58 protein-coding genes (2 of these 58 cut by a window edge) are annotated in these 56,164 nt (G+C 68.2%); 43 read left to right on the top strand and 15 right to left on the bottom strand.

The annotated features are described in order from the left end of the window. The 4 genes in view from JNUCC0626_RS34795 to JNUCC0626_RS34810 are tightly spaced (at most 16 nt apart) and all read left to right on the top strand, a layout consistent with a single transcriptional unit that may run on beyond the window. Positions 1-989, top strand: the 3' portion of a protein-coding gene (locus tag JNUCC0626_RS34795; RefSeq protein WP_394622166.1) for a TRAP transporter permease. The gene continues 901 nt to the left of window position 1, outside the view; the window shows 989 of its 1,890 coding nt (coding positions 902-1,890); its start codon lies beyond the left edge, outside the window; its stop codon occupies positions 987-989. After that, on the top strand, positions 979-1,956 hold the full coding sequence (locus tag JNUCC0626_RS34800) for a TAXI family TRAP transporter solute-binding subunit (RefSeq protein WP_394614971.1): 978 nt from the start codon (positions 979-981) through the stop codon (positions 1,954-1,956). The genes JNUCC0626_RS34795 and JNUCC0626_RS34800 overlap by 11 nt, the downstream gene beginning before the upstream one ends. A 16-nt stretch (positions 1,957-1,972) precedes the next feature. Beyond that, positions 1,973-3,229, top strand: coding sequence for a phosphoribosylamine--glycine ligase (gene purD, locus JNUCC0626_RS34805; RefSeq protein WP_394614972.1), 1,257 nt, complete (start codon positions 1,973-1,975; stop codon positions 3,227-3,229). Positions 3,230-3,243: 14 nt separating this feature from the next. Continuing rightward, positions 3,244-4,134 carry an ADP-ribosylglycohydrolase family protein gene (locus JNUCC0626_RS34810; protein WP_394622167.1) on the top strand — a complete coding sequence of 297 codons (891 nt, stop codon included), beginning with the start codon at positions 3,244-3,246 and terminating at the stop codon, positions 4,132-4,134. Here JNUCC0626_RS34810 and JNUCC0626_RS34815 read toward each other — a convergent pair. Both JNUCC0626_RS34815 and JNUCC0626_RS34820 read right to left on the bottom strand, forming a co-directional pair. After that, positions 4,124-4,972, bottom strand: a complete 849-nt coding sequence (locus tag JNUCC0626_RS34815; protein ID WP_394614973.1) for an AraC family transcriptional regulator — start codon at positions 4,970-4,972, stop codon at positions 4,124-4,126. The genes JNUCC0626_RS34810 and JNUCC0626_RS34815 overlap by 11 nt on opposite strands. 49 nt (positions 4,973-5,021) lie before the next feature. Further along, complete coding sequence (locus JNUCC0626_RS34820) at positions 5,022-6,209, bottom strand: hypothetical protein (protein WP_394614974.1); 1,188 nt, start codon at positions 6,207-6,209, stop codon at positions 5,022-5,024. 323 nt (positions 6,210-6,532) lie between these two features. Here JNUCC0626_RS34820 and JNUCC0626_RS34825 point away from each other — a divergent pair, with 323 nt between their 5' ends. From JNUCC0626_RS34825 to JNUCC0626_RS34865, 9 genes are all read left to right on the top strand, one after another. Next, the gene (locus JNUCC0626_RS34825) at positions 6,533-6,997 is read left to right on the top strand and encodes a hypothetical protein (RefSeq protein ID WP_394614975.1); all 465 of its coding nucleotides are present in this window, start codon (positions 6,533-6,535) and stop codon (positions 6,995-6,997) included. A gap of 2 nt (positions 6,998-6,999) precedes the next feature. Beyond that, entirely contained in the window at positions 7,000-7,596 is a 597-nt protein-coding gene (locus JNUCC0626_RS34830; protein WP_394622168.1) for a DUF3558 domain-containing protein, read from the top strand. Between the two features lie 9 nt (positions 7,597-7,605). After that, positions 7,606-8,898, top strand: a complete 1,293-nt coding sequence (locus JNUCC0626_RS34835; protein ID WP_394614976.1) for a hypothetical protein — start codon at positions 7,606-7,608, stop codon at positions 8,896-8,898. Between the two features lie 39 nt (positions 8,899-8,937). Next, the gene (locus JNUCC0626_RS34840) at positions 8,938-9,660 is read left to right on the top strand and encodes an ESX secretion-associated protein EspG (RefSeq protein ID WP_394614977.1); all 723 of its coding nucleotides are present in this window, start codon (positions 8,938-8,940) and stop codon (positions 9,658-9,660) included. Positions 9,661-9,793: 133 nt separating this feature from the next. Further along, positions 9,794-10,099, top strand: coding sequence for a hypothetical protein (locus tag JNUCC0626_RS34845; protein WP_394614978.1), 306 nt, complete (start codon positions 9,794-9,796; stop codon positions 10,097-10,099). A gap of 2 nt (positions 10,100-10,101) precedes the next feature. After that, on the top strand, positions 10,102-11,259 hold the full coding sequence (locus JNUCC0626_RS34850) for a transglycosylase SLT domain-containing protein (RefSeq protein ID WP_394614979.1): 1,158 nt from the start codon (positions 10,102-10,104) through the stop codon (positions 11,257-11,259). A 639-nt stretch (positions 11,260-11,898) separates the two neighbouring features. Continuing rightward, a complete protein-coding gene (locus JNUCC0626_RS34855; RefSeq protein WP_394614980.1) occupies positions 11,899-13,029 on the top strand; it encodes a pyridoxal phosphate-dependent aminotransferase in 1,131 nt (376 codons plus the stop codon). Positions 13,030-13,085: 56 nt separating this feature from the next. Further along, on the top strand, positions 13,086-13,235 hold the full coding sequence (locus JNUCC0626_RS34860; RefSeq protein ID WP_166049133.1) for a hypothetical protein: 150 nt from the start codon (positions 13,086-13,088) through the stop codon (positions 13,233-13,235). A gap of 38 nt (positions 13,236-13,273) precedes the next feature. Then, positions 13,274-13,999: a potassium channel family protein gene (locus JNUCC0626_RS34865; RefSeq protein WP_394614981.1), complete on the top strand. Its 726-nt coding sequence runs from the start codon at positions 13,274-13,276 to the stop codon at positions 13,997-13,999. Here JNUCC0626_RS34865 and JNUCC0626_RS34870 read toward each other — a convergent pair. Next, positions 13,943-14,539 (bottom strand): HAD-IA family hydrolase, encoded by a 597-nt coding sequence (locus JNUCC0626_RS34870; protein WP_394614982.1) that lies wholly within the window; start codon positions 14,537-14,539, stop codon positions 13,943-13,945. The genes JNUCC0626_RS34865 and JNUCC0626_RS34870 overlap by 57 nt on opposite strands. Beyond that, the gene (locus tag JNUCC0626_RS34875; protein ID WP_394622169.1) at positions 14,539-15,540 is read right to left on the bottom strand and encodes a GntG family PLP-dependent aldolase; all 1,002 of its coding nucleotides are present in this window, start codon (positions 15,538-15,540) and stop codon (positions 14,539-14,541) included. Before JNUCC0626_RS34875 ends, JNUCC0626_RS34870 begins: the two co-directional genes overlap by 1 nt. A 123-nt stretch (positions 15,541-15,663) precedes the next feature. Between JNUCC0626_RS34875 and JNUCC0626_RS34880 the strand changes: the two genes are divergently transcribed. Genes JNUCC0626_RS34880 through JNUCC0626_RS34910 form a run of 7 tightly spaced genes read left to right on the top strand, consistent with a single transcriptional unit; the run spans position 15,664 to position 21,077 of the window. Next, the gene (locus JNUCC0626_RS34880) at positions 15,664-16,182 is read left to right on the top strand and encodes a SigE family RNA polymerase sigma factor (protein ID WP_394614983.1); all 519 of its coding nucleotides are present in this window, start codon (positions 15,664-15,666) and stop codon (positions 16,180-16,182) included. 29 nt (positions 16,183-16,211) lie between these two features. Next, complete coding sequence (locus tag JNUCC0626_RS34885; protein WP_394614984.1) at positions 16,212-16,886, top strand: hypothetical protein; 675 nt, start codon at positions 16,212-16,214, stop codon at positions 16,884-16,886. A 27-nt stretch (positions 16,887-16,913) separates the two neighbouring features. Beyond that, a complete protein-coding gene (locus JNUCC0626_RS34890) occupies positions 16,914-17,495 on the top strand; it encodes a TetR/AcrR family transcriptional regulator (protein ID WP_394614985.1) in 582 nt (193 codons plus the stop codon). Between the two features lie 57 nt (positions 17,496-17,552). Continuing rightward, entirely contained in the window at positions 17,553-18,086 is a 534-nt protein-coding gene (locus JNUCC0626_RS34895; RefSeq protein ID WP_089918696.1) for a SigE family RNA polymerase sigma factor, read from the top strand. Continuing rightward, a complete protein-coding gene (locus JNUCC0626_RS34900) occupies positions 18,083-18,841 on the top strand; it encodes a hypothetical protein (RefSeq protein WP_394614986.1) in 759 nt (252 codons plus the stop codon). Before JNUCC0626_RS34895 ends, JNUCC0626_RS34900 begins: the two co-directional genes overlap by 4 nt. A gap of 26 nt (positions 18,842-18,867) precedes the next feature. Next, on the top strand, positions 18,868-20,286 hold the full coding sequence (purB, locus tag JNUCC0626_RS34905; protein WP_394614987.1) for an adenylosuccinate lyase: 1,419 nt from the start codon (positions 18,868-18,870) through the stop codon (positions 20,284-20,286). Between the two features lie 2 nt (positions 20,287-20,288). After that, a complete protein-coding gene (locus JNUCC0626_RS34910) occupies positions 20,289-21,077 on the top strand; it encodes an MOSC domain-containing protein (protein WP_394614988.1) in 789 nt (262 codons plus the stop codon). A 10-nt stretch (positions 21,078-21,087) separates the two neighbouring features. Here the strand turns inward: JNUCC0626_RS34910 and JNUCC0626_RS34915 are convergent, their stop codons facing one another. Continuing rightward, entirely contained in the window at positions 21,088-21,528 is a 441-nt protein-coding gene (locus JNUCC0626_RS34915; RefSeq protein ID WP_394614989.1) for a hypothetical protein, read from the bottom strand. Positions 21,529-21,614: 86 nt separating this feature from the next. Here JNUCC0626_RS34915 and JNUCC0626_RS34920 point away from each other — a divergent pair, with 86 nt between their 5' ends. Continuing rightward, complete coding sequence (locus JNUCC0626_RS34920) at positions 21,615-22,490, top strand: phosphoribosylaminoimidazolesuccinocarboxamide synthase (protein WP_394614990.1); 876 nt, start codon at positions 21,615-21,617, stop codon at positions 22,488-22,490. Between the two features lie 210 nt (positions 22,491-22,700). After that, on the top strand, positions 22,701-23,351 hold the full coding sequence (locus JNUCC0626_RS34925) for a DUF2334 domain-containing protein (RefSeq protein WP_394614991.1): 651 nt from the start codon (positions 22,701-22,703) through the stop codon (positions 23,349-23,351). Here JNUCC0626_RS34925 and JNUCC0626_RS34930 read toward each other — a convergent pair. Next, positions 23,314-23,937, bottom strand: coding sequence for an MBL fold metallo-hydrolase (locus JNUCC0626_RS34930; protein WP_394614992.1), 624 nt, complete (start codon positions 23,935-23,937; stop codon positions 23,314-23,316). The two genes, JNUCC0626_RS34925 and JNUCC0626_RS34930, sit on opposite strands and share 38 nt — an antisense overlap. A 264-nt stretch (positions 23,938-24,201) precedes the next feature. Here JNUCC0626_RS34930 and JNUCC0626_RS34935 point away from each other — a divergent pair, with 264 nt between their 5' ends. Then, positions 24,202-25,128, top strand: coding sequence for a trypsin-like serine peptidase (locus JNUCC0626_RS34935; protein ID WP_394614993.1), 927 nt, complete (start codon positions 24,202-24,204; stop codon positions 25,126-25,128). Here the strand turns inward: JNUCC0626_RS34935 and JNUCC0626_RS34940 are convergent. Beyond that, the gene (locus JNUCC0626_RS34940) at positions 25,112-26,092 is read right to left on the bottom strand and encodes an NAD-dependent epimerase/dehydratase family protein (RefSeq protein ID WP_394614994.1); all 981 of its coding nucleotides are present in this window, start codon (positions 26,090-26,092) and stop codon (positions 25,112-25,114) included. The two genes, JNUCC0626_RS34935 and JNUCC0626_RS34940, sit on opposite strands and share 17 nt — an antisense overlap. Positions 26,093-26,251: 159 nt before the next feature. Between JNUCC0626_RS34940 and JNUCC0626_RS34945 the strand changes: the two genes are divergently transcribed. From JNUCC0626_RS34945 to purL, 4 genes are all read left to right on the top strand, one after another. Next, on the top strand, positions 26,252-26,794 hold the full coding sequence (locus tag JNUCC0626_RS34945; RefSeq protein WP_394614995.1) for a hypothetical protein: 543 nt from the start codon (positions 26,252-26,254) through the stop codon (positions 26,792-26,794). 233 nt (positions 26,795-27,027) lie between these two features. Beyond that, positions 27,028-27,267, top strand: a complete 240-nt coding sequence (gene purS / locus JNUCC0626_RS34950; protein ID WP_030465889.1) for a phosphoribosylformylglycinamidine synthase subunit PurS — start codon at positions 27,028-27,030, stop codon at positions 27,265-27,267. Next, on the top strand, positions 27,264-27,935 hold the full coding sequence (purQ, locus tag JNUCC0626_RS34955; protein WP_394614996.1) for a phosphoribosylformylglycinamidine synthase subunit PurQ: 672 nt from the start codon (positions 27,264-27,266) through the stop codon (positions 27,933-27,935). Before purS ends, purQ begins: the two co-directional genes overlap by 4 nt. After that, positions 27,932-30,184: a phosphoribosylformylglycinamidine synthase subunit PurL gene (gene purL / locus JNUCC0626_RS34960; RefSeq protein ID WP_394614997.1), complete on the top strand. Its 2,253-nt coding sequence runs from the start codon at positions 27,932-27,934 to the stop codon at positions 30,182-30,184. Before purQ ends, purL begins: the two co-directional genes overlap by 4 nt. Positions 30,185-30,220: 36 nt before the next feature. Here the strand turns inward: purL and JNUCC0626_RS34965 are convergent, their stop codons facing one another. Then, positions 30,221-31,015, bottom strand: coding sequence for a lysozyme (locus tag JNUCC0626_RS34965; RefSeq protein ID WP_394614998.1), 795 nt, complete (start codon positions 31,013-31,015; stop codon positions 30,221-30,223). A gap of 42 nt (positions 31,016-31,057) precedes the next feature. Next, the gene (locus JNUCC0626_RS34970; RefSeq protein ID WP_394614999.1) at positions 31,058-31,897 is read right to left on the bottom strand and encodes an aldo/keto reductase; all 840 of its coding nucleotides are present in this window, start codon (positions 31,895-31,897) and stop codon (positions 31,058-31,060) included. Between the two features lie 78 nt (positions 31,898-31,975). On the opposite strand from JNUCC0626_RS34970, the gene JNUCC0626_RS34975 reads away from it, so the two are divergent. After that, positions 31,976-32,869, top strand: a complete 894-nt coding sequence (locus JNUCC0626_RS34975) for a LysR family transcriptional regulator (protein WP_394615000.1) — start codon at positions 31,976-31,978, stop codon at positions 32,867-32,869. An 868-nt stretch (positions 32,870-33,737) separates the two neighbouring features. Here JNUCC0626_RS34975 and JNUCC0626_RS34980 read toward each other — a convergent pair. Then, positions 33,738-34,604 (bottom strand): pentapeptide repeat-containing protein, encoded by an 867-nt coding sequence (locus JNUCC0626_RS34980; protein WP_394615001.1) that lies wholly within the window; start codon positions 34,602-34,604, stop codon positions 33,738-33,740. A 71-nt stretch (positions 34,605-34,675) separates the two neighbouring features. Here JNUCC0626_RS34980 and JNUCC0626_RS34985 point away from each other — a divergent pair, with 71 nt between their 5' ends. The 3 genes from JNUCC0626_RS34985 to JNUCC0626_RS34995 are packed head-to-tail and all read left to right on the top strand — an operon-like array spanning position 34,676 to position 39,537. Next, complete coding sequence (locus tag JNUCC0626_RS34985) at positions 34,676-35,491, top strand: SAM-dependent methyltransferase (protein WP_394615002.1); 816 nt, start codon at positions 34,676-34,678, stop codon at positions 35,489-35,491. A 60-nt stretch (positions 35,492-35,551) separates the two neighbouring features. Continuing rightward, positions 35,552-37,717: a putative bifunctional diguanylate cyclase/phosphodiesterase gene (locus JNUCC0626_RS34990; RefSeq protein ID WP_394615003.1), complete on the top strand. Its 2,166-nt coding sequence runs from the start codon at positions 35,552-35,554 to the stop codon at positions 37,715-37,717. Positions 37,718-37,737: 20 nt separating this feature from the next. Continuing rightward, entirely contained in the window at positions 37,738-39,537 is a 1,800-nt protein-coding gene (locus tag JNUCC0626_RS34995; RefSeq protein ID WP_394615004.1) for a glycoside hydrolase family 15 protein, read from the top strand. Here the strand turns inward: JNUCC0626_RS34995 and JNUCC0626_RS35000 are convergent. Next, a complete protein-coding gene (locus tag JNUCC0626_RS35000; RefSeq protein ID WP_394615005.1) occupies positions 39,534-42,173 on the bottom strand; it encodes a glycosyl hydrolase 2 galactose-binding domain-containing protein in 2,640 nt (879 codons plus the stop codon). The two genes, JNUCC0626_RS34995 and JNUCC0626_RS35000, sit on opposite strands and share 4 nt — an antisense overlap. A gap of 150 nt (positions 42,174-42,323) precedes the next feature. Here JNUCC0626_RS35000 and JNUCC0626_RS35005 point away from each other — a divergent pair, with 150 nt between their 5' ends. The 5 genes from JNUCC0626_RS35005 (at position 42,324) to JNUCC0626_RS35025 (ending at position 47,200) form a co-directional block, all read left to right on the top strand. After that, entirely contained in the window at positions 42,324-42,917 is a 594-nt protein-coding gene (locus tag JNUCC0626_RS35005; RefSeq protein ID WP_394615006.1) for a DUF3558 domain-containing protein, read from the top strand. A 124-nt stretch (positions 42,918-43,041) separates the two neighbouring features. Continuing rightward, the gene (locus tag JNUCC0626_RS35010; RefSeq protein WP_394615007.1) at positions 43,042-43,413 is read left to right on the top strand and encodes a transcriptional regulator; all 372 of its coding nucleotides are present in this window, start codon (positions 43,042-43,044) and stop codon (positions 43,411-43,413) included. A 15-nt stretch (positions 43,414-43,428) separates the two neighbouring features. After that, a complete protein-coding gene (locus JNUCC0626_RS35015) occupies positions 43,429-44,697 on the top strand; it encodes a PPE domain-containing protein (RefSeq protein ID WP_394615008.1) in 1,269 nt (422 codons plus the stop codon). Continuing rightward, the gene (locus tag JNUCC0626_RS35020) at positions 44,694-45,500 is read left to right on the top strand and encodes an ESX secretion-associated protein EspG (protein WP_394615009.1); all 807 of its coding nucleotides are present in this window, start codon (positions 44,694-44,696) and stop codon (positions 45,498-45,500) included. The genes JNUCC0626_RS35015 and JNUCC0626_RS35020 overlap by 4 nt, the downstream gene beginning before the upstream one ends. A gap of 56 nt (positions 45,501-45,556) precedes the next feature. Further along, positions 45,557-47,200 carry a glycosyl hydrolase family 28-related protein gene (locus tag JNUCC0626_RS35025; RefSeq protein WP_394615010.1) on the top strand — a complete coding sequence of 548 codons (1,644 nt, stop codon included), beginning with the start codon at positions 45,557-45,559 and terminating at the stop codon, positions 47,198-47,200. Here JNUCC0626_RS35025 and JNUCC0626_RS35030 read toward each other — a convergent pair. Beyond that, positions 47,197-48,858, bottom strand: a complete 1,662-nt coding sequence (locus JNUCC0626_RS35030) for a hypothetical protein (protein ID WP_394615011.1) — start codon at positions 48,856-48,858, stop codon at positions 47,197-47,199. The genes JNUCC0626_RS35025 and JNUCC0626_RS35030 overlap by 4 nt on opposite strands. Continuing rightward, positions 48,855-50,327: a hypothetical protein gene (locus JNUCC0626_RS35035; RefSeq protein ID WP_394615012.1), complete on the bottom strand. Its 1,473-nt coding sequence runs from the start codon at positions 50,325-50,327 to the stop codon at positions 48,855-48,857. The genes JNUCC0626_RS35030 and JNUCC0626_RS35035 overlap by 4 nt, the downstream gene beginning before the upstream one ends. Before the next feature lie 88 nt (positions 50,328-50,415). Between JNUCC0626_RS35035 and JNUCC0626_RS35040 the strand changes: the two genes are divergently transcribed. Beyond that, entirely contained in the window at positions 50,416-50,763 is a 348-nt protein-coding gene (locus tag JNUCC0626_RS35040; protein ID WP_394622170.1) for a sterol carrier family protein, read from the top strand. Here the strand turns inward: JNUCC0626_RS35040 and JNUCC0626_RS35045 are convergent. Together JNUCC0626_RS35045 and JNUCC0626_RS35050 are read right to left on the bottom strand one after the other, a co-directional pair. Further along, the gene (locus JNUCC0626_RS35045; RefSeq protein ID WP_394615013.1) at positions 50,760-52,730 is read right to left on the bottom strand and encodes an alpha/beta hydrolase; all 1,971 of its coding nucleotides are present in this window, start codon (positions 52,728-52,730) and stop codon (positions 50,760-50,762) included. The two genes, JNUCC0626_RS35040 and JNUCC0626_RS35045, sit on opposite strands and share 4 nt — an antisense overlap. Beyond that, positions 52,727-53,050 (bottom strand): type VII secretion target, encoded by a 324-nt coding sequence (locus JNUCC0626_RS35050; RefSeq protein WP_394615014.1) that lies wholly within the window; start codon positions 53,048-53,050, stop codon positions 52,727-52,729. The genes JNUCC0626_RS35045 and JNUCC0626_RS35050 overlap by 4 nt, the downstream gene beginning before the upstream one ends. A gap of 94 nt (positions 53,051-53,144) precedes the next feature. On the opposite strand from JNUCC0626_RS35050, the gene JNUCC0626_RS35055 reads away from it, so the two are divergent. The 6 genes from JNUCC0626_RS35055 to purF all read left to right on the top strand — a co-directional run. Next, complete coding sequence (locus JNUCC0626_RS35055) at positions 53,145-53,891, top strand: maleylpyruvate isomerase N-terminal domain-containing protein (RefSeq protein WP_394615015.1); 747 nt, start codon at positions 53,145-53,147, stop codon at positions 53,889-53,891. Further along, a complete protein-coding gene (locus JNUCC0626_RS35060) occupies positions 53,891-54,211 on the top strand; it encodes a hypothetical protein (RefSeq protein WP_394615016.1) in 321 nt (106 codons plus the stop codon). Before JNUCC0626_RS35055 ends, JNUCC0626_RS35060 begins: the two co-directional genes overlap by 1 nt. Continuing rightward, the gene (locus JNUCC0626_RS35065) at positions 54,211-54,549 is read left to right on the top strand and encodes a hypothetical protein (protein WP_394615017.1); all 339 of its coding nucleotides are present in this window, start codon (positions 54,211-54,213) and stop codon (positions 54,547-54,549) included. Before JNUCC0626_RS35060 ends, JNUCC0626_RS35065 begins: the two co-directional genes overlap by 1 nt. Further along, complete coding sequence (locus JNUCC0626_RS35070) at positions 54,549-54,890, top strand: hypothetical protein (RefSeq protein ID WP_394615018.1); 342 nt, start codon at positions 54,549-54,551, stop codon at positions 54,888-54,890. Before JNUCC0626_RS35065 ends, JNUCC0626_RS35070 begins: the two co-directional genes overlap by 1 nt. Positions 54,891-54,899: 9 nt before the next feature. Beyond that, on the top strand, positions 54,900-55,205 hold the full coding sequence (locus JNUCC0626_RS35075; RefSeq protein WP_394615019.1) for a hypothetical protein: 306 nt from the start codon (positions 54,900-54,902) through the stop codon (positions 55,203-55,205). Positions 55,206-55,301: 96 nt separating this feature from the next. Continuing rightward, on the top strand, positions 55,302-56,164 hold the 5' portion of the coding sequence (gene purF / locus JNUCC0626_RS35080; protein WP_394615020.1) for an amidophosphoribosyltransferase. Its footprint extends 664 nt past the window's final position; only the first 863 of its 1,527 coding nucleotides appear in the window; it begins with the start codon at positions 55,302-55,304; its stop codon lies beyond the right edge, outside the window.

Here is a 56,164-nt window from a genome sequence, read left to right on the forward strand (position 1 = left end):
TGTACTACCTGGGCATCGCGCTGGCCGTCGAGGCGGACGCGCGGCGGTTCGGTGCCCGGCCGGTCGACGTGGACGCGCCGCGGTTCTTCGACGTGCTCAAGCTCGGCTGGTACCACTTCCTGTCGCTCGGGATCATCATCGTGTTCCTGGCGCTGGACATCCCCGTCTACAAGGCCGTCGTGTACGCGACGGGCGTGGCCGCGCTGTTCGCGTTGATCAACCACCGGCGGGAGTGGCCGCGGCTGATCGCGGACGCGCTGTCGGTGGGCGTGCGGTCGGCGTTCCCGGTGATCGCGGTGTGCGCGGCGGCCGGTGTGGTGACGTCGACGATCACCAAGACCGGGCTGGGGCAAGCGCTTGCGGGGTCGTTGGTGGACCTGGCTTCGGTGTTCACGTCCGAACCCGTCGTGGTGCTGATGCTGACGGCGGTGCTCGCGGCCGTGGCGGTGTCGGTGCTCGGCCTGGCCGTGCCGGTGACGGCGTCGTTCATCATCTCGTGGGTCGTGATCGGGCCCGCGTTGATCACGCTGGGCGTCGAGCCGGCCGAGACGGCGATGTTCATCTTCTACTACGCGGTGTTGTCCGAAGTGACACCGCCGACTGCCCTCGCGGCCGTCGCCGCCGCCGCGCTGACCGGCGGCGACGTGATGAAGACCATGTGGCAGACGTGGAAGTACACGCTGCCCGCGTTCCTCGTGCCGCTGGCGTTCGTGCTGACCGACGCCGGTTCGGCGCTGCTGCTGCGCGGTCCGCTGCTCGACTCGGTGTGGGCGTTCGGAGCGTCCGCGCTGGGGGTCGCGGCGCTGGCCGTGCTGACCGGCGGCTGGCTGTTCGGTCCCGCGCGCTGGCCGGAACGCGTGCTGTGCGCGCCGGCCGCCTTGTTCCTGCTGTACCTGCAACCGCTGACGATCGCCATCGGGGCCGCGTTCCTCGCGGCGGCCGTGGTGGTCCACCTGGTGACCCGTGGGAGGGTTCGTGATGCTGCGTAAGTACGCGATCGGCGCGATCGCTTTGGCGCTCGTGGTTTCCGGGTGTGGCGGCAAACGCACGCCCACCACGCCGGACGCCTCGTCCGGTGGCGCGACGTGCGAGGCGTCGGACGGCCGGATCACGATCGCGACCGGCAACTCCGGTGGCGTGTACTTCGTGGTCGGCGGAGGCCTGGCGAAGCTGATCTCCGACAACTCGAAGCTGAAGGCGTCGGCGGCCGAGACCGGTGCGTCCGTTCAGAACATTCAGCAACTCGTGTCCGGTACGTACGACATCGCGTTCTCGCTGGCGGACACCGCCGCGGACGCCGTGAACGGCACCGGGGCGTTCAACGGGCAGAAGCAGAAGATCGCGGCCCTGTCGCGGATCTACCCGAACTACACGCAGGTCGTGGTGCGGGCGGACGCCGGGATCAACTCGATCGCGGACATGAAGGGCAAGCGGATCTCGACGGGCTCGCCGAAGTCCGGCACCGAGGTGATCGCCGGTCGGTTGTTGAAGACGGCCGGTCTCAACATCGATTCCGACGTGCAGGCGCAGCGGCTCGACCTGACGAAGACCGCGGACGGCATGAAGGACGGCAGCATCGACGGTCTCATTTGGTCAGGCGGTCTGCCCACGCCGCAGATCACGGACATCACCACGTCCATGAAGGACAAGGTGAAGTTCATCGACATCACGCCGTTGCTGCCGGAGATGAAGAAGATCTCGCCGGTGTACGACACGGCGCCGATCCCCGCGGCGACCTACGGGCTGGCCGAAGTTCCCACGATCGTGGTGCCGAACCTGCTCCTCGTGCGGGAGGACTTCGCGGCCAACAACGCTTGCGCCGTAACCAAGTTGATCTTCGACAAGAAGGCTGACCTGGAGAAGGTGCACCCGGCCGTGAAGGACATCGTTCGGGACAAGGCCTCGGCCTCCGACCCCGTCCCGCTGCACCCTGGGGCGAAGCAGGCGCTGGGCTGAACTACGCTGGGTCATCGTGCGCGTCCTGGTCATCGGGTCTGGAGCCCGTGAGCATGCCCTTGTCCTCGCGTTGTCACGCGACCCGCAACTGACTGCTTTGGCGTGCGCGCCAGGCAACGCAGGCATAGCCGGTCACGCGGAGATCTACGGCGTGGAGGTGTCCGACGCGGCGGCTGTGGCAGGCCTCGCGAAGGAGTGGAAGGCCGACCTCGTCGTCATCGGCCCCGAACAGCCACTGGTGGTCGGGGCCGCTGACGCGGTCCGCGCCCTCGGCATCCCGTGCTTCGGCCCGTCCCGCGAGGCGGCCCGGATCGAGGGTTCGAAGGCGTTCGCCAAGGACGTCATGAACGCGGCGGGCGTGCCGACGGCGCACAGCGAGGTCGTGGACAACCCGGCCCGGCTGGACTCCGCTCTCGCGCGCTTCGGGCCGACGTGGGTCGTGAAGGACGACGGTCTCGCCGCCGGCAAGGGCGTGGTCGTCACGTCCGACCTGGCCGCGGCCCGTGCGCACGCGATGACGTTGCTCGACGGCGGCCACCCGGTGCTGCTGGAATCGTTCCTCGACGGCCCCGAGGTGTCGCTGTTCTGCGTCACCGACGGCGTGTCCGTGGTGCCGCTGATCCCGGCGCAGGACTTCAAGCGCGTGGGCGACGGCGACGCGGGCCCGAACACCGGCGGCATGGGTGCCTACGCGCCCCTGCCGTGGGCGCCGGAAGGCCTGGTTTCGGAGATCGTGACGCGGTGCGTGCAGCCCGTGGTCGACGAGCTGCGCGCCCGCGACACCCCGTTCGTCGGTCTGCTGTACGCCGGTCTGGCGCTGACGTCTTCCGGCGTGCAGGTGATCGAGTTCAACTGCCGCTTCGGCGACCCCGAGACGCAGTCCGTTCTCGCCCTGCTGAAGTCGCCGATCTCCGCCTTGTTCCTGGCCGCTGCCAACGGAACTCTGGGAGACCTGGCGCCTCTGGAGTGGGAGAACGGCTACGCGGTGACCGTCGTGGTCGCGGCCGAGGGCTACCCGAACCGCCCGCGCACCGGCGACGCGATCACCGGCGCCGAGGCCGAGGGCGTCCTGCACGCGGGCACCCGCCGCCGCGAGGACGGCGCCGTGGTCTCCACCGGCGGCCGCGTGCTGTCCGTCGTGGGCACCGGCAAGTCGTTGGCGAAGGCCCGCGAGCGCGCCTACAAGCGCGTCGCGGACATCCACCTCACCGGCTCGCACCACCGTTCGGACATCGCCCTGAAGGCAGTGGAAGGAAAGATCACCCTGCCGTGAGCCTCCTGGGTTGCGTGCTCGGAGGAGCCGTGGGAGACGGTCTGGGTGCGCCGATCGAGTTCACGTCGATCGACAACATCCGCCGCTCCCACGGCCCAGCCGGCGTGGTCGACCTCCCCTCACTGGAGATCACCGACGACACCCAGATGGTGCTGTTCACCCTCGAAGGCCTGCTGGTGGCCCGCACCCACGGCGTGGACCCACGCCTGACCGTGCGGGCGGCCTACGCGCGCTGGCTGCACACGCAAGGCGGCCCACTGGTCGCTTCCGACGGCTGGCTGATGGCAGACCGCCGCCTGCACTCCCGCCGCGCACCGGGCCACACCTGCATAACGGCCTTGAAGCACAACGAAAAGAACAACTCCAAGGGCTGCGGCGGCGTGATGCGAGCCGCCCCGGTCGCCGTCTGGTCCCCAGACGTCCGCGAGGTCTTCTCGCTGGCCGTAGACACCGCCCGGATGACCCACCACCACCCCAGCGGCTACCTGTCCGCCGGCGTGCTGGCCGTGATCGTCCAAGCTCTCCTGTCCGGCGCGGACCTGGTTTCGGCCGTTGCTGTCGCTCGTGCCGAACTGGTCCGCTGGGACGGCCACGAGGAGCAGTCCTCGTTGCTGGACAAGGTGATGACGCTCGGCCCGTTGACCCCGGAGGAGATCGAGTCCTCACTGGGTGGCGGCTGGGTGGGCGAAGAGGCCCTGGCCATCGGCCTGCACGCAGCCCTAGTCGGCGACGACTTCGCCTCCGCGTTGCGCATCGCCGTCAACCACTCGGGCGACAGCGACTCGACGGGTTCGATCTGCGGCAACATCCTAGGAGCCCGCGACGGCGTGGACGTCATTCCGCAGTCCTGGCTGGCCGTCCTGGAACTCCGCGACGTGATGGAACGCCTGGCCCTCAGCTGGTGACGGGAATCCACAACTCGGCTTTGGCCTGGTCCCCGTCGATCTGCGTGCGCAACATCTGCGGCCCTTCCGCACTCTCGTAACTGTTGGACGGGAACCACTGCGTGTAGATGTCCCGCCACATGTACTGAATGGTCTCCGGATAGGGCCCCTCAGCCGTGAACACGGCCCACGTCCCTTTCTCGATGTCGAGCGTCTCCATGTCCTCGGGCGCTTCCCGGCTCGTCACCACCCCTTGGAAGTAGTCGAGCATCGAGCCCTCCTCGACCCCTTCCTGGTTGAACGTGAGCGCCAACATCCCTTGCGGATCCCCGTCGCTCAGCGCCTTCATCCGTTCCAGCGTCGGCATCCCGATGCCCTTGACGAACTCCACGATCGCCGGGTTCATCCCCAGATGCACCAACGGCACCCGCGTCCCCCGCCCGACGACGCGGAACGCCTCCTTCTCCACAACCCGGTACTCCATGCTCATGCTCCCCTCGATGGTCAACCTGAACGTGAGGATCTGCTGCGACCGCAACACCTTCTTGCTGGCCCGGGCCTCCTGAGGCCCAACCCCGTGCATGGCCTTGAAAGCCCGCGCAAAGGCCTCATTGGACCCGTAGCCCCACCTGACGGCGATGTCCAACAACGAACTCTGTCCACTAAGGACCTCATTCGCCGCTTTGGTGAGCTTCCGGCGCCTGATGTACTCGCTGATCGGAATCCCGGCCAACGCACTGAACATGCGCCGGAAGTGGTACTCGCTGGTACCCGCGATCCGCGCGAGCACCCGGACGTCGACCTCACCTTCGAGGTCGTCCTCGATGCGGGCCATGGCCTCGTTGAGTCGCTCCAACACGTGGTCAACGCTATGGGCTCAGGTCGCCGCGCACCCGACAACCTGTGCCCTATCCGATCGCCTTCCGCACCTCGTCCGCGAGCCGCTGGGCCACGGGCGCGAACTTCACCGCGAACTCCTCCTGGTCCTTCGGCACCCACGGCCCGTACGGGGAGAGGCGCACCGTCGTCCGCCCGACGTTGAAGGAGTACTGCAGCGACTCACCGATCGAGAACGCACACGCGTCGCCGTCCCCGATCTTCGCGGGCGCGGGCGTGGCGGGGCCGAAGAGCCGCCGTGAGCTGGAGTTCGGGTCGCAGTCGGGTTCGTTGATCGGGGGCATCGTGGCGTCCCTGTGAATGGACAGGTCCATCTCGAGGCTGTTCCCGCGCTTGCGGACGTGCCACTCGGGCGTCGACCGCTGGCACATCTGCCCTGTCACGTACACGTACTTGCCGTTCTTGAGGTCCTTCAACACCTCGTTCTCGGAGATGTCGGCCTGCACCACCCCCGAGTCCTCGCTCCCGGTGACCTCTTCGAAGATCTCCTGCGTGAGGATGTCGCAGGCGGGCGGCACGCTCTGATAGCGGCCGGTGTACGCGAACCTGGTCTGCCCCTTGGGCGCCGCGGCGAAGTTGAGTGCGATCTTCTCGAGCAACCTGTCGTGGGCCGCCTCGTAGTCGAACCCCTTGTTGTCGTTCAGCCGTCCCGCGCTCACGTACACCGCGGCGCTGCCGTCAGCGCTGTGGATGCGCGTGAAGAAGTCGCCTTCCTTCTTCTCCTTGGCCTTGAAGGCCCGCAGACCACCGATGGTCGCCGCGACGTCGTCGCCGATCGCCCTGGCCGGCAGCGGCTCGCTGAACGGCTCCTGCTCCACCGAGATCGCCAGAAAGTCGATCCGCCCCTCCTGCCGCACGTCGTACCGGCACGCCGTGATGCCGTCGTTCGCACCTTTCACCGTGGCCAGCGCCGCAGGCACAGACCTGGGCACGTACGTCTGACTGTGGCCCCCTCTCGCCACATCCCCGAAGCCGGTCTCCTCGAGCAACGACGCAGGCATGAGAGTGCAGGCATCGATCACGGCCACCTCGCCGTACATCACCCCGTCCGCCGAAGTCCGCTGCTCGAGCACATCACCATCAGCGGGCCCAGGTTTCTCGGCAACAACGGGCCGATCCTCACCCGAGATCAACAAAACCGCGGTGACACCACCACCCAGCAACACCACCACCACCGCCACCACAGCCGTGATGATCAATCCAGTGCGCCGCTTCTTGGGAGGCGTCTGAAATGGCGGCCCGGGATGAGGCGGGAACGGATAAGGCTGCTGATGCGGATGGTGCGGCTGATAAGGCGGCAACGGGCCGTTCACGTGTTCCCCCAGGCAGTAGATCGAGTCGCGTCCTCTCCCGGTCGCGGAACGTACCGGAATCAGCGCGGTGCGCCACCAGGAACGACACTGAGCGTGAGGTGGAACCGACAGGGGGTGGTCTTCGTCCAACCACAGGTACGTCTTACGCAGGCGTTGGTAACCTGCGAAGAGGGACCGAACCGTTACCGACCGTACGGGGGTATGACGTCGTGACACAGGAGAACGCGGGGGCGGGTGCCGTTCTCGGTGCCGCTTCGGCAGTGACGGGCGGCATGGCGGGAGTGGCGTTCGGCGCCCTGAAAGCCGCCGACGCGGTCATGGACCGCGTCACGCAGGGCTTCGGGAGCGGCGGGGGGACCCAGAAGTTCCACGTCGAGAAGGAGACGGTCCTCCAGGCGGGCAAAGTCGTCCACGACCAGTGGTTGCTGCTCGACAAGGCGTACAACGACAAGGCAGAGCTCCTGCGGATCAAGTCCGTGGGGGATGACCGGGTCACTGCGGATGTCGTTGCGGCCTGGAACGACCGGCTGGTTGGCAACACGGACTCGTACGGAAATCGGATCAAGGCGTACATCGATGCCCTGAAGAGCCTTTCTGATCAGCTGAAGGAGTCTGCTCAGCAGTACGGTCTCAGCGAGGAAGACATCACTGCGACGTTCAGGGCAAAAGCGTGACCATGAATTTCTCCAAACTTGTGGCCGTGCTGATCTGTGCGGCGGCGGTCTCTGCGTGCACCACGACTGGCGAGACCGGAAATCCGACCGCTGCGACGCAGACGACCGGTTCGTCCGGCAACGAGTCCTCGGGCAACCTGCCCGCGCGTCCGTCGATCTTGAAGGTCGATTCCGTGGACGCCTGCAAGCTGCTCACGGCAGATCACATGAGTCAGATCGGCGTGGAAGTCGCCACTCCCAGGCAAATGAGCCTGGTCGATGGGCAGCAATCTCCTGGCTGCCGGTACACGGGAACGGGTGGCTTCGGCTACACGGTGGGTGCGGTGACGCACAAAGGCGTGTCTTACTGGATCGAAGGCGACGGAAATGTCGAAAGCAAGGTCATCAAGATTGCTGATTTCGGCGCTGTCGAGATCACTCTGAAGGGCACCGACAACTTCGACTGCTCGGTGTCGATCGACGTGGCTGATGGTCAGCAGCTGATGGTCAGTTACATCCCGAGCACCACCACCGAATCCCAAAAAGGCCAGTCCGTCCTGTGTGGAAACGCTGAAAAGGCCGCCGGATTCGCGCTTGCGACACTCAAGACTTTGAAGTGAGGGGGAGTCATGTCGGGATATCGGCAGCTGACTGACTGGAACTTCGACGGTTGGTCCAACGGCGAGCTCGCAGCCGAGGTCCAGAAGCTCTCGGGCACCTCGATGGCCTCGCGGTTCGGTGAGGCCTCCGACGCACTGCGTTCGCTGGCCAACACGCTGGAGAGCGTCGATCGCACGATCCGGGACCAGCTCAAGGTCCTCAAGATCGAGTGGGGCGGCGCAGCAGGCGAGAAGAGCAACGAGAAGACGGACGTCGTCGCCGCCGGTCTCGACCAGAGCACCCAGGCGTCGAACCAGAGTTCCCAGGCCATGACGCAGCAGGGCGAGAGCACCAGCCAGGCCCGCTACAGCACGCCGCCGTCCGGGGACCTGCGCGGTGACACAGAGCAGAACTTCGGCGACAAGGTCGGCGGCTTCTTCGGCATCGAGACCGACCACGCCAAGGAAGTCGCGGCCACCAACGCGGCCCGCCAGCAGGCCATCGACAGCCTCAACGGCTACGTGAACGGCAGCCAGAACTCGCTCAACGGGTTCCGCGCGCCCAACACCCCGCCGGACATCGTCGTCGCCAGCGGTGCCGTCTCCACCTCGGTCGGCCCTGCCGTCACCCCCGGCACCGGCGCCACGCCCGGCATCACCGGCGGCCCCGGCTACACGGGCAGCCCCGGCGGCACGCCCGGCTTCACCGGCACCCCGGGCACCTCGATCCCGAACATCCCCGGCAACTCCACCGGCGTCATGCCCGGCACCGGCCCCGGCACCCCCATCGCGGCGGGCCCCGGCTTCCCCAAGCCGATCGGCGCCCCGCCCATCGGCCTCGCCGCCGCTGCCACCGGCGCAGCCGCACTAGCCGGCGGAGCAACGGGAGCGCGCGGCGCTCAGGTCGTCGGCGGCGGACGCGGTCCCAGCCAGGCACCCAAGACGCCCATCGCACCCACCGGCCCGAAGGGCGCGCCCAGCACCATCGGCGCAGGCGCTAAGGGCAGCCCCGGCGGCGGAGGTGCCGGCGGCGCAGGTGGCACCGGTGTCGCAGGCAAGGGACCTGGTGGCGCGATGACCCCAGGCGGTGCCAGCGGCGTCGGCCCCGAGGCGAACCGTGCCGGTGCTGCCGCGGCCGGCAAGGGCGGCGTCGGCGGCAAGGGCGCCGGATCGCTCATGTCTCCTGCGGCCAGCGGGGCCAAGGGTGAGGGCGAGGAGGACGGCGAGCACGTGCGCAAGTACGGCGTCGACTCCGACGAGATGTTCGGTGATGACCGCATGGTGGTTCAGTCCGTCATCGGCGAAGACCCGAAGGACAAGTAGATCCCTTTGAGCTCACCAGGTTCTGTGGTTCTGTCCACAGTGGAGTTCGCCGTGGTCTGGGAGGCGCAACGCCTCCCGGCCGCGCACGTCGCGCTGGACACGCGGATTCCCTCCATCACCCACACCGAGAAGTCCGAGGTGGTGAAGCGGGCCTGGGAGTCTCTGGAGGCGCGCGGGCTCGCCCACAACGGGCGGGTCGTGCCGGAGCTCGCGGACGGGTTCGCACTGCTGGCCAACCACCAGGTGGCCATCGACCTGTGGATCTGGGCCGACCGGCAGATCAGCGGACTCGCCGCCGCGATCGGCGACGAGGCGATCCTGGCAGTGCAGGACCGCGACGAGATGTGGTTGATCGAGGCCCGCGGCACGGCACTCGCCGAGGCCGCGGTGTCGGTCGCCGGCGAGATGCCCGCCGGGTTCGGGCGGTCGATCAGCATGCCGTACGACGAGCTGGTGTCCGCCGCCAAGAACGTCGGGCTGGACGCGCAACGCATGATCACCTCGTTGGAGCGGCAGGGAATGCGGCTCGGCGACGCCCAGGAGCTCGCCGGCATGCTCGACGGCATGTCGACGCGCGGGCAGTTCGGCGTGCAGCGCAACGGACGCCGCGCCGCACGCGTCGTCTCGTTCCACGACACGCACAACGGGCGATACCTCCGCCAGCTCAAGCCGAGCAGCGACGGCCGCCAGTGGTGCACGATCACGCCCGTCGACAACCATCGGCTCGCCGGTTCGATCTGGGAGCTCTTGCAAGAAGTCTGATCACGGAACCCCCGTTGATGCCCGCCCGTCGAACTCGACGGGCGGGCATCGTCGTTCGAAAGAGCGAATCGCCGCACCGCCCGCCGCAATTCGTTCTAAGGTCAGCGAGCAGACGTTGAGGGGGTAGGCGCGCATGGCTGCGACGAAGTTCAACACGGAAGCCATGGAACAGTGCCGAACGACCGTGAGCAGTCAGGCCGGGCAATTCGGCGCGATCGGTGACGGCTTTTCCGGCCAGTACGGCAATCCGGACATTTTCGGGAAACTCGGCTCTTCCGGCACGATCTCGGGCGCGGTGTCCGCAATGGACCAGGCAGGCGCCCAGGAGTTCGAAGCAGCCGAGAAGGTGCTGCGCAAGGTGGAAGGCGCACTCGACGCGATCCGGACCAACGTGGACAACGTCGAGGAAGCCAACAAGAACTCCATGAGGGCGGTGTAGCCGTGAGCGCGATGGACGAAGTCGCGGCGCTCCCCGGCGGCGCAGCACTGGCCGCGCTCGCCGACAAGATCGAGACCGCCCAACCCCAGGCCGTCCGCGACATAGCGACCCGCTGGAAGCAGGCAGCCGGCAAGTGCGGCGACCAGACAGGCGTCCTGCAACGCTCCGTAGCCCAACTGGACGGAGGCTGGGAAGGCAAGTCGGCCGACGGCTTCGTCGCCTACATGGGCAACGTGACCAAGTGCGGCACCTCGATGACCGAAGCGCTCACCAACGCCGCGACCGACCTGGAGGCGGCCGCGAGCGCACTGGAAACCGCCAAGACGTCGATGAGCCGCATCTGCGAAAACCTCCTGAGCCGAGCCCGCCAAACCCGCCAACAACTACGCGGCCAGCCCCAAGAAGACGTGGACAGCGTCATCCGCAGCTACGTGGCCGAGGCCGTCAGTGACGCCACCCCGGTCATCTCCCAGGCCGAAACCGCCGTCAACACAGCCGCCGGCACCCTGAAGGGCCGCCCCGCGGCCCTGACCCCGAAGTTCTCGACCTTGGAAGACCCGAACACCCAGTCGTTCGTCCCGGCCCCCGGCAAGCCCGTCGACTGGGCCCCGACCGCCCCACCCGACGACTCGACCAAGACGTCCGCCACGGCAACTTCAACCCCACCCCAGCCCGCGCCGTCGGGCAACGGCGGCGGCGGAGGCGGCGCTTCCGGTGGTGGCGGAGGCGGCGGTGGTGGCGAGGGCGGCGGCATGGGCGGCCTCGGCGCGAGCGGTGGCCCGCCTTCGGGCAGCCCGCCTCCCGGCAACGTCGAGGAGTGGATCCGCGAGGCCATCAAAATCCTCCAGGCCAACGGCATCCCGGTCACCGAAGAGAACATCGACGAGATCTGGAAGATCATCGAGAAGGAGTCGAGCGGCAACCCGCACGCCATCAACCTCTGGGATTCCAACGCCCAGGCGGGCACGCCCTCCAAGGGCCTGATGCAGTGCATCGACTCGACCTTCAACGCCCACAAACTTCCCGGCCACGACGACATCTGGAACCCGGTCGACAACATCATCGCCGGCGTCCGCTACACCTTCTCGCGCTACGGCGGCTTCGAAGGCCACCCAGGCCTGAAGGCAATGTCCCAGGGCGGCGGCTACCAAGGGTATTAACGCCCCACGATCGGGTGAGCTTTGTCCTGAATCCGGCCCTTCTCCGTCTGGTAAGTCGTGACGGAAAAGGGCCGGGTTTCGCTTGTCCACACCCACATGGGTAATGGATGTCCCAAAACACTGTTCTCGTTTCTCTCGCATATGCGGAAGCGCGGGGGGTGCGGACCGAAGGTGGAGGGCGGACGGAGAGGGCTTTGGCAGCGGCCCGAGGTGAGGTTGAGGCGGCTGGAGGTGAGGGAGGGAAGGCGAGGTGCGGGAGATGAGGTGGCTGGGTGGTGAGACGGAGAGGGCGGCGAAGCGAGCAGGCTCGGCGAGGTTGGGCCGGTGACGGGTGGCCGGTGAGTCGCGGGCCAGGCGCGAGGTCGACCGGCAGGCGGGTGAAGGACTGTCAGGCGTGGGACTGTCGGTCGGCGGGCGGTTGGGTGCCGGACTGTTGGGTGTAGGGCAGTCGGCCAGCGAGCTGCCAGGCGCCGAGCAGTTGGGTGGCGGATAGACGGATGCCAGACAGGCAGGTGTCGGGTGCCGGGGATCGGGCAGTTGGGCGGCAAGTCGGCGGGCTCCCGGTTGGTGGGTGGGGCGGGGCCTCGGGGGCGGCGAGAACGTGGGGCTGGGTGGGTGGTGGGGAGTTAGCCTGGCGGCATGCTGACCGTGGCTGCCCGCGCCGACGTCCCGCCCTTCCACGTCATGGACGTGTTGTCCGCCGCCGCGCAGCGGCAGCGCACGCACGGGGACGTGATCTCGTTGGCGGCCGGCCAGCCGTCCAGCCCTGCGCCGCGGCCCGTGCGGGATGCTGCGGCGCGTGCCCTTGAGCAGCACTCGCTCGGGTACACCGAGCAGTTGGGGATTCTTGAGTTGCGGCAGGCGATTGCCGGGCATTACGGGCGGCAGTACGGGCTTGCGGTGGACGCGGATGACGTGGTGGTGACGACCGGGTCGTCGGGGGCGTTCACGTTGGCGTTCTTGGCCGCCTTTGATGCTGGGGATCGGGTGGCGTTGGCCCGGCCCGGGTATCCGGCTTACCGGAACATCCTGAAGGCGTTGGGGTGTGAGGTCGTCGAGTTGGATTGTGGGGCTGAGACTCGGTTTCAGCCCACGGTCGAGATGCTCGATCCCGGGTTGAAGGGAGTGATCGTCGCCAGTCCGGCCAATCCCACTGGGACGGTCGCCGATGTCGGGCCGATCGCCGAGTGGTGTGCCGGCAACGGGGTTCAGCTGATCAGTGACGAGATCTACCACGGGATCAGTTACGGGGAGCCGTTGCGGTGTGCTTGGGAGACGAGTCGGGATGCGATTGTCGTCAACTCGTTCTCCAAGGCCTTTGCGATGACCGGGTGGCGGTTGGGGTGGATGTTGTTGCCGGAGAGGCTCCGGAGGGCCGTGGATTGTTTGACCGGCAACTTCACGTTGTGTCCGCCCGCGTTGGCGCAGTATGCGGCGGTGGAGGCGTTTCACGCCGATTCGTACGCGGAGACCGCGGGACATCTCAAGCGGTACAAGGTCAATCGGGATCTGCTGCTCGAGGGGCTGACGGATCTCGGGATCGGAAAGTTGGCGCCTGCTGACGGGGCCTTCTACGTGTACGCGGACGTTCGGCATCTGACGGACGACTCGATGGGGTTCTGTCGGAAGTTGTTGGCGGACACCGGGGTTGCGATCGTGCCCGGGATCGACTTCGACCCCGTGGACGGGCATCGGTTCGTGCGGATGTCGTTTGCCGGGGCCACGCAGGACGTCGAGGAGGCGCTTCGGCGGTTGAAGGCCTGGCTCTGAGGGCACGTGCAACAAAAGGGCTTGGTCGGACGTTCACGGAGCGGAGGGAGGTCGACATGTGGGCGATCATCGGGTGGCTGGTGGCGATCTGGATCGTGCTGGCCGTGGTGGGGGCCGTTGTGAAAGGCCTTTTCTGGCTCGCTGTGATTGGAGGACTACTCCTCGCAGGCACTGCGGCTTACGGTGCGATCAAATCCAAGCGATGACTCTGGATAAATGACGGCGCACCGCTCACCATGGGGCGGTGTTGTTGGCGAACGAGGCCCGCCTCGAGCGGTGGGAGCGAAAGGTCGAGTGGCCGTTGACGGCACTCGCCGTGGTGTTTCTCGCCGCCTACGCGTGGCAGGTTCTGGACGACCACGGGGCCATGCACTTCGCGTTGGAAGTGGTGTTGTGGCTGGTCTGGGCCGTGTTCGCGGCCGACTTCGCGACCAGGATGACGTTGGCGCAGAACAAGCTGAAATTCCTCAGGACGCACCTTTTTGATCTTGCGGCCGTGGTGTTGCCGATGGTGCGGCAGCTGAGAGTGCTCAGGCTGATCACCGTTATCACGTTGCTGAACAAGAAGTTCCAGGACAAGATCCGGCAGCGGGTCAGTATTTATGTCGCGGGCGTGACGGCAATCGTCGCGTTTTGTGCGAGCCTCGCGGTGCTGGACGCGGAAAGGCACGCGGAGAACGCGAGCATCACCACGTTCGGCGACGCGCTGTGGTGGACGCTGACCACCATGTCGACGGTCGGGTACGGCGACCGCTACCCCGTCACGGGCGAGGGGCGGCTCGTCGCGGGGCTGCTCATGGTCGGCGGGATCGCGCTGCTCGGTGTCATCACCGGCACGATCGCGAGTTGGCTCGTCGAGAAGCTGCGCGGCGTCGAGAACGCCGAGCTCGAAACGGCCGCAGAGCTCAAGAACCTACGGGCGGAGATCGCCGAACTCCGCAAGGAGCTCAACGCGCGCAGCGGCGGCTGAGGTCCACAACCGCGCGTCCCAGCCGGCCGCACGAGCACCATCCACATTGGACTGACGGTCGTCGAAGAAGATCACGTCCGACGAGCCGATCAACGACGACGTGTGCTCCCAGATCGCCGAATCCGGCTTGGCGACGAGCAGATCGCCGGAGAACACCAGGTGCCGGAAGTGCTTGGCCCAAGGAGCGACAGAAGCCAGCCGCGCGAACGTCACCGGCGCGTTCGACAGCAACGCCAGGGGCACACCGAGAGCGGCCAGGTCCTCGATCAACGCCACGGTCTCGGGCACCGGATCGTCCAGCCAGCCGCCGTTGTCGAGCGCGGTCATCTCCCGCACCTCGTCAGCCGAGAACGACCGCCCCAGAACCGACCCGATCAACGCCCAGTAAGCGGCATCCGAAGACCCGCGGTCATAGGCGTCCCGATCCCAATAAGCAGCCTCGAAGACATCCAAAGACACCCCGAGCCGCGCGGCCATCGAGGGCAGCGCAGGGTTGCGGCGGCTGATGACCTCGCCGAAGTCGAACACGACCCAGCGCATCAGACGTCCTCCCGCACCCGGCGCAGCACCTCGGCGATGTCGGACGAGTCCACGTCCCCGTGCGTCACGAACCGCACCTTGCCCGACATCGGACTGGCGAGAACCCCGACCTCGCGCAACGACAACAACGTCTTGTCCAGATCGGGAACGGACGCCAGCACGATGTTCGTCGCCGGCGCCTCCACGTCCCACCCGAGCTCACGAAGCCCGGCAGCCAAAGCAGCAGCACCGGAGTGATCAGCGGCCAGCGAAGGAATCCGGTCCAAAGCGACGAGCCCGGCCGCCGCCAGCACGCCACCCTGCCGCACCCCGCCACCCAGCATCTTCCGCACTCGCCGAGCCTCGACGGCGAAAGCCGAAGACCCGGCCACCACGGACCCGACCGGCGCTCCGAGCCCCTTCGACAGACAGACCTGCACGGTGTCGACACCAGACACCAAAGAAGAAGGCGTCACCCCGAGAGCAACGGCCGCGTTCCACAACCGAGCCCCGTCGAGGTGCACGGCCAGCCCACGAGACCGAGCCGCGGCGACCAACTCCAAGTGCGCAGCAACCGACGTGACCGTGCCACCGGCAGCGTTGTGCGTGTTCTCCAAGCACAACAACGTCGTCCGCAGCCCGTAGTAAGGCGACTCCCCACCAGCGGCGGCAACGACAGCAGCAGGCGTCACGTCGACCAACGCGTGCGGCATCCCACCGGCCAGCCAGGCCGCGGTCCCCAACTCGGCGTCCAGAACGTGCGCACCGAGCGGAGCGAGGAACCGATCCCCACGCGACAAGTGCAGGTACAAAGCGATGAGGTTGCCCATCGACCCGGAGGGAACCCACAAGGCAGCCTCGACGCCGAGAAGCGCAGCCACCCGCTCCTCCAGAGCGGCCATGGTCGGGTCGTGGTCCAGGACGTCGTCGCCGACCTCGGCCGCGGCCATCGCCCGGCGCATCGCGTCATCGGGCTGGGTGACGGTGTCCGAGCGCAGGTCAATGGGCTTCACACCCCCGATCACATCACATCAGGTGAACGACCGAGGGGGTGATGTAGCTCTCTCCGATGGTTCGTGCAACCGTTGGTGGCCCAGGTTCCGTCCAGTCAGTGCAACTCGATGAACGAGCGGAGAGCAGTCCGCGTGGATCAGCGCGACGAGCAGGAGTTCGCGGAGTACTTCGTGGCTCGCCGTGAGGCTGTGCGCCGAACGGCATACCTGCTGTGCGGCGACTGGCACCGCGCTGACGACTTCGCGCAGACGGCGTTCGTGGCACTGCACAGGAGGTGGCGGAAGATCCGGGACAAGCAGGCTCTGGACGCTTACGTCCGCCGCAGCGTCGTGCGCGCGGTGATCGACGAGTCCCGCCGTCCGTGGCGGCGCGAGAAGTTCACCGACGACATGCCCGAGTCACCGACGACGGACCACGAGATCGGTGAGACGGTCGCGACGCGCGAGGCGTTGCTGAAGGGCCTGCGCAGAGTTCCGCCGCGGCAACGGGCGGTGCTCGTGCTGAGGTTCCTCGAGGGCCTCGACGTCACGGCCACGGCCGAGGCGCTGAAGTGCTCGGAAGGAACTGTGAAGAGTCAGACCGCGCGCGGACTGGCAGCGCTCAGGGAAGCTCTGGGTGACGCGATCGACGACCTGCGACCGGCGTCGTGAGCGCCGCGACCAGCGAGAGGAGGACGTAGATGGACGAGCAGAAGCTCGCGGACCTGTTCCGCGACGCCGCACACGACGCGCCACCGGCGTCCTTCGACGTCGGCGACATCCGCACGGGCTCGCGCAAGGCCGCGCAGCGCAGGCGCAACTCGATCGCCGCAGGCACCGCGTTCGTCGTGGTGCTCGGCTTCGGCGGGGTTGTGGCCGCGAACAGCTGGACGAGCCAGGACGGCGGCACGCTGGCCGTCCAGGGTTCTGGGCAAGACCGGAACAACGAGGCAGAATCGCCGATGTCTCCGCAACTGGCGAACCCGCCAACGAACTTCGCCGGCAAGGACACGTCCACGCAGGGGGACGGGTCCACGCTGGGAAGCACCGGCCTTGGTGCCGGTGACAGCACAGTGCAGGGCTGTGCAGGTGTGGACCGAGAGCTCGCCGACGCCCTCGCCGTCGAGCTTTCGGTTCCGCCGGAGAGCGCCGAGGTGCCCACGCTCACCTGCCCCACCGACGCCCGGTCGGCCGCGTTCAGGATCGGCGGGCTGACGGTCACCGCGATCGTCACGCCCCAGTCGTTCGACACCCCGGCCGGCACCGAGCGGCGGAAGACCGCCAAGAGCCAGGACCTGTACGTCTACGCCGAGGGCGACGGACAGCTGAAAGGGCAGGTCGGCAGGGTCGCGGACGCACTGGCGCCCAAGTTCTGACCGAACGCCCAGTACCCTGGCTCGACTATGACGGCAGCAACGCCCAAGGGTGAGCGCAGGCGGCAGGCGCTCGTGGAGGCCGCGTCCGGCCTGTTCGCGGAGGGCGGCTTCGACGCGGTCCGGCACCGCGCGGTCGCCGAACGCGCTGGTCTGCCGCTCGCGTCGACCACGTACTACTTCGACTCCCTCGACGAGCTGATCACCGCGGCCGTCGAGCACCACGGCCGCAGCGAACTCGCGAGCTTCCGCGTGCGGCTCTCGTCGATCTCCGAGCAGATGACCGACGACGTGCTCGTGGAGTTCATGCTCGACCTGCTCGTCGGCGAGGACGCCACGGACATCGAGGCCGTGCTGCTGCGCTACGAACGCCTGGTCGCGACCGGCCGCCGCCCGTACCTGCGGCCGTTGATGCGGGTGCTGTCGACCGAACTGCGCGGGCTCATCGCGGACGTCTTCGCGCGCTCGGGCCGGGACATCGGGGCCGAACGGATCGAGGAGCTGATCGCGCTGGTCGACGGCTCGGTGGTCAACTCGTTCATCGAGCTCAAGTCCGACCCGAGGGGCGTCGCGGGCAGGATGCTCCGTTCGGCCCTTTCGCGTCACGAGTGATGCAACCTCGCGTTCCTCTGACGCGTTCCCCTGGTTGAGGACGCGAGAGGGGAACGCATGCGCAAGGCCGACGAACAGGGCTTTCGCGAATTCGCGGCAGCCAATGCCGCGTCTTTGCGACGTACTGCGTACCTCTTCTGTGGCGACTGGCACACAGCGGAAGACCTGATGCAGTCGAGCCTCATGAAGATGTACCTCGCCTGGAAGCGGATCAAGGATCTCGACAACCTGATCGCCTACGCCCGCAAGGTGCTGCTGCGCACCTGGCTGGACGAGAAGCGCAGGCCGTGGCGCAGAGCCGAGCAGCGCGACGGGGAGCTGCCCGACGCCGCCGACGCCACTGTGGACCCCGACACGACGAGTGCGAAGTTGTGGGCGCGTGAGCTGGTGCACACCGCGTTGCTCCAGGTCCCGCCGCGGCAACGGGCGGTGCTCGTGCTGCGGTACTTCGAGGACCTGTCGGTCGCCGAGGTGGCGGTGGCCATGGGGTGCACCGAGGGCACGGTCAAGAGCCAGACGGCGCGCGGTCTCGCCACGCTGCGCACCATCGTCGAGAAGCTCGACAACAGTTCGGGGAGGGTCGCGTCGTGAGTGAGCAGGAGATCCGCGAGGGAATGCTGCTGGCCGTCTGGGACGAGCCGCCGCTCGACTTCGACCCCGACACCCTGATCAGGCGGGTGGAGCAGAAAAAAAGTCGACGACGAGCCCTGGTCGCTGTGGGCGTGGCTACGGCGATGATCGCCGTCGTGTCGTTCTCGCTGCCCGGCCTGCTGCCGCGCGACCAGAACGCGCAACTCGCCACGGACACCCCGGCGAGCGCGTCGACTGCCCCGTCCCAGAACACGCAGAAGAAGGCGGAGCGCATCGGCGACCTGCTGGTCGCGAACCTCAGCTCCCGGATGCGGAACTTCAAGGAGCTCTACTCGTCGTTCGGTCCAGGCCGCAACCCCTACCCGATCAACGCCATCGAGCCGCCACCGCAGTGGTCGTCGAGCGACAGGGACTTCTCCGGCTACGTGTACTTCACCGACGACATCGGCCCGACGGCCCTGCGCGTGTCGGTCACCAGGGACAACTTCAACCTGAACACCTTCTGCAGCGGCGCGTCCTACTGCCGTGAACTGCAGCAAAAGGACGGTTCGGTCGTCACCGAGGCGGAGTACCTGCAGGGGACGAACGAGGTCCAGCAGGCCGAGGTCGCCCGCAAGTACGAGAGCGGAGTCATCGTCCGGATCTCCTCGTACGCGGTCAACCCCTCGAACGGCCTCGGCATGCGGGCGACAGTGCCGGTGCGCGTGGGCGTGCTCACAGACCTGGTCTCGGAGCCGAGCATCGCCTGGGAGTGACGGCCGGGTGCACTAATCTCAAGGACGTGACGAAGCCCCGCATCGCCAACGTCCTCGCAGGTCGGTACGCCTCCACGTCGCTCGCGACGCTGTGGTCCGCCGAGCACAAGATCGTGCTGGAGCGCCAGCTCTGGCTCGCCGTGCTGAAGGCCCAGGCGGCCGCGGGCATCGACGTCCCGGCCACGGCGGTCGCGGACTACGAGCGCGTGCTGGAGCAGGTCGACCTCGAGTCGATCGCGGCACGCGAGCGCGTCACCCGGCACGACGTGAAGGCGCGCATCGAGGAGTTCAACGCTCTCGCGGGCCACGAGCAGGTCCACAAGGGAATGACCTCGCGCGACCTGACCGAGAACGTCGAGCAGCTGCAGGTGCTGCGGTCGCTCGAACTGATCCGCTCCAAGGTCGCCGCCGTGCTCGGCCGCCTCGCGCGCCTCGCCGCCGAGCACGGCGACCTCGTCATGGCCGGCCGTTCGCACAACGTCGCCGCGCAGGCCACGACGCTCGGCAAGCGGTTCGCGACGGGGGCCGACGAGCTGCTGGTCGCGTTCTCCCGCCTCGACGAACTGATCGCGCGCTACCCGTTGCGCGGCATCAAGGGCCCGGTCGGCACCGCCCAGGACATGCTCGACCTGCTCGGCACGCCGGAGAAGCTCGCGGAGCTGGAGCGCACGGTCGCGGGCCACCTCGGCTTCGAGCGCGTGCTCACGTCCGTCGGCCAGGTCTACCCGCGCTCGCTCGACTTCGACGTCGTCTCGACGCTCGTGCAGCTCGCCGCCGCGCCGTCGTCGGTCGCGAAGACCATCCGGCTGATGGCGGGCCACGAGCTCGTCACCGAGGGCTTCAAGCCCGGCCAGGTCGGCTCCAGCGCGATGCCGCACAAGATGAACACCCGCTCGTGCGAACGCGTCAACGGCTTCGCGGTGATCCTGCGCGGCTACCTGTCGATGGTCGGCGAACTCGCGGGCGACCAGTGGAACGAGGGCGACGTGTCGTGCTCGGTCGTCCGCCGGGTCGCGCTGCCCGACGCGTTCTTCGCGTTCGACGGCCTGCTGGAGACGTTCCTGACCGTCCTCGACGAGTTCGGCGCGTACCCGGCCGTCGTCGCCCGTGAGCTGGACCGCTACCTGCCGTTCCTCGGCACGACGAAGGTGCTGATGGCGGCCGTGCGCGCGGGTGTGGGCCGGGAGACCGCGCACGAGGCCATCAAGGAGAACGCGGTGGCCGTCGCGCTCGCGATGCGGGAGCAGGGCCTCGCCGGGAACGACCTGCTGGACCGCCTCGGCGCGGACGACCGCCTGCCGCTCGACAAGGCCGCCCTCGAAGCGCTGCTGGCAGACCGCCTGTCGTTCACCGGCGTGGCGTCGGCGCAGGTCGCGGCCATTGTCGAGCAGGTCGCGGCGGTCGTCGACAAGTACCCGGCCTACGAGCCCGAGCCGATCCTGTGATCGTGTCCGACCTGGTCGTCTACCCGGTCAAGGGGTGCGGCGGGTACTCCGTCGCCTCCTCGGCCGTGGACCCGACCGGGTTGCGCGGCGACCGGACGATGATGCTGGTCGACGAGAACGGGATGTTCCTGTCCCAGCGCAAGGTTCCCGCGATGGCGGCCCTGCGGCCGCACCTCGCGGATGAGGCGTTGTTCCACGGTGGACAGTCGTTCCCGATCGTCGCCGACGGACCGCGGGTGCCGGTGACCGTGCACAAGTGGCAGGGCACCGGGATCGACCAGGGCGACGAGGCCGCGCAGGCGTTCTCGGACGCGCTCGGCAAGTCCGTGCGGCTCGTGCGGACACCGCCTGACCTGCACCGCGAGTCCGTCGGCCAGACGACGGGCGTCGTCGGGTACGCGGACGCGCACGCGTTGCTGATGATCTCGCTGTCCTCATTGGACGGCCTGAACGCGCGCATCCTGGAACGCGGCGGCGAGCCCGTGCCGATGAACCGCTTCCGCCCCAACGTGGTCGTGTCCGGCTGGCCCGAACCGCATACGGAGGACCGCGTGCGGCGGGCGGTGATCGGGGACGTGGAACTGGGCTACGCCAAGGACTGCGTGCGCTGCGCGGTGCCGATGGTCGACCAGGAGACGGGGCTGCGCGACGGCCCTGAGCCGACCAGGACGCTCGCCACGTACCGGCGCGATCCGGACGGTGGCGTGACCTTCGGGATGAAGGCGGCCGTGGTCGGCACCGGCACCATCTCGGTGGGCGACAAGGTCGACGTGCTGGAGTGGGCCGACTAGAGCCGCGCCACTAGGCCTTCTGCCAGCGCAGCCGGTCGCCGCGCTGAGGATCCTTGCGGCACACCAGGTTCTCGCCGAGCAGGCCGATGCCCTTGGCGTTCTCGGGGTCGCAGCGCGCGCCCTCGTTGACCAGCAACCCCTGCTGCGGGGGCGGTTCCGGGGTCGTCGTCTGCTGCGCGGGCGGCGGGGCCTGGACCGGCGGCGGCTGTTGCCGGGTCGTCTTGGGCGTGGTCGTCGGCGCGGGTGATGACGACGATGTCTTGACCGTGATGTCGGCGACGTCAGGGGTCGGCACGATGCTCACGGCCTGGGGCGCGCTGGAGTTCAGCGAGCCGCCAGGAGCAGGAGACGAAATGGGGCTGGAGTCGAAGCTCCACCCGGCCACACCCAGCACGATCAGCAGAGCAGCACTGGCCAAAGCTGGGATCCACAAGGCCTTTCTTGTGAGCACGGGTGCACCTTAAGCTTCTTTTGCCTTGATCTGTAGTGGTGAGGGCCTGTTCGTGCTTCCTGGAACCTGGCCCGTAGGCTCAGGCCGTGCCTACGCTCGCTGACTACCAGCACGTCGCCCGCGGCAAGGTTCGCGATCTGTACGACGTGGACGACGAGCTGCTGCTGTTCGTCGCGTCCGACCGCATCTCCGCGTATGACCACATCCTCAGCTCGGAGATCCCCGACAAGGGGCGCGTGCTGACCGCGATGAGCGTGTTCTGGTTCGAGCGGCTCGCCCCGAACCACCTGGTGGCGTTCGACGACCCGCGCATCCCCGCCGAGGTCCGCGGCCGGGCGCTGCTGGTGCGCAAGCTGCAGATGGTCGACGTCGAGTGCGTGGCGCGCGGGTACCTGACGGGCTCCGGCATGGCCGACTACACGGCGACCGGCGCGGTGTGCGGGATCGAGCTGCCGGCCGGCCTCGTCGAGGCGTCCGAGCTGGACCCGCCGATCTTCACGCCCGCGTCGAAGGCCGAGATCGGCGCGCACGACGAGAACGTGTCGTTCGACGTCATCGCCGCGAAGCACGGCGTCGAGCTGGCGTCCAAGCTGCGTGACCGCACGATCGAGCTGTACAGCGAGGCGCGCGCGTACGCGTTGACGCGGGGCCTGATCCTCGCCGACACGAAGTTCGAGTTCGGACTGGACGGCTCGGGTGAGCTGATCCTCGCGGACGAGGTCTTCACGCCGGACTCGTCGCGCTACTGGCCGGCCGAGGGCTACGAGCCCGGCCGCGTGCAGCCGTCGTTCGACAAGCAGTTCGTGCGCGACTGGCTGACGTCCGAGGCTTCCGGCTGGGACCGCAAGTCGGACGTGCCGCCGCCTCCGCTGCCCGCCGACGTCGTCGAGGCGACTCGTGCGCGGTACATCGAGGCGTACGAACGCCTTACTGGCCGGTCTTTCGCAGACTGGCTCGCCTGAGTTCTCAGCGGCGTGGCCCGGAACGTTGCGGGGTGATTCACGCTCAGCAGGACACCTCACGGCACCACCCCCGCGCCCCCGTACAACCAGTACGAGGGCGCGGGGGTGGCACCGCGATGCGCCCGTCTGACCGCGAATCACCCGGCAACGTTACGAACCACGCCACTGGGCTTTCACGCGGATGTCACCACGGCATGGCGCACTCATCAGGTGCACTCACAGCTCGTGGTCTCTCTGTCCGGCATCGGTCCGCAGACACTCGACCGATGCGCTGATCTCGCTGCGGCCCTGACGCCGCGGCGCGTGCCGTTGTCGCTGCTCGTGGTCCCTCGCGAGCTCGGCAAGGCGCAGGAATGGGTGCGGCAGCGAGCCGCGCTGGGCGATGCGGTCGTGCTGCACGGCCTCGGCCAACGGCGGCTGCCGGCCTATGAAGCCGGGTTGCTGTTGACGGGTGCGCGGTTGCAGTTGGACGCGATCGGGCTCGCCGCCGACACGTTCGCGCCGCGGCGGTGCGTGGCCTCGCCCGGGACGTTGCTCGCGCTGGCCAAGCACAAGTTCCAGCGCTGCGCCGACGCGCACGCCGTCCGCGAGGTGGGCAGCGGGCTCGCGACGTTGGGCCGCCTGCACGCGCTGACCGAACGCAGCAGCTTCGGCGAGCTGAGGTCGTTGGCGCTGGTGTACGCGACGGCCCGGTCCGCGCGCCGTGGTGGGCTGACCCGGATCACCGTCGACGCCCGCGACCTGCACCGGCCGGGTGCGCGCCAGGCCGTGCTCGACGCCGTGGACATCGCACTCGCCCACGACGCCGCGCCGACCACCTACGTCAGACTGCCGTCGCCTCGCCTGGCGTCAGCGGCCTGAGTTCGGAGCCCTCGGGCTTCAGGTTCGTGATGATGTTGTAGACGAACCCGGGGTTCGCGAGCAGCTTCTCGTGGATCGGCACGGCGACCCGCGGCTTGACCGTGCGCAGGAAGTCGATCGTCTCGCTGACGCGCATCCACGGCGCCATGGCCGGCAACGCGAGCACGTCGACGTCCTCGTCGGGCACGAACAACGCGTCGCCGGGGTGGTAGAACGCGCCGTCGTCGAACACGTACCCGGCGTTCGGGATGACGGGGATGTCCGGGTGGATCGTCGCGTGCGTGCCGTTGACGACCTTCACGGAGACGTTGCCGACCTTGAGCACGTCACCCGGCCGGGCGACGGTCGGGTTCTCGACCTTCGGCGCGCTGCCCTCGTCCACGATCAGCTGCGCCTGCGGGTTGGCCTTCAGCAGCGCCGGCAGCCGTTGCTCATCGAGGTGGTCGGCGTGCTGGTGCGTGACCATGACGGCGTCGAGGTCGGTGAGGTCCTCGAAGCCCGCCGAGAACGCCCCGGGATCGATCAGGACGCGCGTCGTTCCGTTGTCGAGAAGGACGCAGGCATGACCGAAATGGACAAGTTTCACGAAATCCTCCATTACCGACGTTTGGCGGGCTGACACGACCAGGTGACGTCGGAAGTATCGAAAGGCATGAGGAAAACCCTGCAACTCCTCACGGCACTGGCACTGGCCCTGCCGATGACGACCATCGTCCCTGCTACCACCACCTCTACACCTGCGCAGGCTTCTTCGCCGCAGACGCAGGAAATCGGAACTGAGGAAAACGTCTCAGTCCGCGTGGGTGGCGCGAATCGTTCGACGACGATCGAACGACCGGGCTCCGGATACGTGAAGCTGCATTTCACGGACCTGCGGATCCTGCCCGGTGACGTGCTCACGGTGTCGAACCCTGACGGCACCGAGAAGTACACGTACACGAGAGATCTCAAGGCATCGCTTACGGCCACGGTCGACGCATCCGGCTTCTGGGCCATGTCGATCACCGGGGATCGTGCGGTCGTCTCGGTGACGAACCCGCTGTCGCGCGTCCGGATCGACAAGCTGACGCGTGGCTACACCGAGTCCGAGATGTCGTCGCAGCCGTCCGTGCAGAGCATCTGCGGCACGAACGACTACAAGGACGCCGTCTGCTACCAGTCCAGCAACCCGACCGAGTGGGGCAAGACCGCGTCCGTGGCGAAGCTGCTGCGCAACGGCAGTTCGCTGTGCACGGCGTGGCGCGTCGGCCCCAACAACCGCATGCTGACCAACGAACACTGCTTCACGAGCACCAGCGGCATCGAGGTGTGGTTCAACTACCAGTGCCCGACCTGCGGCGGCACGGCCACGGCCACCGTCACCAAGGTGCTGGCGGCGTCGGTGCTGAAGTACAGCGCCGCGTTGGACTACACCCTCTTCACCGTGAACAACTTCGCGGCCATCAGCTCGTTCGGCTACCTCGAGCTGGACGCGCGCGTCCCGGCCGTGGGCGAAGAGATGTACATCGTCGGCCACCCGGCCGGGAAGCTGAAGAAGTTGTCGTTGCGCGACAACAACAACGGCGGCGGCTACTGCGTCGTGCGTGCCGTACGCGTCAACGGCAGCTCGTCGCAGTCCGACATCAGCTACATGTGCGACACCGAAGGCGGTTCGTCCGGCTCACCCGTGCTGTCGAGGCGCACGCACAAGGTGATCGGACTCCACCACTTCGGCGGCTGCCCGAACCAGGGCGTGCGCATCGACCTCGTCGCCGCGCAGATCAACTCACTGCTGTGAGGATTTCCTGCTCTTCTTCCTGAGTGAGCCCGGCGTGCCGGGTCCGATCCAACCCGAGGCCGCGCTCGTACTCCAGCGAGTCGAGCGCGGTCTCGGCCAACGGCCTGGTGCGCAGGCCGTTGGCCAGCGCGTTGCTCACGTCCCGGCCGACCATCTTGGCCCACGCGGCAGGCAACCACAGCGGCAACGACCTGGGCCCGGCCCAAGGATTGATCTTCAACTCCTTCAACACGCTCTCGCTGACCGGCACGAACTGCGTCCCAGGCGGCGCCGTCGCCCCGGCGATCTCCCCGATGGCCATCTGGAACGGCATGACCGGCCCGGTCGAGTCGTACGTCCCGGTGACCCGCTCCTCGGCCGCGAACACGATCCACTGAGCCAGGTCCCGCGCGTCGATGTGCTGAAAACCCAGGTCAGGACTGTCCGGCACGACCACCCGCCCGCCGCGCGCCATCCGCGCGGGCCAGTACCCGAACCGGTCGCTCGGGTCGTCGGGCCCGGTGATGAGCCCAGCGCGCACGATGAACTCGCGCCCGGCCATCGCCTCCCGCACGGCGTTCTCGCTGGCCACCTTGATGCCGCCGTACCGCTCGGACGTGAACTCCTCGTTCGGGTCGTCCTCGAGTGCGGGCAGGAGTTCGTCGCTGCCCGTGCCGTGATCGGCGTAGACGGAGATGCTGGACACGAACGTCCAGTGCGGCGTCGTCCCGCCGAACGCCTCGATGGCGTCCCTGACCCAGTTCACCGAGTACTTCGACACGTCGATGACGGCGTCGAACTGCTCGTTGGCCAACTGCTCGAACGCGCCGGGCCGGTCCCGGTCGACCTGGACCAGCGTGGCGCCCTCCGGCACGCCGCCGGACGCGCCGCGGGCAGCGCAGAACACTTCGTGACCACGGCGGACGGCCTCCGCCGTGATGGCCTTGCTGAGGAACACGGTTCCGCCGAGCACGAGGATCTTCATGATCCCCAGCATCCGTCCGATCGGGCCGGGCTGCCAGTGGTCTCGCTTTCGGCGAAATAGCTCGTTGGAATAGGTCCAATCCGGAGTCGTTCGGACCCGATCGGTTGGAGTCGGAGAACTCCTGTTCGGGGGTGCCCGCGGCGTGCCGATGGACGTTCCGTGAGTCTGCACGCCTTCGTCGACGAGTCACGGCGAAACAACACGTACCTGCTGGCTGCTGCTGCTGTGGTTCCGCCACGCGAGCTGACCAGACTCCGCAAGCTGCTCAACGGGCTGCGCATGCCCAATCAACGCGAGCTCCACTTCAAGAAGGAGACCCCTGCTCGGCGCAAGCAGATCTTGTCGGCATTGGTCCGCACTCCGGTCCAGGTCGACCTCTACCTGGCTTGCTGCCGGAAGGGAGAAGAGCGAGCGCGGCAGGCGTGTGTCGCCCGGTTGACCGGAAACCTGCTCGACCTGGGCGCTGGGCGTCTCGTGCTCGACAGCCGTGAGGCTCGCGACGAGCACGACCTCCTGACGATCAGGACCAGCCTCGGCAAGTACGCGCGGGGCACCGGGTTGGTCTACGAGCACCTGCCCAGCGAGGGCGATCCGTTGTTGTGGATCCCTGACATCGTCGCGTGGTGTTACGGCGCGGGTGACGACTGGTTGCGCCGCGCCCAGCCGTTGATCGGCAACGTCGTCGACACGAGGAAGCCCTAGAAAGCGCGAAGCACGGCGGCCGACCGTCCGGACGGGCACCGTGCTCACTTCTCCGGCTTACGGGCCGAAGCTGAGACCAGGTTACCAAACGGTCCCTCCGAGGCAAGGTCATTCACCCGAAGGTGGAGCGGTGACGATGTGCCCCCGAACACGTGTCGGGAGGATGAACTCCCAGGTCAGGTAGGCTCCCGAGGTACCGCCAGCCCCTCTCCGAACCTCAGGAGCAGTCTGTCGTGGCCCGAGTCGTCGTCGACGTCATGCCGAAGCCCGAAATCCTCGACCCCCAAGGCCAGGCGGTGGCGAACGCGCTGCCTCGTCTCGGCTTCGACGGCATCACCGCCGTCCGCCAGGGCAAGCACTTCGAGCTGGAGGTCGCCGACGACGTCGACGACGCCACGCTCGCCAAGATCGCCGAGACCTTCCTCGCCAACCCCGTGATCGAGGACTGGACCGTGCGCAGGGTCGAGGCATGAGGGTCGGTGTCATCACCTTCCCCGGCACGCTCGACGACGTGGACGCCCAGCGGGCCGTGAAGTACGCCGACGGGGAAGCCGTCCCCCTCTGGCACGCCGACCGCGACCTCAAGAACGTCGATGCCGTGATCGTGCCCGGCGGGTTCTCCTACGGCGACTACCTGCGGGCCGGGGCCATCGCGCGGTTCGCGCCCGTCATGCAGGAAGTGGTCGAGGCGGCGAACAAGGGGATGCCGGTTCTGGGCATCTGCAACGGTTTCCAGGTCCTCGCCGAGGCCCATCTGCTGCCCGGCGCGTTGACCCGCAACGAAAAGCTGCACTTCGTGTGCCGCGACCAGTGGCTCAAGGTCGAGAACAACACCACGGCCTGGACCACGAGGTACGACGAGAACGCCGAGATCCTCGTGCCGCTGAAGTCCGGCGAGGGCAGCTACCAGGCCGACCAAAAGACACTCGACGAACTCGAAGGCGACGGCAGGATCGTCTTCCGGTACGTGGGCGAGAACCCCAACGGCAGCCGGAACGACATCGCGGGCATCTCGAACGCCAAGGGCAACGTCGTCGGCCTCATGCCGCACCCCGAGCACGCCATCGACGCGCTGACCGGACCGACGGACGACGGCCTCGGCATGTTCCTGTCCCTGCTGGACACGGTGGTGAACGCGTGATCGACACCGTCAAGAACGCGGAAGCGACGCCTGACCAGGAGCAGCCCTACAAAGAGCTGGGCCTGAAGGACGACGAGTACGCGCGCATCAAGGAAATCCTCCAAAGGCGCCCAACGGACGCCGAGCTCGCCATGTACTCGGTCATGTGGAGCGAGCACTGCTCGTACAAGTCGTCCAAGGTGCACCTGAAGTACTTCGGTGAGACCACCACGGACGAGATGCGCAGCAAGATGCTGGCGGGCATCGGCGAGAACGCCGGCGTGGTCGACGTCGGTGACGGCTGGGCCGTCACGTTCAAGGTCGAGAGCCACAACCACCCGTCGTACGTCGAGCCCTACCAGGGCGCCGCGACGGGCGTGGGCGGCATCGTCCGGGACATCCTCGCCATGGGTGCGCGGCCGCTCGCCGTCATGGACCCGTTGCGGTTCGGCAGCCCGGACGCCGAGGACACCAAGCGCGTGCTGCCCGGGATCGTCGCGGGTGTCGGCGGCTACGGGAACTGCCTGGGGCTGCCCAACATCGGCGGCGAGGTCGTGTTCGACGCGTCTTACCAGTGCAACCCGCTGGTCAACGCCCTGTGCGTCGGGGCCATGCGCAAGAAGGACCTGCACCTCGCGCACGCGTCAGGCACCGGCAACAAGGTCATCCTCTACGGCGCGCGCACGGGCCTCGACGGCATCGGTGGCGTCAGCGTCCTCGCCAGCGAGACGTTCGACGACACGGCCGGCAAGCGCAAGAAGCTGCCGTCCGTGCAGGTCGGCGACCCGTTCACGGAGAAGGTGCTGATCGAGTGCTCCCTGGAGCTCTTCGACCAGGGCCTCGTCGTCGGCATCCAGGACCTCGGCGGCGCGGGCCTGTCCTGCGCCACGAGTGAGCTGGCGTCCGCTGGCGACGGCGGCATGCACGTCTACCTGGACCGCGTCCCGCTGCGGGCGAAGAACATGACCCCGGCCGAGATCCTGTCCAGCGAGTCGCAGGAACGCATGTGCGCGGTCGTCGAGCCGGGCAACGTCGAGGCGTTCCTGCAGGTCTGCGCCAAGTGGGACGTCATCGCCACCGAGATCGGCGAGGTGACGGAAGGCGACCGCCTGGTCATCACGTACCACGACGAGGTCGTCGTCGACGTGCCTCCGCGCACGGTCGCGCACGAGGGCCCGGTCTACGAGCGTCCCATCGAACGCCCGGCTGACCAGGACGAACTCCAGGCGAACACGCCGGACGGCCTGCCCAGGCCGGACGACCTGCTGGAACTCATCAAGATCATGGCGGCCAGCCCCAACCTGGCCTCCAAGAAGTGGGTCACGCAGCAGTACGACCGGTACGTCCGCGGCGGCACGGTCCTCGCGCAGCCGAGCGACAGCGGCATGATCCGCATCGACGAGGAGACCGGCCGCGGCGTCGCGCTCTCCACGGACTGCAACGGCCGCTACACCAAGCTCGACCCGTACGAGGGCGCGAAGCTGGCGCTGGCCGAGGCCTACCGCAACGTCGCCACCACCGGCGCCACGCCCGTCGCCGTCACCAACTGCCTCAACTTCGGCTCGCCGGAGGACCCGGCGGTCATGTGGCAGTTCGAGCAGGCCGTGAAGGGGCTCGCGGACGGCTGCGCGGAGCTCGGCATCCCGGTGACCGGCGGCAACGTCAGCTTCTACAACCAGACCGGCACCACGGCGATCCTGCCGACGCCGGTCGTGGGCGTGCTCGGCGTGATCGACGACGTGCGCCGCCGCATCCCCACCGGGATCGGCGCCGAGGCCGGCGAGACGTTGCTGCTGCTCGGCGAGACGCACGAGGAGTTCGGCGGCTCGGAGTGGGCGCACCACGTCCACGGCCACCTGGGCGGACTGCCGCCGAAGGTCGATCTGCAACGCGAGAAGCTGCTCGCGCAGGTGCTCGTCGCGGGCTCGCGGGACGGCATGGTCAGCGCCGCCCACGACCTGGCCGAGGGCGGTCTCGCCCAGGCGTTGGTCGAGACCTGCCTGATCGGCGAGGTCGGCGCGCGGGTGTTCCTGCAGGGCGACCTGTTCACCGAGCTGTTCAGCGAGTCCGCCGGACGCGTCCTGGTCGCCGTGCCGCGCACGGAGGAGCAGCGCTTCGTCGACATGTGCACCGCGCGCCGCCTGCCGTGGCGCAAGGTCGGTGTCGTCGACCCGGAGTCGAAGGCCCTGGAGATCCAGAGCCTCGGCGAACTCCCGCTCGACGAGCTGCGCGAGGCCTGGGAGGGCACCCTCCCGGCACTCTTCGGCTAGAAGACGCTGAAGGGGCCCCAGCACGTGGGGCCCCGATCAGCTCGAAGCGATCCGTTGCAGCTGCTCGAACCTGCCGTTGAACAGGTTCTGGTCACCAGGGAAGAGCCCTTCCGCCTGCCACTGCCAGATCGTGTGGAAGTCGAAGCCCACCGGCAACGGCCCGAGCTTCGAGTTGTAGTGCGCGACCCACAACGGGTTGTCGTCGCCGAACTTGTACGAGCCGCCGACGCACTTGTTCCACCAGCTGGTGGACGTGTAGATCGCCGGATGACGTTTCGTGCGCGCGTAGACCGTGTCGCTGAACGCCCGCACCCACGTGGTCATGGCGGCCTGGCTCATGTTGTAGCAAGTGTCGCCGTACGGGTTGTACTCCATGTCCAGCGCAGGCGGCAGCGTCCTGCCATCGGGTGACCACCCGCCGCCGTTGTCGACGAAGAAGTTCGCCTGCGCCTCGCCGCTCGCCCGGTCCGGCAGTGCGAAGTGGTAGGCGCCGCGGATCATGCCGATGTTGAAGGAACCGTTGTACTGCTGGGTGAACTTCGGGTTCCGGTAGTGGACGCCCTCGGTCGCCTTCACGTACGAGAACCGCGCGCCTTTGTCCCAAGAGGACTTCCAGTCGACGTCACCCTGGTGACTGCTGACGTCCATGCCGGGCACCTTGCCCTCGGTGGGCGGTGATTCCGACGCCGAACGAAGGTCGCCCGTACCTTCGTGCTTGAGGATCTGGGAGCCCGCAGTGTGGTCCGCGGAGCCCTCGGGCAAGGGCGCCGCGGACGCGGGTGCCGGCGTCATGCCGGCGACGATCGCCACGATGCTGATCAAGGTCCGCATGGACTAGATCGTGCGACCATTTGTCGCAATTTGCTACCGGGGTCACCCGTCCAGGCGGGACAGTTCCTCGGCGGTCAACTCCAGGTGGGTGGCCGCGGCCGAATCCTGGATGCTCGCCGGGCGAGAAGCACCCGGAATGGGGACTACCACTTCCGACTTCGCGAGCATCCACGCGAGACAGACCTGGTGAGCGCTGACGCCGTGGGCGTCCCCGACCTCCTTGAACGGACCGCTGAGCGACCCCGCCTTGCCGATCCCGCCGAACGGGCTCCACGGCAGGAACGCGATGCCGAGCTTCGCGCAGAGCTCCAGCTCGGGTTCGCTCGATCGGAACAACGGCGAGAACTGGTTCTGCACCGCCGCGAGCCGCCCGCCGAGGATGTCGTTGGCCAGCACGATCTCGTCCGGGTTGAAGTTCGAGACACCGGCGTAGCGGATCTTGCCGTTGTCCAGCAGTTCCTTCAGCGCCCCGACCGACTCGGCGATCGGCGTCTTCGGGTCCGGCCGGTGGAACTGGTACAGGAAGATCTGGTCCACGCCGAGCCGCCGCAACGACCCGTCGACGGCCTTGCGCAGGTACTCGGGCCGCCCGTCGAGCGCCCAGCCACCGCCGGCGACGCGCGTGTGCCCGCCCTTGGTCGCGACGAACACCTCTTCCGAACGGCCGCGCAGCCCCTCGGCGATGAGCTCCTCGTTGTGCCCGAAGTCCGAGTCGTCCAGCGAGTAGGCGTCGGCGGTGTCGATGAACGTCACGCCCGCGTCCAGTGCGGCGTGGATGGTCTCGATCGCCTGCGAGCGCTCCGGCCTCCCCTCGACGGAGATGGGCATGCCGCCCAGGCCGATGGCGCTGACTTCCACTTCTCCGATGCGACGCTTCTGCATGCTCTCCACTCTGGACCCTGGCGATTAAGCTGTCCAACGCAGAGAAGTGATCTCATTGAGCACTCAGGGTGATGAATCGTGGAACTCAGGCAGCTGGAGTACTTCCTCGCGGTCGCTGAAGAAAGCCACTTCACCAGGGCCGCACGCCGGATGCACGTCGCCCAGTCAGGGCTTTCGGCGTCGATCCGGGCGTTGGAGGTCGAACTCGGCGCGCCGCTGTTCCTGCGCACCACCCGCCAGGTCGAGCTGACCCAGGCCGGACGGGCGTTGCTGCCGGAGGCGAGACGCGCCCTGGCCAGCATCTCCGCGGCCAAGGACGCCGTCGCCGCCGTGCAAGGGCTGCTGCGCGGCACGTTGTCCGTCGGCAGCCTCCAGTGCCTGCACGTCGTGCACCTGCCGGCCGTCCTCGCGCGCTTCCACGAACTTCACCCGGCCGTGGAGCTCCGGATGCGCCAGTCCGGCAACGCCGACCTGGTCGAGGAGGTCCGCGCGGGCAGGCTCGACCTCGCGTTCGTCACCCGCCAGCCGAAGATCGCCGACGACCTGCGGGTGTCCACTTTGGCCAGTGAGCCGCTGGTGCTCGCGTGCGCGCCGGAAAGCCCGTTCGCGGGCAGGGAGTCCGTCGCGCTGGAGGACCTGGCCGGTCAGTCCTTCGTGGACTTCAACCCGGACTGGGGCACGCGCGACCAGGTCGACCGCACGCTCGCCGCCGCCGGGATCGACCGGCACGTCGCCGTCGAGGTCAACGACGTGCACTCGCTGCTCGACTTCGTGATCTTCGGGCTGGGCGTCGCGCTAGTCCCGCAGTCCTTCGCCCTCAAGACCGACCGCGCGCACTTCGTCGGCCTGCGCGGGAACGTTCCCGGGGCGGAGACCGTCGTCGTCACCACCCACGCGGTCGGCGCGGCGGCGAGCGTTCTCCTCGAGATGACGCTGGAGGCCAAGTCGGGCCGCCTCCTCAGCGCCGGTTAGCCGCCACCCGGTCGCGGACTGCCGGAACTCGGTTCCCTCCAGCACCTTCAACGAGCCGCACTGGTCGGCGGGTGGTGCCGGCGACGGGTGGAAGAACCGGCCCACCTCGGAGTCGCCGAGGTCACCGCTCAGCTGGACCTCGCGGGCGAAGGTGGTCTCCTGGAACGAGATCCCGCCGGGGAACCGGCCGTTCTCCATCTGCAACCGGCCGTGGAACGTGCCGCCGGAGAACAGCGTGACGCTCTGGACGTGGACGTTGCGCAGGTTCGTGATGCCGTAGAACTGAGCCCGCCGCGCCACGAACCGGTTGACGTGCCTGCCGTCCAGTGAGAAGTACTCCAGGACGGCACCGGTCAGGTCGAGGTCGTAGTGCACGTGCCTGCGCTTCTTGCCCCACGACAGGGTGTCCTTGATCAGGCGTTGCGCGGTCAGGCGGACCTGGTGTTCCAGCCGCTTGTCCTCGTCCACGTCGCCGAAGTCCTGGTCGGGGTCCTCGGGATTGCGCTCGTGCGGCGGGTAGTCGAACGGCCTGCGGAGATAGGCGCACAGCACGTCGAGCACGGTCTGCCGGTACCGGGGCGTGGACTTCGCGAGCCACGCCAGTGCGTGCATCGCGCCCACCCGCACCTGGTCCGCCTCGTTGCCGAGCAGCTCGACGGATCGCGCGAACCGTTCGTCCGCCACCTTCTCGCTCTCGAGGAAGTGCTTGCGGTCGTTGAGGTACAACGCGTAGAGCGCGACGATGGCACCACCCGCGACGCCGGCGGTCTTCACGATCTCCACCGCCGGTGCCTTGAGCAGGTGCAGCAGCACCGCTGTCGCGGCGGTCACCACGGCTGCGGAAAGAACCGCGAACAGCCACTTCACGTCAGTTCCTCCACGCCTCAGGAAGATCGGCTTCGACCGCGAACGTACAGCCGTCCGCCTTCACCTCAGCCCACTCGGAGTTCGCGAACTTGGTCTCCCCGAGGAACTTCGTCTCGGTGAAGATCGCGAGCCCGCCCGCCTTGAACCGGCTGAACCAGCCGCGTCCGACGACCTCGGTGTGGTGCATGTGGAACCGCCCGGTCATGGTCGCCTCGGTCACGTAGAAGTGGCCGTGGACCTTCATGTGGTGGAACGAGTTGGAGTCCTCGAAGTGCGCGACCCGCATGTAGAGGTCGCCGACCTGCCGGTACGACAGGTCCATGAACTCCAGGTGCGCCTTGGTGAGGTTGAGGTCGTAGATCGGCGGGTTCTTCTCCTCCAGCCGCGGCAGCAGGTCCTCGATCAACCGCTGCGAGGTGAGCCGGACCTCCAACTCGATCTCCTCGGGATCGCCCGCAGCCTTCCGGTACGGCTGCCGCAGGTACGCGCAGAGGATGTCGAGGACGGTCTGCGTGTAGTCGGCGCGGGACTTCGCGAGGCCCGCCAGCGCGTGCATCGCGCCCACCCGCACCTGCGCCGTCTCGTGGCCGAGCAGTTCGACGGCGCGCGCGAAGCGTTCGTCGGCCACCCGTGAGCGGTCGTGGTCGATGCGCTGGCTCTCCAACTCCTGCCGCGCTTCCTCGACCTTGCGGCGCCGGTCGTTCAGCCAGAGCGCGTACAACGCGACGATCGCACCGCCCGCGAGGCCGCCCGTCTTGATCGCCTCGTGCTTCGGCGCGCCGGGGTCCACGAGCAGCAGCGCGCCGCCGACCAGCAGAAACGCGCCGATGGACGCGAGAATGGTCGACAGCAGCAAACTTTTCCTCACGAGGTCCGCATTCTGCCAAGAGGCGGGTGCATGATGGGCTGGAACGGTTCGAACTCGGGTGGGGTGAGCGAGTGGAGCGGCCGAACTGGGCGCCGGGGGACATCGACCTGGAACGTCCGAGCGTCGCGCGCGTGTACGACTACTGGCTCGGTGGCGCGCACAACTTCGCCGCAGACCGCGCCGTCGCCCAGAAGACCCTCGAGACCATGCCCGAGCTGCGCGGGGTGGTGCTGAACCACCGCGCGTTCCTGCGCCGGGCCGTGCGCTACCTGCTCGCGCAGGGCGTGCGGCAGTTCCTCGACCTCGGGTCCGGCATTCCGACCGTCGGCAACGTGCACGAGATCGCGCAGACCACCGACCCCGGCGCCAAGGTCGTGTACGTCGACATCGATCCCGTCGCCGTCGCGCACAGCCGGTCGCTGCTGGACGGCAACGACCACGTCAGCGTGCTCCAGGCGGACGTGCGCGACTGGACGGGTGTGCTGGCCTCGGACGAGGTCGACAAGCAGCTCGACTTCGACGAACCGGTCGCGGTGCTGATGATCGCGCTCTTGCACTTCGTGTCGGACGAGGACGATCCCTGGGGCATCGTCGGCGGCTATCGCGACCGGCTCTCGCCCGGCGGTTTCCTGGCCGTCTCGCACGCCGGGTACGACGAATCGGACATCGAGTCGGACGCGTCCGTGCAGGCCCGCCGGATTTACGACCGGAACGTCACGCAGATGTCGTTCCGCAACCAGGCAGAGTTCACCAGCCTGTTCAAGGGGTTTGACCTGGTAGAGCCCGGTGTGGCGCGCGTGCCCGCCTGGCGGCCGGAGTCGCCCGCCGACGTCGAGGAGTCCGGGAAGCGTTTTCCGGGGTTCGCCGCGATAGGCCGGAAGACGTAGAGATGACTGCGGACGGCAACCGACCGTATGCTGCGCGTTCGTGGCGTTAGGGCCGAGAAGATGACCGATCGGGTTGACCACCGGGTGCGTGAGGATCGCTCAGGACTGAGCCCGGCCGTACTGGCCGGTGCGGGTTCGTTCGCGCGCAGCTGGGCCACGGCCGTGATCGGGTCGAGTTACGTGCCGATGACCAGGGCCGAGGTCGCGCAGCACCTCCAGGACCTCACCGAGATGCTGGTCGAGGCCCTGTTCGCGAGTCCGTTCCGCACCGCGCCGGGCTACGAGATCGGCTCCCGGCTGGTCGACGCGCACTTCACCGGCACCGACACCCTGGGCCGCACGGTCCAGCTGCTCGGCGACGACCTGCTGGTCGAGCTGGGCTTCCCCGGTGACGACCGGCTGCAGTCCCGGCTCGCCGCCCTGCAGGGCGCGCTGGCCGCCGGGTACGCCCGCGCGTTGCGGGAACGGACGCTGGCCGAGCAGGAGGCCATCAGGGCCGCCGTGCTGGACGCCCGCGACCAGGCCGAGTCGATGCTGCGCGCGTCCGAGGCCCGGTTCCGCGCCATGTTCACCGAGGCCGCGATCGGCATCGGCATCGCGGACATCGACGGCCGGATCCTGGACGTCAACCAGGCGTTGCAGGACATGCTCGGCTTCAGCGTCGACGAGATGCGCCAGTACAACGTCCGCGACCTCATGCACCCCGAGGACGCGGGCAGCGTGTGGCGGCTCTACGACCAGCTGATCGCGGGCGAGTGCGACCACTACCGCGCCGAGAAGCGGTTCCACCGGGCCGACGGCGAGCAGGTGTGGACGCACCTGACGTTGTCGCTGGTCCGCGACGACCACGGCGAGCCGCAGTACCAGGTCGCGATGATCGAGGACGTCACCGATCGACACCTGCTGCAGAACCGCCTGCGCTACCAGGCGTTGCACGACCCGCTGACCGGCCTGCCCAACCGCGCGCTGTTCCTCGAACGCCTCGGCCGCGTCTTCAACAACCGCGCCAAGCACGTGCGGGCCGGCCTCTGCTACCTCGACCTGGACGGCTTCAAGGTCATCAACGACTCGCTGGGCCACGACACGGGCGATCAGCTGCTGGTCGAGGTCGGCCGCCGCCTGGACCACTCGGTGTCCGGCGAGGGCAAGCTGGTCGCGCGCATGGGCGGCGACGAGTTCGTGATCCTCGTCGAGGGCTCGACCGGCGAGCAGGACATCGTCGACGTGGCCGACCGCGTGCTCACCGAACTCGAAGCACCGATCCGCATCGCGGGCCACGAGCTGTCCGTGTCGGCGTCGATCGGCATCGTCGAACGCCAACTGTCCGGCACGACGTCCGCGGACCTCATGCGCGACGCCGACATCACGCTGTACTGGGCCAAGGCCGACGGCAAGGCGCGCTGGGCGTTGTACGACCCGGAGCGCAACGCCAAGGAGGTCGCCCGCTTCACGCTGTCGGCCACGATGCCGCGCGCGTTGGAACGCGGCGAGTTCTACGTCGAGTACCAACCGCTGGTGCGCCTCGAAGACTCGACCGTGACGGGTGTCGAAGCGTTGGTGCGCTGGCAGCACCCGGAGTTCGGCCGCCTCGCCCCTGACCGGTTCATCGAACTGGCCGAGGAGACCGGCCTGATCGTCCCCTTGGGACGGTGGGTGCTGCGCAAGGCCTGCGAGGAAGCCCGCCGCTGGCTGGAGGAGTTCGGCGACGCCGCGCCGTTCGTGTCGGTGAACCTGGCCGTGCGCCAGTCCCGCGACCCCGAACTCGTGCGCGACGTCAAGCAGATCCTCGACGAGTGCGCGCTGCCCCCGCACCACCTGCAGCTGGAACTCACCGAGTCGGCGATCATGGGCACCGCCGACGAACCCCTGGAAGCGCTGCGGGCGTTGTGCGACATGGGTGTGCGCATCGCGATCGACGACTTCGGCACCGGCTACTCGAACCTGGCCTACCTGAAGCACCTGCCCGTGCACGAGCTGAAGATCGCCGGCTCGTTCATGGAGGGGCTGCGGGCCGAGAACGAGGAAGACCCGGTGGACGCGCAAATCGTGGCGACGCTGGTGCAGCTCGCGCACGCCCTGTCGTTGGGGGTCACGGCCGAGGGTGTGGAGACGCCGGCGCAGGCCGCGCGGTTGCTGCGGCTGGGATGCGACACGGGCCAGGGCTGGTTCTTCGCCCGGCCGGGGCCGCCGGAGAACATCGACAGCCTGCTGCGTGGTGATCTCTAGCCCGGGGAACCCCAGGCGGCATGAAGCCCCTGGCCCTGGTCGCGCTCCTGCTCGTCATGTCGGCCCCGATCGCCCGAGCCTCCGCCGAGGTGGTCCCGTTGCCCGCGGACAAACAGGCGTTCGGCACGGCCAGGTCGGCGTCGAGCCCCGTCTGGTTCACCCTCGGCCACCAGGGGCTTTCCGAGATCTTCCACCCCGACCTGAGCACCCCGGCGACCCGCGAGACGCGGCTGCTGGTGGACGGGAAACCGGGCAGGGCGTACACCGAGCCCGCTGACGACAGGTCGCTGACGTTCCGGCAACGGGTGCGCGGCGACGGCTGGCAGGCCGAGATCACCTACGTCACCGATCCGCAGCGCGCGGCCGTGCTCGCGGACGTCGACCTCAAGGCACAACGCCCGGTCCGCGTTTCGATCGACCACGTCCCGATGAAGGCCGGCAGCTCTGTGGCCGGCACGTTGCCCACCGAACCGGTCCGGCGCGCCCGCGGCACGTTCGCGATCGGCTTCGGCGAAGGCGTCGCCGAAGCGGCGTTGCAGAAGGGCTTCAGGGCCGCGGCGAAGGAGTACGCGCAGGGCTGGCACACGTATCTCGACGGGCTTCGCAGGCCGAAGTCCGCCGACCGGCGCCTCTACGACATGTCCGTCATGGTGCTGGCCGCGACCGAGGACAAGACCCACCCCGGAGCGTCGATCGCGTCGCCGAGTTTTCCGTGGGCCTTCGGGACCGACCGCGAACTGGCGCCCGAGCTGGGGCCGTACGCGCTGGTCTGGCCGCGCGACCTCTACCACGTCTCCACGGCCATGATCGCGGCCGGAGACCGCGGGTTCGCCGAACGCTCGCTGGACTTCATGCTGCAGAAGCAACAACAGCCGGACGGTCACCTGCCGCAGAACACGCGGGTCGACGGCACCCCGGTGTGGTTGAAGGTCCAGCTCGACCAGGTCGCGGCGCCGTTGCTGCTGGCCTGGCACCTCGACCGGCAGGACAAGTCCACAATGGACTCGCTGCGCCGTTCGGCCGACTATCTGCTGAGCTACCCGAACGCGCCGTTCAGCGAACAGGAGCGCTGGGAGAACCAGGACGGCTACTCGCCCGCCACCATCGCGTCGACGATCGCGGGACTTGTGTGCTTCGCGGATCTGTTGCAGCGCACCGGCGAGAACGCCGACAGGTACCTGCAAGCCGCCGACACCTGGCAGCAACGCGTCGAGGGCTGGACCGCGACGAAGACCGGCCCGTACGAGCCGAAGCCGTACTACCTGCGGCTCACCAAGGACGGCAACCCGGACGCGGCGACCAGGTACAACCTCGGCGACAACAACCCGACCGACATCGACCAGCGCACGGTCGTCGACCCGAGTTTCCTCGAACTGGCTCGACTCGGCGTCAAGCGCGCCGACGACCCCGTCATCCGCAACACCGTGCGAGTCGTTGACCAGCAGCTGAAGGAACAGGGCTACTGGCACAGGTTCACGCAGGACGGGTACGGCGAGACGGCGGACGGCAGGCCGTGGGGCATCAACTGGACCACGCCGACCCGTACCTACGGCAGGCTGTGGCTGTTGCTGACCGGTGAACGCGGCGAGTACGAGCTGCTCGCCGGTCAGAAAGGCATTGCCGCGCAACGACTGCGGGAGATCGCCGCCACCGCGAACAGCGGCCTGATGTTGCCGGAGCAGGTGTGGGAGGGCCGCGGCACTCAGGCGGCCACCCCACTCGCCTGGACGCACGCGCAGTACGTGCGGCTGGCGTGGTCGCTCGACGCGGGCCGTCCCGTGGAACGGCCCGACGTCGTAGCGACCCGTTACGGCAGCTAACGCTTCGACACGTTGTGGCCGGACACCTCGACCACCGGCTGTGCGCCGCCGAGGTCAGCCGTCCGGTACTCCGCCCGGATCGTCTGCGTCTCACCGGGGAACAGCGTGATGTAGTTGTCCGACCAGTCGGCGGGCAGCACCTCGGGCCCGCCCTGCCCCTTGCGCAACGACGCCCGCAGGAAGAACGCCACCGACGTGCCGGTGTTGCGAATCGTCACCGAAGTGGCCTGCTTGCCGTCGGTACCCGGCGTGGTCGTCGTGGACACCGACACCTGACCGGCCTTCAACGAGCTCAACGACTTCAGGTCCGTGTACTGGGCCTGCGGCGTGTACCACCAGTCGCCGGCGTTGTAGTTCAGCGTGTCCGCCTTGGTGGACAGCCAGTACACGTTGCGGTCGACCACGGCACCGCTGGAGTCCTTGAGCAGCAACCGGACGAAGTACGCCGTCGACAGCCCGGACGGCTGCGGCAGGTTCCCGACCCGCACGGACCCGTTGGCCTTGGCAGGAACCGAACGCGTCTCGTTCGCCTTCTGCGTGCCGTCGGAGTTGAAGACGGTGACCTGCAACTGGAGGCCCTGCTTGGCTTCCAGGCCCATGTTCACCACGGCGAGCGACTTGTCGTCGTAGGAGTACTGGGCGTGCAGGGCCTTGTTCGCCGTCTTGGCACCGAAGTACGAACCCGCCGTGGCGAGGTTGTAGTTGTAGAGGTGCCAGAAGAGCTTGGGCCACGGGTCGTTCTGCATCCAGTAGATGACGCCCTGCGCCTGGTTCGCGCCGGTGTCGGAGAAGTCGCGGCCGAACGCCTCGAACTGCGCGCGGTTCGTCTCGTACTGCTGGAGCTGGGCCTTGCGCACGAAGTCCTCGACGTTCGACGGCTTGCCGTAGCGGTTGTCGAGCGCGGTGCCCCAGAAGCCGATCTTGCTGAAGTTGCCGGACGGCGACAGGTGGTACTGCTGCGCGTTGTAGTCCGTCAGCTTGTTGATCTCGCCCTGGCTGAGGAACTTCTTGAGCTCGTCCATCTCCGGGATCGCGAGGCCGGGGCCGATCTCCGACGCGAAGCCCGCGCTGCCGCCCTTTTGGTTGTTGTACCAATAGACCGGCGGCTCCCACCAGTACGGGCCGTCCATCTTCATGCCCGAGTCACCGAGCTGCGGGGAGCTGCGGCGCGCGGCCGCGGTCACGATCGGCGTCTGCCAGTCGGCGCGCTTCAGGGCGTCCAGGTAGATCTTCTCGACGGCGGCGACGGGCGCCTCGTCCGAGCCGATCAGGAACGTGAACACGCTGGGGTGGTTGCGGATCCGCTTGGCCTCGCCCTCGGCGGACGCGCCCGCGACGCGCTTGTCCTCCTCGGTGAACCCGCCGGTGTTCTGCCACTTCGAGCAGCACTCCCAGCCGGTCATGAGCAGGATGCCCATGCGGTCGGCCATGTCGTAGATCTCGTCGTTCTCCGGCTTGCCCTCGAGCCGGATCGTGTTGAGCCCCATGGACTTCGTCAGCTGCATCTCGTCGGCGATCTTCTGCACGTTGGTGCGCAGGAAGAGGTCCGACGCCCAGCCGCCGCCGCGGATCAGGATCGGCTTGCCGTTGATCTGGTACTGGATGTTGCCGCTGATCATCTTCGAGGTGACCTCGCGGATGCCGAACGTCGTCTTCTGCGCGTCCGACGCGGCACCGGAAACAGTCGCGGCCGCAGTCGCTTCGTACAGCGGCTGAGCGCCCATCTGGTACGGCCACCAGATCTGCGGGTTGCTGACGGTCAGCGGGAACGTGACGGTCTTGGTCTCGTTCGCGGCCAGGCTCACGTTCTGGCTGTAGTTCTGGCCCGCGGCGCTGCCGGAGACGGTCGTGGTGACCGCGCTGCCGGTGTTGTTGCGCGCGTCGACCTTCACGGTGACGGTCGCGGTGTTCAGGTTCGGCAACGGCAGATCGGACAGGACGTGCAGTCCCCGCAAGGAAACCGCGCCGCTCTGCGCGAGGTCGACGTCGCGGAACAGGCCCTGGTTGCGGTCGGGCGGCAGCTGCGCCCAGTCGATGAAGTGGATCACCAGGTCCTTGGCCGGGTCGGACGGCGACGCCTTGATCGCGATCGCGTTGTCGCCCTTGCGCAGCAGGCTGGTGACGTTGAACTCGTGGGTCGGGTACGCGCCGATGACGGTGTCGGTGCCGGCGACCTTCGTGCCGTTCAGCCACACCTCACCGCGCGCGATGACGCCGCCGTTGAGCTTGAGGAACGTGTTCACGCCCGGCTGCGGGTCGGCCTGGAAGACCTTGCGGTACCACCACGGCACCTTGAAGTCGCCTGCGTTGGCCTTCTTCAGGTTCTCCGAGTAGTTGACGTCGCCGTACTTGTTGTTGGCGATGAGGCCGGCCATGACGGTCGACCGCGCGGGCACCGTCAGCCAGCCGGAGTCGGAGTAGCCGGGACCGGAGATCACGGTGCCGGACTGGGTGGCGGTGGCGCTCGTCTGCATGCGCCAGTCCGGGATGGTGGAGGTCTGTCCTGGGGCGGCGGCCACCTTGAGCGCCGCTCCCGTGCCGGGCACGGGGCCCGCGTTGGCTGAGGTACCTGGCACGAGCAAGGCCAGACCCACCGCCGCCACGACCAGAGTCGGTAGTGGTCGGTTGCGCAGCATGTCGCTCCTCGACGCATCGGGGCGGCGGCGCTTCGGGGTATCGTAAAGAAGGTTTCCTTTTGGCGAGGTCACCGGCAATGCGCCTTACGGGTGACGCGGGCCACCTCATTAGCCACCCTCCGTGCCCGGTGATCCGATAGCTTGGCCGCCATGCGTCGACTTGCCGTCCCGTTCCTGCTGGCAGCGGTCCTGACCGGGTGTTCTTCGACAGAACCGGGGAAGCCTTCCGCGACGGACTCGGGCACCGCGACGCCGCCGACCGGAACTTCAGCCGGAACGGCCCCGGTGGACAGGCCGAAGGCGGTCGATCTGAAGACGATCGACCCGTGCGCGCTCATCACCCCGGAAACGAAGACGGCGCTGGGTTTGAACGTCGTCGACGCGGGTACCCCGCTGCCCGATTACGGGGAGGGGAGCAAGCGGTGCAATCAGAGCTATGTGGACCGCAAGTACCTCGGCGCCGTTCACACGCTGCTCAACGGTGGTGTGGACCGGCTCAAGAGGACGACGGGTGAGTCGAAGCTCACGGAGTTGAAGGTCGCGGGCTACCCCGCCTACCTCACGCAGACCGATTCGCCCGGATCCGTGGGCGGCTGCGAGATCTACGTCGACACCAACGACGGCCAGTTGCTGCTGGTGGACACGTTCGGTGCGCTCGGCGAGCAGACCGCGACGAGGGATGGCGCGTGTGAGCGGGGCAAGGCACTCGCGGGGGCTGTCGTCACCGCGCTCGCGGCCAAATGACAGTTGAGTAGATCTACGCACCTTGTACCGGGAACCGGTCACCCGCGTAATGCATCAGAGCTAAAGTCGTCCCAAAAGCACACACGGCCCGTTCCCTTGGGGGCCGTACTGAGGAGGGTGTGCCGTGTTTCTCGCGGATGGAGGAGGTGGCGTCTCGACGCCGCCCGAGTTCGGTCAGCGCAAGCTGAAGGTGGACCCATCAGCGATCCCCCAGGCTCGCAAGGCGTTCGAGAAGGCGCTGGCGGAGTTCGAGGCGAAGATCGAGCAGGCCGTGCACGAACTGCCCACCAAGCCGTGGGCCGGGGACCCGATCTCCAGCGAGACCTCGAAGGCGTTCAACGAGCAGACCTCCGAGAAGGCTCTGGCCGCGCTGAACTTCTACAAGAAGCAGCTCACCGGCGTGATCGACCAGCTGAAGATGATCGAGGAGCAGTACCGCCAGGTCGAGGGCGACAACGCGGCCATGTGGGGCAAGCACCTGCGGGACCAGGGCTGAGAGGGGGACTGACCGATGACTGACCACCGCTTCCAGGGGTACGGACACCCCGAGCTGTACAAGATGATCAACTCCGGTCCGGGCGTCTCCGTCTCCATCCCGGTCGAGGCCGGGTGGAAGAAGATCGCCGCGACACTGGCGCAGATCGACACCGACCTGCACGAAGGTCTGAAGAAGATGGGCGCGGACTGGGAGTCCGACGCCTCCGACGTCGCCCAGGGCGCGCTGTCGCCGCTGGCCCAGTGGGCGGGTTTCGCCGAGACCGGCGCGACCACCATGGAGTCCTCCGCGCGCCTGCAGGGCGAGTACATCGCCGACGCGCGCAAGAAGATGCCCGAGGTCGTCCCCGTCACGACCGAGAAGCCCGGCATGCTCGACATGGCCGTCGGCGCGCTGACCGGCCCCGTCGGCATGGCGCACGTCGTGGGCCAGCAGATCGACCACGAACGGCAGGAGGCCGCGGCCGACAACGCCGCCGCCCAGGCCGTCAAGGTCATGGAGGACTACCAGTCGGACAGCCGCTGGAACTCCTCGACGCTCGGCGACTTCCCGACGCCGCCGACCGTCGTCATCGACACGCCTCCGCCCGGCGACACGGGCACCGGCAGCACGCGCGTCGGCTACACGCAGACGAGCAGCGGCGCGCCGACCGGCACCACGAACTCGCACGTGTCGACGTCGGGCGTGCAGTACCAGCCGCAGCAGCAGGTCTCGACCGGCTGGACGCCTCCGCCGACCGACACCACGCACACCTCGTGGACGCAGCCGCCGACGACCACGCCGACGCCGCCTCCCACCTACACCCCGCCGCCCACGAACACTCCGCACCCGACGCCGACCCCCACCCCGGTTCCGCCGGGTGGTCCGGTGTTCACCCGTCCCGGCACCACCGGCACGGGCGGCCCCGGCGGTCCTGGTTCGGGCACCCTGCGCGGTGGCCAGCTGGGCACCGGCGGTTCGGGCAAGGCCTTCGGGCCGATGTCCGGTTCGCTCGGCGCGTCCGGCCAGCAGGGCGCGATGAAGCCCGTCGGCATGTCCGGTGGCGGCATGTCCGGCGTGCACGGTCCTGACGGCGGCATGCGCGGCGGTGCCGCGGGTTCCGGTGCCGGCGCGGGCAAGGCCGGTGCCGCGGGTGCCGGCGGCGCTGGTGGTGCCCACGGCCAGAAGGGCGAGGGCGAGGACGACATCGAGCACAAGGCGGCCGACTACCTGGTCGAGACCGACGACGTGTTCGGCGACGAGCGCATGGTCGCTCCGCCGGTCATCGGCGGCGCGGCAGAGTGAGCCTGTTCGGCGCTCCGGCGGAGAGAGAGCCGATCGCTCTCTCCGCCGAGGAGTTCGACGTGGTGTGGGAACGGATGAACGTCGGCCCCATGCCGCTCGTGCTGAAGGTGCCCACCCCTGGCAAGACGCGGGACGAGCGCATCCAGCTCGAGAACCGCGTCTTCCAGCAGTTGGACCACCGGCGCCTGGGCAACTCCCGCGCACTCTCTTCCGAGCTGGAAGGGTTGCTGCGCATGTTCGTGAAGCCCGAGCGGGAGGCGGACGGCCGCCTCTGGCTCGGCCACAGCCTGCGCGTCCTCGCCGTCGCGAACGGTGACTGGGGCGCGCTGGCGACGTTGCGGGACGACCGGCTGACGTTCCAGCCGTGGGCGGGCTCCGGGCTCGCCTCGGCCGTGCTGTCGGTGCTGCCCGCGCACCCCGCCGGAACAGGGCTTTCGGTGACGTTGCCGAGTGCGGACATCGAGAAGGCGATCGCGAACACCGACGGCTCGCCGAAGTCGATGGAGGCCGCGTTCCGGGGCATCGGGCTGCGCGAGGACGACGCCAAGGCGCTGGTGAAGATGTTCACCGGGCTCGTGCACACCGGAAACTTCGGCGCCGCCGCCCGGGACAAGTACGGCAAGCGCTGGCGGCCCGAGCGCGTGGTGGCGTTCTTCGACACCGAAGAGGGCCGCTACCTGCAACAACGCCGTGCGACGAGTGGTCAGCCGCCGTGGAGCACGTTCACGCCGACCGACGGGCGCCGGATGATGCACCAGGTCGACGAGCTGATCGCCGAAGCGGTTCGTTCCGCCAAGGTCTGATGTCTGGTTTGATCTGATCACCGCCGCCGTGGCCAAGACCCCTTGGAGACGGCGAAATGAGCATCGACAGAAGGCTGTTCCTGCTGGCTACAGGGGCTGCACTGGTCGGGACGTCAACGATGACGGGGACTGCTTCGGCGCAGTCCTCAGCTTCGCTGTGGCAAGAGTTCGTTGCCAACCCGTACAACCACCCGCAGATCCCCAACATCGCCTACGCCGGGTACCGCACCGGTGAGAAGCCCGCCCGTCGTCCCGTGCTGGCGAACGTGTTGTTCTTCGGAGCGCGCAAGGACGGCTCCGCCGACGCGTCCGTCGCGATCAACAAGGCCGTCGAGTTCGTCGGCCGGTTGGGCGGGGGCACCGTCTACGTGCCGCCGGGCCGGTACCGGATCGACGACATCATCCGCATCGGCTACGACAACGTCGTGCTGCGCGGTGCGGGGAGTGGGAAGACGACCTTCCACGCGACGCGGTCGCTGGAGGAGATCGTCGGCATCAACCGCAGCCGGTACGGGTCGGAGAACTCGGCGTGGAGCTGGTCCGGCGGCCTGGTCTGGGTCTGCCACCGGGACCGCTATCAGCCACTCGTCGACGCGATCAAGGCTCACAAGTGGCCTTTCGAGGGCTGGACGGGCAACGAGCTGGAGCAGGGAAAGCTGCTGACCGACGTCGTCGGCTCCGCGGCGCGCGGGTCGTTCGTCGTGACCGTCGCGAATGGACGTTCGTTGCGCGCGGGCCAGCGGGTGTTGTTGCGGCTGGACGATTCCGAGTACTCGCTGCCGAAGCACATGTGCGGTGACGTACCTGGAACGACCACTTACCGGTGGGACGACAAGGACAAGCTCCTGTCGTACTTCCCGTTCCTGTGGCCGGTGCGGGTGGAGTGGGTGCGCGGCAACAGGGTCAAGCTCGCCCAGCCGTTGCCGCTGGAGATCCGCCCGGAGTGGAAGGCACGGCTGACCACGATGGCGCCCGTGATCACGGGCGCGGGCGTCGAGGGCATCAAGATCGAGATGTTCAAGGTGCCGACGCCGAAGCACCTGCTGGACAAGGGGTACAACGGCGTCGCGTTCCAGTGCGCGTGGGACTGCTGGGCCGACGACGTGCACGTGCAGGACGTCGACAACGGGTTCCTCCTCGTGTCCTCCAAGGGAATCTCGCTGCTGAACACGCGCGTGTCCGGTCGCGGCCACCACCACGCCTACGCCGTGCGCGAGCAGTCGCACGACAACCTGACCGACGGGTTCGTGATCGAGGCGCCGTCCGAGCCGTCGCAGGCGGGTGCGGGCAACCACGGCCTGAACGTCGAAGGCTTGTCGTGCGGCAACGTCTGGACCCGCGGGCGGATGGACCACGACGTCTTCGACACGCACCGCGGCCTGCCGTTCGCCAACGTCCGCACCGAGATCTCCATCAACAACGTCGGCGCGCACGGAGGCAGCGCGAACGCGGGCCCGTTGTACGGCGCCCGCTTCACGCACTGGAACGTCACCGTCACCAACCAGCGGGCCGGCAACGTCCGGATCGACCAGGTGGCGCCGTGCAGCGCGACCGTGGCGATCTCCGAGGTCCGCGACTTCGGCCAGATCGACAAGCCGGACTTCACCGGCGAGCTGAACTCGCGCCTGGAGCTGTACGGCACGACCTCCGTGACGCCGCGCAACCTCTATGACGCGCAACGAAAGCTGCGTCGGAGCTAGCTCATCGCGACGGGCAACGACCACGTTCGGTCGTTGAGGTCGGTGGGGAGCACGACGTTCTCCACCGACCGCCCGATGCGCCTCGTCCAGCCGTTGTCGTACTCCAGCCGGTACGACGTCTGCACATCCGGCAGCTGCACGGGCGTTGTGTCGCACAGCAGCAGGTGCTGCCCGTAGGTGCGGCCTTCGCGGCTCAACGTCTGGAGTGCGGCGAGGAGCTCAGGCCGTGTGGTGGCGGCGTTGTCCACGCAGACCAGGAGTTCCGGCATCGAGCCGTGGCTCGCCCGGTAGTCCCAGATGCTGCGGGACCTGGCCTCTGCCAGCGTTCTCGCCCGCGTCTCGTGGTCTGCCAGCAGGTCGACGAGGCCGTGCCGGACGTGCGGTGCTCCGTCGAGGCCCGCGAACAGGTCGCCGCCGAGGAAGACGACCTGCAGTTCGTCCGGTGAGTGGCGGGCCATCAGGCCGAGCACCAGCGCTCGCACGCCCTCGGCCCGTTTGTCGTCCGGCGCGACGATCTCGCCGTGCGGGCCCATGCCGTCCTGCAGATGCGCGGACTTGAGGTCGATCTCGATCTTCTGTCCGAACTCGTCGACGCCCACCGCGACCCGGTACTGCAGCTTCACCGGGCGCGGCCGCCACACGTGCGTGTTCGGCATGTCGTGCAACGAGAAGAAGTCCGGCGCGGGTTCCTCTTTTCGCATCAGCGCGGGCAGTTCGCGTGCCATCTCGTCGAGGTTCGCGGGGGCTTCGCAGTCGTCGACCAGCACGTCCGTCACGTCGTGCGGCCGGTCGAACAGCAACTGCACGCCGGACTTGCCCACCTCTGCGGCGATGGCGGTGAACGCGCTGAGGTCGTCGAACCCGCGGACGCAGACCAGCAGCTGCGGCAGCACCTGGTCGAAGCCGCGGTGGTCGAACACCGTCCACGTGTTGCCGACGATCTCCAGCCGCCGTTCCACCTCGGCCTTGATCGTCGCGACCACCTCGCCGAGGTCGGCGTTGCGGTGGTGCGCGAGGACGTGCGGCGCCTGGTCGAGCCCGTCGAACACGCCGCTGTCGTGCGCGTCGACGAAGATCGCCTGGAAGAGCTTGGGCGAGTGCGTGCACAGCAGTCCCAGCAGCAGACTCCGGAACGCCTCTGCCCTCGTGACGCTCAGATGTGACCCGGTCCGCCACTTGCCGTCGGCGAAGTGCGTCAGCTCCACGACCACCGGCGCCCCGGCCGCGTCGACGCCGACCGGCACCTTCCACCAGCGCCCCTTCCACGCCAGGGCCTTGGTGAACCTCGTCATTCCGTGCAGTGCCAGGAAGTCCAGGACCTCGACCCGCAGCGGCACCCGGTCCGGCAGTTCGTCCACCGACCGGGCGGTGATGATCACCCGGACGTTCCACGAGGCCGCCGCGATCCACCGGACGACCTCGGCCAGTCCGGGATCCGTTGCGCTGCAGTGCTTCCAGTCGTCGATCAGCAGCGTCGCGCCCGGCTCGGCGCCGCGTTCGAACCAGGCCAGCAGGTTCTGCCGCCGCCGTTCGTCGCCGGGGTCGAAGCTGACCGCGACACCCGGCAGCTCGCCGCGTCCGATGCGGTAGACGCCCCGCACGCCCGCGATCCGCCGCGCGACCCGGTGAGCAGGGCCGATGAGTGCGAGATGCGTCATGGGCGGGCGATCTGCACGTGCAGCCGGTGCGGCACGGACAGCCCGAAGCCCGGTTCGTCCGGCACCTTGGCGGCCTCGTCAGCGTCCACAATGGACCCGGCGGGGTCGTCCAGCCGGAACTCGATGCCGAACGCCAGGTTCTCCCTGATGAACGGCGGCACCTGCTCCCAGGCGTAGGCCGTGACGATGATGTGGCGTTGCAGGTCGAGCGGCTCGCCGGGCCCGTCGAGCAACTGGAAGCGCCCGATGTCGTCGCCCAGCACGGTGGCCAGCGTGCGCAACGTCGTGGTCTTGCCCGTGCCCGGTTTCCCGACGATCGCGCCGTGCCGCAGTTCCTCGGTGAAGCCGGGGAAGAGGATCTCCCTGCGTTGTTCCAGCGGCACGTCGAGCAGCCCGATCCCGCCTGGTGGCAGCGAGTCGAGGCTCAGGCCGAACCCCTGGTGCAACGGCGGCAGGGCCAGCGCGTGCGCCGGCGGACCGCTGTTCGCGAGCGACCCGGGGAGGATCTCGGCCCACTCCTCCAGGTCGTGCGGCGGGATCGCGGACGGCCACGCGGGCGGGTGCGACACGGGGAAGGTGTCGCCGGAGAACAGCACGTGGATGCCGAGCGCCCGGCCGGCGGTGAGCTGTTCCAGCACGCTCTGGTAGCCGGGGAACCGTTCCAGCAGCACCTCGGCGCTGTCGATGCAGATCAGCAAGGCGGGCAACGGTTCCCCGGTGTGCTCGCGCCGCCGGGTGACCTCGCCCGCCAGGCCGTCGCGGAACCGTGCGAAGAGCGCCTCGCCGTCCTCGCCGGTGAGCGCGAACGCCACGTGCGGCGCCGCGTCCAGCCCGTCGAACACGCCGATGTTCCTCAGGTCGAACAGCCCGATGTTCAGATGCGCCGACGAATGCGTCGCCATGAGCCCGAGCAGCGCGGCCAGCAGCAGCTGTTCCCGTTGCGCCGCAGGGCCGACGCACGACCCGCACGTGGTGATGTCGAGGTACACCGGCCAGCCGCGCGCGTCCGACCCGATCGCCGCCTTCAGGTCGTCGCGCTGGTTGATCCCCGCGAGATCTGCCTCGATCCCGTGCAGCGCGAGGAAGTCCGTCGCCTCACCGTGCAGCTGCCGGCGCAACTGGTCGGGCAACGCGCCCCATCTCCGCGCCGTCACAACGACCTGCACGCCTTGTGCCGGTCCGAACGCCGCGATCCACTCGACCGCCGTCGCGAGCCCGGAATCTAGATCCGCGCACAGTTCCCAGTCGTCCACCAGCAACACGGCCCCCGACGGCGCCCCGCGCTCGAACCAGTCGAGCAGACTCCGGCACCCCGACTGGTCGGCCGGGTCGAAGGTCGCGGACACCAGCAACGGGTCGGCACCGCGCCCGATCCGGTAGACCGCCATGTCCGGCGCGGCCGCGAGGGCCGTCGTCAACCGCTCCCTGGTGGCGTGCCCGGGACCGACGACGGCGAAGTTCCTGATCACCGCCCAGATATACCAACAGCGCCGGGACCCCGTCAGCCCCTTCGCTAGTGTGGGCGACGTGCCAGCGAAGCCCGTCGACCCGGCCGAGATGCGAGCCGCCGTCCAGGCCGTCCTCCCGTGGCTGCACGGCGAGGCCGACCAGCCAGAACGCCCGGTCCTGGCCGCCGCCGTCCGACTGAGCCTGCGCACCCTGGAACGCATAGCCCCAGGTCGCAGCGTCGAGGTCCGCGTCCCGCCGTTCGCCGCCGTCCAGTGCGTGGAAGGCCCCCGCCACACCCGAGGAACACCCCCGAACGTGGTGGAAACCGATGCCCGCACCTGGCTGGAACTGGCGGTGGGAGCGTTGACCTGGCCGGACGCCCTGGACGAGGCCCGGGTCACCGCCTCCGGCACCCGAGCCGACCTCTCCGCACTGTTGCCGGTCGTGAAGTTCTAGAACCACGACCCGACGGTCTTGATGGCCCCACCGACACCGTCGACGACATCGCGCCCGAGCTCCACCGCGTTGCCCACGGTGTCCACCACGACGTCCCCGGCGTCACTGGCCAACTCACCGACGGTGCCCACCGCGTTCCGCCCGGCATCCCCCCACCGCCCGTTGGCGATGTCGTCCACGACCTGCCCGCCACCCCGCCAGACGTCCTCGCCCATGTCGACGACCTCCTTGCCGGTGTTGACCCCCCAGTCGAGCACGGGGCCCACGCCAGGCAGGTCGGATCCGGGCACCTCAACGGGCACCGGCGAGTCCTGCCAGCGCTGCTCGGTGACCGAACCGCCCTGGCCGGTGGCGATCTTGGCGAGGTTCTCGAGCGACTCGGAGTCCTTGTCGTAGTAGGCGGAGTGCGCGTGCCCGATCCAGCTCTCGCCGGACGTGCCGAACTGCGTCGCACCGAACGACTTGTCGTACGGCCCGGTCGACGACCCGTCCTTGGTGAACCAGTCGCCACTGGTCCCCTGGATCACCGGGTCGTGCTCGGTGCCGCCGACGTACACGTGCCCCGCGCCCGGCCCGAGCTGACTCACGTTGGACGCGCCGACACCCGGCGACCCGACGAACGCGATGTCGTCCGCCTTCAGGCCGTTGTCCATCGCGGAGTAGCCGACGACCGTGCTGCCGTAGCTGTGGCCGATCACCGTGACGTGCGCGTTGGGGTTCGCGACGCGGTAACCCTCGACGTCCGCGGCCAGGATGCGCCCACCCTCGATGGCCTGCGCCGGGTCGTTGACCTGGCCGAGCGCGGCGGCGGGGGCGTCGTAGCCGAGCCACTGGATCGCGGCCCCGTCCGGCCCCATGGCCTCACTGAGGTTGAGAGCCTGATCGGTGCTGAAACCGGTGAGGTCGGACGTCGTACCGGGCACGGCGACGGCGAGGTGCTTGGCGGTGTCCGGGTTTCCGTAGGCAATCGCCATCGTGCCTTCTTTGTTGCCCGGACCGTCCGGGCTCCACTGCAGGATGTACGCGTCCTTGCCGATTCCCCTGGCCTGCTCGACGGCCTTGTCCATCTGGATCTTGGCGTTGTTCGAGTTCTCGAGGCGGCGCGAGGCTTCGTCGCGCTGCGCCATGAGCTCGGAACCCTGCGGGTCGTTGCGCAATGCGCGCTCCGCCTCCGCCGTGCCCGGGGTCGTGCCCAGTTCACGGGCGCGGGCGTCGAGCTGCGCGTTCAGCGCCTTTTCCTGTTCCCCGAACCGTTTGACGTCATCGGTGATGCGCTTGCGGTTCGCGTAGTCCAGCACGTCGGCTGGAAGGCCGCGGAGCTGGCCGAGTTCCTGGAACTTGGTGTTCTTGAGCGCGTCCTGCTGTTCCTTGCTGAGCGACTTCCACCAGTCCGCGACCGCCTTGGGATCGCTGCCAGGAGGTGGCACCGGGGGAAGTGCGCCGCCGAGAGCGCCGAGCTGGGCGGCCTTGCTCCAGCCGCTGTCCGAGCGCGCCGACTCCTCGAAGCCCGGCGGGATCTTCGTCAGCGCACTCGCGTAGGAGCGCAAGACGTTGTCGTAGCCCGACTTCACCTTGCTGAGCTGCTCGTTGACCTGGTTCGCGAGCTGGCGGGTCTGCTGTTCGTCCAAGCCAGGGGGACGGCCGCGCCACACACCGATTGCCTGGTCCGCCGCGCCGCGCATCTGGCCGTAGGCGCGCGAAGCGGCCTGGACGATGTCGACACCCGCGCCGAGCCGTTCGACGGCGGCCTTGGCAGCGGTGGCGGACAGTTCGGCGCGCGCGGTGAACTTCGTCGCCGCATCGCCGGCCCAGTTGCTGACAGCGGTCTTGCCACCGTTGGTGACAGCTTCGCCCGCACGCCCGACCGCGCTGATCGCGCCGGTGATGGGGTCGGCGGCGGAGGCGATCCGGCCGACGTCACCCGAGGCGAGCCTGCCGTACAGGCCTTCCGGATCGGTGTAGCTCACTGTCCGCCCCCAAGTCCGGAGAAGAGCTTCTTCAGCGACGTCGCGTGGTCCTCGTCGGTGCGCTGGTAGGCCTCGGCGTTCGACACGAGACCTTCTGCCGCGTCGGTCATCCAGGCGGAGCCGCGCTGGAGGTCCTGGGAGTGCGTGCCGACGAACTTCGCCAGGGCGTCCGCGAACTCGCCGGCGGCGTCCACCTCGCCGAGCGCACCCGCGTCGAGCCTGAGCATCGAGATCATCTCCGCTGCCTCGCGCACCGCGTCGGAGCCGTTGCCGAACTCCTTGGACGCGTTGCGCAACTGCTCTGGCTCAACGCCGAACATCGCCACCCCCTGTTGGTCCTCGATCACTGCGACGCGAATACATCATCGCCGGTTCCCCACTCGTCGGTGGACCGTTTCGGGCACGATGTCGGTCATGGTGCAGACGGGGTGGACGGCTCAGCGGTGGACCGCTGTGTTCATCGAGCAGGCGGAGTTGTTCCGGAAGGCAGTGGCGGACGCGGACCCGGCGGCCGAGGTGCCGACCCGCCCTGGGTGGACCGTGCAGGACCTGGTCATCCACGTCGGCCGGTTCCTGGAGACCTCCACCGAGTACCTGCGCACCGGCAGCCGCAACCCGATCAAGCCCACCCCTCCGCAGAGCGGTCTTTCCCCGTTGGAATACCTCGATCTCCAGTTGGTCGGTGCGAGCGCGGTCCTGGCCGCTGTGCCAGGGAACCGGCCGGTGTGGACGTTCTCGCCGTCCGCACCTGATCTGGCGTGGGTGTGGCATCGCCGGATCGCACACGAGACGGTGCTGCGCCGCTACGACGCACAGACGGTCGTCCGCCAGGTGGGCGCCACCGACCCCGACCTCTGCGTCGACGGCATCGACGAGGTGCTGACCACGATCGTCGCGGCGAAGCTCGACGGCGACAGCCCGCACGACGTGACCGGCTCGGCCCTGGTTCGGTCGACCGACGTGCCGGAGTCCTGGCTGATCTCGCTGACCGCCGGTGAGGTGCCGGAGGTCCGCTCCGCCGCACCCGGCGAGGAGGGGGACGCCCAGGTGGTCGGCGAGGCCGAACTCGTCTACTTCTGGCTCTGGAACCGCATGACGCTCAAGGACATGACCGGCGACAAGCAGGTGCTGGACCTCCTTCGCGTCGGACGGGGGCACTGATGCGCAAGCTCGCGACTGTGGTGCTCGGCTGTCTGCTGCTGACCGGTTGTGCGGCGAACTGGCAGGCGCCGGAAGTGCGCTACAAGATCGTCTCGCAGGAGAAGCAGTCCTCGTCCGAGTTCTTCAACCTGGAACTGGTGGGAGACGCGCCGAGTGGCGCGTTGGAGCCATCGCAGTTGAAGACCAAGGTGCTGTCGACGGATCGGGCCGAAGGCGCTCAGGTCGGCGACGAACTGCTCTGCGTGATCGAGCAGAAGAAGGGCAGCGCGATCGGAGACTCGAACGTCAACACCAGACTGCTGAGCTGCAAGAAGGCGTGATGCGCAAGATCGGTATGGCGCTCGTGGCCTGCCTCGTCCTGGCAGGCTGCGGCGCCTCGGAGTGGCGGCAGCAGGTTCGGTACGAGGTCACCAAGATCTTCGAACGGCCATACCCCGAAGACGAGAAGAATGTCAACGTGCGCCTCGAACTCGTCGGCGAGGTCCCGGACGACGTCCCGGAACCGGTGACGCTGACGCCGATCGTGGTCAAGCACTGGACGTTGCGCGACGGCTTCAAGGTGGGAGACCAGTTCCTCTGCTGGGCCGAGCAGGAGGACGACGGCTACACCCGGACCGTGACCATCGAGACCGACGTGTCGTCGTGTGAGAAGGCCTGATGCGCAACAAGATCGTGGCAGCGCTGGCAGTTTGCCTGCTGCTCACCGGATGCGCCGGCGACTGGCAGGCCGAGATCAAGCTGAAGGTCAGCATGATCGAGGAGAAGCCGCCGCAGCCGATCTATGCCGGTAGCACGGACGTGTGGCTCGATCCGGTCGAGGCGCTGCCGGACGACGCCTACGACCACGAGAACTTCCATGGCGGGATCCTCGACCTAGAGCAGATCGACGGTGACGTGCGGGTCGGCGACGAGGTGATCTGCCTGGCCAAGCAGCGAACCATCGGCGCGCTGCAGACGAACACGATCCGCACCGAGTTGTTCCGCTGCCGGAAGCTGTAGAAAGGCGTGGTGCGGAAGACCGTCGTGGCCTCCATGGCCCTGCTCGCCCTGTCCGGCTGCGGCTCCACCTGGCAGTCCGAGATGACCTTCAAGGTCACCGAGTTCTACGTCCACGAGGCCGGCGGCGGCACCGAGAAACGGGTCAGGCTCGAACCCGTCGGCGATCTTCCGGAGGACGCCGAGCAGGAGGACCTGAAGGGCGTCTCGATCCTGGAGACCGACATGCCCGGCAGAGTCGGACTCAACGACGGTGTGGTCTGCACCGCACGCCACGACTCCGGCACCACCACGCTCAGCGGGTGCAAGAAGGCCTGAAACACCGCCAATGGCATGAGTTTCATCACCTCACCAGGGGTCTGAGGGGGGTCTAGCACGGGGTGCTCCACTTACACTCGGGTTGCAGCCAGCCCCATGCGTGAGGGAGCCAATTCGGTGGTCGACGACCATTCCCAGTCCGAACAGGAACCCCGTGAGGAGTGCGGCGTCTTCGGCGTCTGGGCTCCGGGTGAAGACGTCTCCAAGATGACCTACTACGGCCTCTACGCCCTGCAGCACCGCGGGCAGGAGGCGGCGGGCATTTCTGTCGGCGACGGGACGCAGGTCGTCGTCTTCAAGGACCTCGGTCTTGTCAGCCAGGTGTTCGACGAGCAGGTCCTGCAGAGTCTCAAGGGGCACGTGGCCGTCGGGCACTGCCGTTATTCCACGACCGGGTCGACGACCTGGGAGAACGCCCAGCCGACGTTCCGGACGACGGCGACCGGTAGTGCGTTGAGCCTCGGCCACAACGGCAACCTGGTGAACACCGCCGAACTGCTGGAGAAGGCCAAGGGTCTCGGCATCACCGGCCGCAACGGTGCCACCACCGACTCGGACATCCTCACCGCGCTGCTCGCCCACGCGGCGGCGGACAAGGGCATCGAGCAGGCCGCCCTGGAGCTGCTGCCGACGGTCAAGGGTGCGTACTGCCTCACGTTCTCCGACGAGTCCACGCTGTACGCGGCGCGGGATCCGCACGGCGTGCGGCCGTTGGTGCTGGGTCGGCTCGAACGCGGCTGGGTCGTGGCGAGCGAGACGGCGGCGCTGGACATCGTCGGTGCGAGCTTCGTGCGCGAGGTCGAGCCCGGTGAGCTGATCGCGATCGACGAGGACGGCCTGCGGTCGACCCGGTTCGCGACGCCCGAGCCCAAGGGCTGCATCTTCGAGTACGTCTACCTGGCGCGGCCGGACACCACGATCTCCGGGCGCGGGGTGCACGCCACGCGCGTCGAGATCGG

The sequence above is a fragment of the Lentzea sp. JNUCC 0626 genome, assembly GCF_043632865.1.
GTDB lineage: Bacteria > Actinomycetota > Actinomycetes > Mycobacteriales > Pseudonocardiaceae > Lentzea.

What these genes read in the sequence shown, in the direction of transcription:
- JNUCC0626_RS34800 (WP_394614971.1), top strand. Translation starts at nt 979, where the DNA reads ATGCTGCGTAAGTACGCGATCGGCGCGATCGCTTTGGCGCTCGTGGTT.
- JNUCC0626_RS35005 (WP_394615006.1), top strand. Translation starts at nt 42,324, where the DNA reads ATGCGTCGACTTGCCGTCCCGTTCCTGCTGGCAGCGGTCCTGACCGGG.
- JNUCC0626_RS34965 (WP_394614998.1), bottom strand. Translation starts at nt 31,015, where the DNA reads ATGCGGACCTTGATCAGCATCGTGGCGATCGTCGCCGGCATGACGCCG.
- purQ (WP_394614996.1), top strand. Translation starts at nt 27,264, where the DNA reads ATGAGGGTCGGTGTCATCACCTTCCCCGGCACGCTCGACGACGTGGAC.
- JNUCC0626_RS35050 (WP_394615014.1), bottom strand. Translation starts at nt 53,050, where the DNA reads ATGTTCGGCGTTGAGCCAGAGCAGTTGCGCAACGCGTCCAAGGAGTTC.
- JNUCC0626_RS35030 (WP_394615011.1), bottom strand. Translation starts at nt 48,858, where the DNA reads ATGACGCATCTCGCACTCATCGGCCCTGCTCACCGGGTCGCGCGGCGG.
- JNUCC0626_RS34855 (WP_394614980.1), top strand. Translation starts at nt 11,899, where the DNA reads ATGCTGACCGTGGCTGCCCGCGCCGACGTCCCGCCCTTCCACGTCATG.
- JNUCC0626_RS35060 (WP_394615016.1), top strand. Translation starts at nt 53,891, where the DNA reads ATGCGCAAGCTCGCGACTGTGGTGCTCGGCTGTCTGCTGCTGACCGGT.
- JNUCC0626_RS34870 (WP_394614982.1), bottom strand. Translation starts at nt 14,539, where the DNA reads ATGCGCTGGGTCGTGTTCGACTTCGGCGAGGTCATCAGCCGCCGCAAC.
- JNUCC0626_RS34860 (WP_166049133.1), top strand. Translation starts at nt 13,086, where the DNA reads ATGTGGGCGATCATCGGGTGGCTGGTGGCGATCTGGATCGTGCTGGCC.
- JNUCC0626_RS34890 (WP_394614985.1), top strand. Translation starts at nt 16,914, where the DNA reads ATGACGGCAGCAACGCCCAAGGGTGAGCGCAGGCGGCAGGCGCTCGTG.
- JNUCC0626_RS34895 (WP_089918696.1), top strand. Translation starts at nt 17,553, where the DNA reads ATGCGCAAGGCCGACGAACAGGGCTTTCGCGAATTCGCGGCAGCCAAT.
- JNUCC0626_RS34990 (WP_394615003.1), top strand. Translation starts at nt 35,552, where the DNA reads ATGACCGATCGGGTTGACCACCGGGTGCGTGAGGATCGCTCAGGACTG.
- JNUCC0626_RS34830 (WP_394622168.1), top strand. Translation starts at nt 7,000, where the DNA reads ATGAATTTCTCCAAACTTGTGGCCGTGCTGATCTGTGCGGCGGCGGTC.
- JNUCC0626_RS35000 (WP_394615005.1), bottom strand. Translation starts at nt 42,173, where the DNA reads ATGCTGCGCAACCGACCACTACCGACTCTGGTCGTGGCGGCGGTGGGT.
- JNUCC0626_RS34835 (WP_394614976.1), top strand. Translation starts at nt 7,606, where the DNA reads ATGTCGGGATATCGGCAGCTGACTGACTGGAACTTCGACGGTTGGTCC.
- JNUCC0626_RS35055 (WP_394615015.1), top strand. Translation starts at nt 53,145, where the DNA reads ATGGTGCAGACGGGGTGGACGGCTCAGCGGTGGACCGCTGTGTTCATC.
- JNUCC0626_RS34995 (WP_394615004.1), top strand. Translation starts at nt 37,738, where the DNA reads ATGAAGCCCCTGGCCCTGGTCGCGCTCCTGCTCGTCATGTCGGCCCCG.
- JNUCC0626_RS35070 (WP_394615018.1), top strand. Translation starts at nt 54,549, where the DNA reads ATGCGCAACAAGATCGTGGCAGCGCTGGCAGTTTGCCTGCTGCTCACC.
- JNUCC0626_RS35025 (WP_394615010.1), top strand. Translation starts at nt 45,557, where the DNA reads ATGAGCATCGACAGAAGGCTGTTCCTGCTGGCTACAGGGGCTGCACTG.
- JNUCC0626_RS35065 (WP_394615017.1), top strand. Translation starts at nt 54,211, where the DNA reads ATGCGCAAGATCGGTATGGCGCTCGTGGCCTGCCTCGTCCTGGCAGGC.
- JNUCC0626_RS34885 (WP_394614984.1), top strand. Translation starts at nt 16,212, where the DNA reads ATGGACGAGCAGAAGCTCGCGGACCTGTTCCGCGACGCCGCACACGAC.
- JNUCC0626_RS34940 (WP_394614994.1), bottom strand. Translation starts at nt 26,092, where the DNA reads ATGAAGATCCTCGTGCTCGGCGGAACCGTGTTCCTCAGCAAGGCCATC.
- JNUCC0626_RS34970 (WP_394614999.1), bottom strand. Translation starts at nt 31,897, where the DNA reads ATGCAGAAGCGTCGCATCGGAGAAGTGGAAGTCAGCGCCATCGGCCTG.
- JNUCC0626_RS35015 (WP_394615008.1), top strand. Translation starts at nt 43,429, where the DNA reads ATGACTGACCACCGCTTCCAGGGGTACGGACACCCCGAGCTGTACAAG.
- JNUCC0626_RS35040 (WP_394622170.1), top strand. Translation starts at nt 50,416, where the DNA reads ATGCGAGCCGCCGTCCAGGCCGTCCTCCCGTGGCTGCACGGCGAGGCC.
- JNUCC0626_RS34845 (WP_394614978.1), top strand. Translation starts at nt 9,794, where the DNA reads ATGGCTGCGACGAAGTTCAACACGGAAGCCATGGAACAGTGCCGAACG.